Source organism: Acinetobacter sp. C32I, assembly GCF_023702715.1.
Taxonomy (GTDB): Bacteria; Pseudomonadota; Gammaproteobacteria; order Pseudomonadales; family Moraxellaceae; genus Acinetobacter.
Genome location: NZ_CP098480.1, coordinates 2,824,676 through 2,882,346, shown reverse-complemented (window position 1 = coordinate 2,882,346; position 57,671 = coordinate 2,824,676). Strand labels below are relative to the sequence as shown.

Below are 57,671 nucleotides of genomic sequence, written 5' to 3'. Positions count from 1 at the left end.
TTGTTGTTATGTGGGTCTCTGACTTACGCCCAAGAAAATTCATCCGCGCCGTTGCTGAGTCCTGAACAGGCTTTTGCATTTACGGTTGAATCAACACAGCCCAATCAGGCACGTTTACATTGGTCGATTCAGCCGAATTATTATCTTTATCAGCATAAGTTTGAGGTCCAGCAGGGTAATCAGCCCGTTGCGCTGACTTTACCGAAAGCAGTCGAGCAGTATGATGAGAACTATGGCCACAGCCAAGTCTATTATCAACAAGCCGAATTTAGTATTCCAACCCAAGCCTCGCAGCATTATCGTGTCACTTGGCAGGGGTGTGCCAAAGACCGGATCTGCTATCCACCACAGAATATCGAATTCCAAACCGATGCCGATGGTCTAATTAGTGCTCAGAATATCAGTACAAATACCCAAAAAAGCTTTTTAGATGTCGCACGTTCATCTCAAGCTTTAAATACCCAAACGGCAAGCAATGATGAAGGAGCTGAGCCAACTGCACAAAGCTCAAATTCAAATAATGCAGGCGTGATGGCACAAGACCAAAAATGGTCAAGTGCGCTGGAACAGCATTCCTTGGCCTATAGTCTTTTACTGTTCTTGGGTTTAGGGATTTTATTGGCATTTACGCCATGTTCCTTACCAATGTTACCGATTCTGACTTCATTAATTGTACGTGACAATAAAGGCGTCAAGGCTTGGTCGATTGCACTGACTTTTGTCGTGAGTATGGCCTTGGTCTATGCGGTATTAGGTTTGATTGCTTCGGCAGCAGGGCTGAATTTCCAGCGTTGGTTACAACAACCCGCCACCTTGATTGCGTTTAGCTTATTGTTTGTGGTGTTTGCACTCAATCTATTTGGCTTGTTCGAGTTGAAATTGCCACAGAATTGGGTCAATCGACTGGACCAACTGCAGTCCAATCAAAAAGGCGGTACTTTGGTCGGTGCCAGTGTGATGGGGATGATCTCTGCACTGTTGGTTGGGCCTTGTATGACCGCACCTTTGGCTGGGGTGTTACTGTTTATCTCACAGACACAGAGTCAATGGCAAGGTGCGCTGTTGCTGTTTACTCTCGGCTTTGGCATGGGCATTCCATTGCTACTCGCCAGTGTGTTGGGGGCAAAAGCTTTACCCAAAGCTGGTGACTGGATGAATCAAATCAAGGTGATTTTTGCCTTTTTAATGCTGGCCTTGAGCATTTATTTTATTCGTCCTTTATTGCTAGAACTCGCGATTCAAATTCTCAGCCTAGTTCTCGGTTTGGCCTTTATTATTTATGCGGCTTATCGTCTGTTTGCTCAGAAAAGTAAGTTGCAATGGCTCTATGCACTGTTACTGATTTTAGCGATTCCAGCACTGGCCTTTAATCAATATCAGCATTTTCAAAGTCTCAGTTCGGTTCAGGCAGATCAATTGGCTGAATGGCATGTGGCGCAAACCGCAGATGAATTCCAACAGATCCTTGCCAATGCACCGAAAGACCGTGGCATTGTGATTGATGTCTATGCGGACTGGTGTGTGGCCTGTCAGCCGATTGAGCATCGCATTCTAAAAGATGCAGAGGTGCAGCAGGCATTGTCGGGCTATTATCTGATTAAACTGGATTTAAGCCATTATGATGCTTCCCATCAAGCACTGTTGGCGCAGTGGGATATTTTAGGGCCACCGACCTATTTATTTTTAGATCAGCAACAACAAGAAATTCGCTCACTACGCTTAACGGGTGCATTCCAGAAAGCTGAGCTATTACAACAACTGGCTTTATTTAAAGGGAAACAATAACAATGTATCAACTCTTTATTGGCAATAAAAATTATTCTACATGGTCGATGCGTCCATGGATTTTACTCACACAAGCGGGGGTTTCCTTTCAGGAGCATGTGATTCGGTTTGATAGCTTTGAAGCAGATAGCCAATTTAAAACAGAGATCCTAAAGCTCAACCCAACGGGTAAAGTCCCTGCGCTTGTGAATGGCGAACTGGTGGTCTGGGATAGCTTGGCGATCTGTGAGTATATTGCGGAACAGCATCCTGAACTTGATTTGTGGCCACAAGAGAAAACATTGCGGGCGAGAGCACGTTGTATCAGCGCAGAAATGCACAGTAGCTTTCAAAGCCTACGCAATCTGTGTCCGATGAATATCGAAGCGGATCTAAGTCATATTGGCAAACAACTCTGGGCCGAACATGCACAGTTGCGTGCCGATGTGGCTCGAATTGATCAGATCTGGTCTGAACGTCCGAGCGAAGACAGTTTTTTATGCGGTGAATTTAGTATTGCCGATGCATTCTATGCACCTGTAGTGATGCGTTTTGAATGCTATCAACTGCCACTCTCCGCATCCAGCCAAGCCTATGTGCAAAAAATCTTGTCGTTACCATCGGTACAGCAATGGATTGACGAAGCCAAACAAGAGCAGATGTTTGTGCCTTTTGATGAACCTTATCGTCAACATCGAGAAGAATTTTTGAAAGGCTAAAATAGTAGAGAAATGAAGGCAGATTTCTACCTTCATTGTATTAACTACTGATCAGATCGGTAAAAACTCTGACTTGATTACGTCCCGCAGCTTTGACGGCATATAGGGCTTGATCGGCCTGACTGATGATCAGGTGAGGTTCATCGGCACTGAGTGAGCTGCTAACCCCAAAGCTGGCACTGATGACGAACTCTTGTTTGTGCTCGGTGATAAACCGCAATTGCGAGATTGCCAAGCGGCAGCGTTCTGCCACGTTCTGTGCTTGTGCTGTGGTGGTGCTGGGCAGCAATAGAATAAACTCTTCGCCGCCAAAACGCCCGATGATGTCCTGATCACGCAAATGATTGGCTAAGCATTTTGCGACCTGTACTAAGACCTGATCTCCCATGCTGTGTCCGAAATGATCATTAATGCTTTTAAAATGATCCAGATCCAGCAGAATGATCGAATATAGCGGCTCAGGCTGTTGATGTAATTTTTCTAAATAACTGCCGATACTGCGCCGATTCAGTACATTGGTCAGCGGATCGAGACGACTGAGGACTTGGATGGTCATCTCCCGAGTCCGCCATTGCGTCAGCAGAATTTCAAATAGAAATAAACAGGCCAACATGATCGGCAATAAAAAAAACATCATACTGCCGACCCAAAACGGGTGCATGGACACTTCATTCAGGCGCTGCATATTGAACAATGGTGCATAGGTCAGCACCCCAATCATACTAAGGTAGTTGCAGAGCAATAAGGCAAATGTTGCAGGAATGAGTGCACAGTACACCATCCTACGGTCAAACAGTACCAAGCCTACACCGACCACGCTGACATAACCGACCATGGTGGCAGGGCTAAAACTTCCCACCAAATAGCTGTTATGGCACAGCATTGCAGTAAAGACCTGTACGCTCAGAATAGGCAGAATACTTTGTGCCCAAAGTTGTTCTCTAAATAGATGACAAGGGATGATCAGGAGCAACAGAACCACCAGCATGATCAGACTGGTCCATAATTGTGAACGCACCAGATTCAAATGCACCCATTCATAGTACTGCGTGTTGATTAAGACAAAAATGTCCCAACTGATCCAGAATAGGTTCATAAATGCTGCAAGTATCAGCAATAAAATACTTTTTTTGAGTATGGTCCAATTGACTACAATATGATGTTCCCAAGAAAGCTTAAAGCCCCATCTTTTTGTGTCAGTTGACCTATTAAAATGAATCTTCACCATTGGCATGCATCCTTATATGCAATGAGATTCCTAGGAACTGTAGTGCTGTCGTCAAAATACCGAAGAACGATTATTGAAATAACAATAACATCTTTAGAATGAGAAAAAAGTCGAACTCTGGGCTTTTTAATGCAAATCAGGACTGGAAAAATTCTTTGATAAATCAGCTCTTATCTGAATATCCAATCAATTTTATTTTATGATGACCAAAGCGAATTAAGAGTGACAATGGTCAGACATAGCTGACCATTTTTCACACGATTTTGTTGGGTTCAGTCATGATCAAGGGTATGGGCAAATTCAGCAATATCTGCCAAGGCTTGTTTGGCTTCAGGGAACCAGGCATTAAACATCTGGAAGTTATGCCACATGCCGGTATATAGCTTGAATTGAACTTTGACATCGGCTTTTTCCGCTTTTTCTCTAAAGCGTTTTGAGTCATCCAATAGAATTTCTTTAGAGCCGACTTGTACCAAGGTGGGTGGTAGCCCTTTTAAATCATCAAACAACGGTGAAACACGTGGATCATCGGCTTGGATGCTCTCGGTGAGATAATGATTGATACCTGCCTGTAAGGCCTCAATCGACAATAAGGCATCATGTTTCTGGTTAAAGCGTAGCGATTCACTAGTCAAGGTGAGATCAAGATAAGGCGACATCAGAATCAAGCCACTTGGCATCAGTTCTGGTTGTTGTTTGAGACGTAAACACAGTGCCAAGGCAAGGTTAGCACCGCAAGAATCGCCTGAAATAATAATATCTTTCGGTTTAATGCCTTGTACCAACAGCGCTTGATAGACATCGAAAATCGCATCGATGGCTTCAGGATAAGGATGTTCAGGTGCAAGTGGATAATCAACATGAATCACTTGCATTTGGGTGCGTGCGGCAATATCCGTCATCAAGGCACGATGGGTATTTAAACTACCGAGGAAAAATGCACCACCATGAATATGAAAGATCAGCTGTGTTGCCGCTGCTTGGGCTTTGATTTCTTCACCGCGCACGCCTGCCAGACGGATTGGGCGAACTTGTACTGTTGGATTTTGTGGAAATAGACGACACAACTGGTCGAGCAACGGACGTAGCGCATTTGGGGCCAAGTTAAATTGGCTCGGTGTCCGAATCGTCGCTTTAAGTAAGGATTCAGTAAAATAATATTTCCAAACAGTAGCAAATTTCATAATTTTTCCATATTGTTAGATCAGTATAGCAATAAGAAAGTTCTTGAAAACAAGTGATGCTTACGCACGACGATAATATCTGAAAAAATGTGCGCTATGACACTCTTACTCAGGTTATACCAAATAGTCATAATCAAGAATTGCAATATTGATTGAAGTTCTCAATACTTTCAGTTTGAAAGACCCTTAAGGATATTACAAAAATGAAGAAAATTGCTTTAGCATTTGGATTGCTCGGTTTGACAACTTTTGCCAATGCAGCGGATGCGCTGAATGGCAGTGTTTGGCAGACCATCGATGATGAAACAAAACAGCCAAAGGCGATCGTGAAGTTCACGGAGCAAAAGGATGGAACTCTCACTGCGTCTATTCAAAAATATTTGGTGGCGGGCCAAGAAAATGCCTGCTCTAAATGTGAAGGAACTTACCATAACAAACCACTGAAAGGTGTGACCATTGTGCATGGCCTGAAAAATGTCGGTGGTGTAAATTACGATGGTGGCTCAATTATCGATCCTAAAAATGGTAAAACCTATAAATTGAAAGCTGAAATCATCGAAGGCGGTAAAAAGCTGAAATTACGTGGCTATATCGGTGTCGCTGCTTTAGGTCGTAACCAAACTTGGATTCGTACTAACTAAGCCAGATTTAAATAATAAAAAACCGAGTTCTAAGACTCGGTTTTTTATTTCTGCCCATCTTTAGCGTTTAAGCGGATAAGGCTTGATAGGTGGCTTCATCAAAGCCAATCACAAAACCTTGTGGGGTTTGCAGTACAGGACGCTTAATCAGGCTAGGCTGTGCGATCAGGGCTTCAATCAGGTTCTGTTCATTGCTGGTGGCGTGTGTTTGCTCATCGGCAGTGAGTTTGCGCCATGTGGTGCCTTTTTTATTCAGTACTTTGTCTGCACCAATCTCTTTTAACCAGATCGCTAAAGTATCTGCATCAATGCCTTGTTTTTTATAATCATGAAATTCGTAATTGATGCCGTTGGCTTGTAAGGCATCAAAGGCTTTTTTCATCGAATTACAATTTTTAATGCCGTAAATTTTAAACATAGTGAAAACCATAAAAACAATAAAGAGATGAACCAAAGCCTAACGTAAAAGGAGGGTGGTGTACCAGTTGAAATTTTTTATTAGGTTGATCGGTAGGGTGTATGCAGCAACAGTTAAATGACGAAAAAGATCATGCGAATTGAGCAGAACTGCTAAAGACAAATTAAAGCAAGAAAATCTAAGATTTAGAAAAGAGAAAACCCGCATATAATCTTCCTGATTATGCGGGTCTCATTTCAACGTCCAATGTCTCATCCATGCAAATAAACTTAATCTAAGTTTATTTTATCTTCCTACGGCGTCCTATCCCTTTTTGGTCATCCTGACCGCTTCCCTGTGCCGTGAAGCTATAATGCCGTTCTAGATGCGAAATAAAAATACACAAAAGCGACAAGTTATGTAAGCTAAAGAAGCGATCAAAGTGAACAAGTGTTCACTTATTCGTGTATTTTGTAGTCGATAATCACGGGTGCATGGTCGCTAAACCATTGTTCTTTATAGACCCATGCATTTGTTGTGCGTGCTTTCCAGTCTGGAGAGCATGAATGGTAGTCGATACGCCACCCAACATTTTTCGCACGTGCTTGACCGCGATTTGACCACCATGAATACAATTCTGCTTCAGGGCGAACTTCGCGGAAAGTATCCACATAACCTAACTCGTCATACATATGATCGAGCCAAGCACGTTCATGTGGCAGAACCCCAGAAGATTTCTGGTTACCTGACCAGTTTTTAATATCGATGCGTTTATGCACGATATTATAATCCCCACAGACAATGATTGATTTATTTTCATCTCGCCACTGTTTGAGTATTTTGGCGTATTCTTGTAAAAACACGTCTTTGCGTGCTTGCGCTTCGTCACCGCTTGATCCTGATGGCAAGTATAACGAGGCAATATGAACAGTTTGTGACAGCCCTAAATCAAATTCAGCTGTGGTAAAACGCCCTTGAGAATCAGCGAGTTCAAAGCCTAGACCATCTTTCACTGACACGAATGGCAGACGGCTATAAATCGCCGTACCTGCGTAGCCTGCGCGTTCAGCAGGGAACAGGTGGGTATACCAGCCTTCAGGTTTAAATTTATCGGTCCATTGTTCATGAGTGATGCGGCTTTCCTGCATACACACCACATCGGCACCCGACTGTTCTAACCATTCGAGTAGGCCTTTGGTGACTGATGAGCGCAAGCCATTTACGTTAATTGAAACGACTCGAAGAATTTTTACATCACTTGGATAGCTATCCTTTGGTATCATACGTCTGTTTAACCTCAATTGAAGAATTTGGAGCACTTTATATGACAACGCCTGTGTCATTTCATCCGCAAGCTTTTATCGAACTCGCATTATCACGTGGAGTGCTTAAATTTGGTGAGTTTACCTTAAAATCAGGCCGTGTCAGTCCTTATTTCTTTAACGCAGGTTTGTTAAACGATGGTGAAGCACTGTCTTTGTTAGCGCAAGGCTATGCCGATAAACTGGTGCAGTGCGACAATGTCGGTGTGATTTTTGGCCCAGCCTATAAAGGGATTCCTTTTGTTGCAGCAACAGCGGTGGCCTTGTCTCAAGTGCACGGCAAAAGCGTACCTTGGGGCTTTAACCGTAAAGAAGCCAAAGATCATGGTGAAGGCGGTGTGTTGGTGGGTGCATCGGTTGCAGGTCAAAAAGTTTGGATCATTGATGATGTGATCACTGCGGGGACAGCGATTCGTGAAGTTGTGACCATCTTAAAAAATGCAGGTGCTGAAATTGCAGGTGTATTGGTGGCGTTAGATCGTCAGGAACGTGGTCAAGGTGAGCTTTCTGCGATTCAGGAAGTACAAAAAGAACTCGAAATTCCAGTACATGCATTGATTACCATGAAAGATTTGATGGATTATCTAGATACGAAAGGCGAAAAAGACGCTTTAGCCAATATGCAGGCTTATCGTGAAAAATATGGCATCTAAGTTTTAGATGTAAACGAAAAGGAAGCGAAGGCTTCCTTTTTTATTCTTTGGTTTTGAGCGGGAAAATACGATTACTCTTTCTTGTTTAAAGAAACTGTATTTTGTAGCTGAGCATTATTTTCATGATGTTCGATCGCTAATTCTATTAAACGGGTAATGAGGTCAGAATAACGTAGTCCACTCGCTTCCCATAGTTTTGGAAACATACTTATGTTGGTAAAGCCCGGTAAAGTATTTATTTCATTAATAAAAACTTCTCCATTTTTTGTTAAAAAAACATCAACCCTTGCGAGTCCAGTGCATTCCAAAACTTCATAGGCTTTAATTGAGATCTCTCTAATTTTTTGACTGATTTCATCCGATATATTTGCAGGTATCGTTACTGTTGCGCCTTTATCATTAATATATTTTGTGTCGTAAGAATAGAAACTATCTTCCAGTTCAATTTCTCCGCAAACACTCGCTAAAGGTTCACTGTTGCCGATAACGGCACATTCTATTTCTCTGCCATCAATTCCTTGCTCAATCAAAACTTTATTGTCGTAAATGAATGCTGTATCTAGAGCTGTTTCAAATTCATCTTGAGTGGTGACTTTACTCACACCTACTGATGAACCCTGATTAGCGGGTTTAATGAATAATGGGCAGCCTAATTGTGAACTTGCAATTTCGAAGCTGATATCTTTTCTATTTTTCTTCATTAGCTTTATGAAGGGGGTAATATTTAAGCCAGCATCTCTTAATAATCTTTTGGTTATATCTTTATCCATACACATGGCAGAACTGAGGACTTGAGAACCAACAAATGGAAGGTTCACCATTCTTAGCAATCCTTGCAATGACCCATCTTCTCCAAGTGTTCCGTGAACGATCGGAAAGATCACATCCAATTGCGATAGCGTTTTGTTTTGAAACTCTATGATTTGTTTTTCATTTTTCCCTGGAATGAACGCAATATTTCGTCCTGATTGATGTAGTGAAATGAGAGATGGATTGTCTGAATTTAATAAAAAATGAGTACTTTTATTCAGATGCCATATTCCATTTTTATCGATACCGATTAATGTCACATCAAATTTTTCTCGATCTATCGCATCAACAATATTTCTTGCAGACTGAAGCGAAACCTCGTGCTCGGTAGATTTCCCCCCAAATATAATGCCAATATTTTTCTTCTGCATTCCTATATTTCCTTAAATATTTACTAAATTTTCAGTTAAAAACCAAACCTTAATGTACCTCTGAATGATGTAACATCATGATTAATATTTGTGACACTTAGCTAAATTTATCTGAATATCAAGGGAGAAGGGAAGCCATTACAGAATGATTGATTACTATTGGTTACGACATATTTTTCTTCATTTCTAGGTTAGCTAAAGCTCAATAATCTTTTAATAAAATAAAGAATTAAAATATTTAGCTTATTGTTGAAAATTAACTTAGATATCAAAGATATTTTCATTTGTTTCAAATTGATCGTAACTACAGTTAGAGAAAAGAAAAGTGAAAAACAAGATTGAGCAGGCAAATCCTGATGTGAAAATTATAAGAGGATTTTTTACATCCCAAAATGAGTGCCAACTCATTTCTCAATGGCTGGATGCTCGATTTTATCACTCTCTTGGGATCACCGTATTTCTTGATCGGACACAAGTGATTGATACACAGTGGCAGCTGTTAAGACTATATGATTCTAACCAGCCTAATGAGCTCCTTGGTGTTGCAGCCATACTTGCCAGAGGGACTTGTTTTTGGTTACCTGAGGAAAGCAGCTCTGCTGGATTGCTTTGTTCAGAGATTCTTAAACTTCAGCCACTTCGAATTGTCACTACATCTTTTGGCCGTGATGTATTGCGTTCTGTGGCAGGGCATCAAGTGAGCATATTACGACAGTATGATCAATGGATTATGGTCTGTACACGTCGTTTCCCACAGACAAGTGGCCGTTTAGCGATTACTTCAGATATTCCTCGTCTGATTGAATATCAGCACTTATACAACCAAGAACGCTCGGTAGATGAACGATCTGATTGGGATGTACTTATTCAGCAAGCGAAAGTTGTTGTGTATGAGGTTGAGGGTCAGATTGTCTCAATCGTCCGATTCGGGATTGAAACTCATCGTTTAGTCAGTCTAGGCGGAACGTATACCTTTCCTGCCTATCGTCGGCAGGGCTATGCTGAGTGTGTGGTGGCGTTTGCAGTCAATCAAATCGTTGAGAGTGGGCGTACGGCACACCTTGTTGCCGATATAGATAACACCTCTGCAATAGAACTTTACCGACAAATGGGCTTTGAATGTATTGGTTCATCTTATGTTGGCTATTTGGAGTATTCATAAACAGCTAAACATTCGGATCCAACATCGCAGGCATCAAGATTTCTTTAACACAGCTTGCCTTAGTGGTTGAAAGAATAAAGTGAATTGCCTGAACCACATCGGCTAAAGGAATAAGAGAGTATTTCGTTTCTTCTAAAATATCTTGAGTTGCTTTTTCAATTTCATATTCACTGGCTAGATAGCCCAAATTCAGCACACTGACTCCAATCAAGTGCTCACGTAAGATTTCTCGTAGTGATTGCGCAATGCCCCTTAACGCAAATTTGGTAGCGGAGAAAACAAGTTCTTTACCATTATGATTATCAACACCCCACGTTGAGCCGATTAGAATGATTTTGGCGTTGTTAGAGAGTTTTAGATTTTCAATAAGAGATTGGATTGACAGGATACAGGTTGTGATATTGGTATGAATGATTTGGTTGATTTCAGCAGCAGAAACATTTTCAAAATTATAGTTGTTGCTAAAAGCCTGTTGTTCCCAAATACCCACATTGTAAATCAGCACATCAAGTTTTTGCTGTCCAATTGTTGCCTTTACATCGCTTACAGCCTGTTCTGGTTTGGATAGATCAGCACGAATCCAGTTTAAATTCGGCATTTCTTGTGGTTGGGTGCGAGAGACACCATAGATGGTATCTGTTGGCTTTGGTACAACTTGAACAATGGCTTTTCCTAGGCCTTTACTGACGCCGTAGATGAGAAATGTTTGATTCGAGTTATCCATTCATCTATCCATACTTTTAGATTAAAAAATCACTATAAAATCTCAAGTTAGCTTGAGGTCAATACTTGAACCTATAGTTCTAGAATTCGCTTTGGCACATATGCAGGTCTATTGTGAAAAAGGCGGCATCTAAGAATTAGATAGAGGAAAGAAAGCAGAGGGTTTTCTTTCTTCTTGAGTTTGGCTAATTGATTATTGGAAATAATGATTAAAAAGTGAGCTTGGGACATGGAAAGTGACGAAAGATCCGTTCTAGTGGGCTGAACTTTAGAACGTATTTTTATAAGGTGTTGATTTGAAAATTAAAAATTAAATTATTTCGCATAAGGCGTATTATGTTAATTTTAGGTAAATTAAATATTCGTCTTTAAAAAAAATCTTTTTCTTTCTTTAAGTTATTAATTTCATATAAATTATGGGCTTTTATTATTTAAGGTTCTAATTTTGAAGATTATTAATTCTGGAAAAATTTCTTATAGTAATGGTGATTTTCCCACTAATTTGATAGTAGAAGCTGCTATCAATGTAAATCATAAACTAAAATCAGCTCAATTAGATACAGCTAAAGAGGTTCCTCTAGATATCTATGACATTATTGATCTAAGAATGTTAAGTGGGCTAATTGGTGAAATGTTAATCGCTGAGTTAAGTTTCATTAGCAAAGGAAAGTTATTAAAAAATCCTGATATTGATGGCTATCCTGATCTTTGTGATATATCAACTATTCAAGATAAAGACTTCAAAAGTTACCCGTCAAACTATTTTAAAAATTATCCTTATGGAGGAATAGAAGTAAAAAATACGTTTGGAGTAAAAAAAGCTAAGACAGATCTAAAGCCACGAGAAAGTAGATTATTTAAGATTCAAAAAAAGTTGGTATGGAAAGCACATCATCAATATACCAATCACTTATTAGCTATTCATTCCGATTATATAGCTAACATCCCACAAATTATTGCGATTTATTATGCCAACAATTTGACTACTTCTGATTGGACTGTTACCCAAAAACCCAAAGAAGGCAGTACCATGACTTCTTTTTGCCAAACAGAGACATCTGGTTTTATGAAAATCAAACAAGGACTCATTTGTTTTCAAGAAGGAATAGGTTATGAACAGTTCATGTAACATTAAATATTCTTCGACATCCCATCCTAAAGCCATCACATGTTCTATTTCACCAGAAACTTTACAAAAGGCCGTTAAGATAACTAACGAATATTTAATAAATTTACCTAGTTTTTTTTCAACGACAGATAGCTTTTATGAAATATTAAATCAACGGAATCTAAGTGGTTTCTTAGGTGAAATTTTCAAAAAAGTTATTTGTGAACTAGATAAAAACTTCATTCCTAATCCACATCCAGATGGAAGACCTGATATTCTGCATTTGGAGAATGCTTCGATCGTTAAACACTTTAATGAAGAATGCTTTGATCAAATTACAAAGTTACCCATTAGATCCTTTTTAGCACCTTTTCAATTTAATGGTATTGAAGTCAAGGCCTCTATCGGCTCTCTCAAAGGGGCCGCAAAAGATTTTCCTATAGGAAAGCCTAGGATCAATGATATTTCATCAATTAACTATTGGGCACATCATAGACATGCATGTAATTTATTAGGTATATACTACGATTTTTGTGAATACAATAATGGCATGCCACAAATAAAAGCTTTATTTTTCTGTAACTTAATTGAGGAAGACTGGAATAAGGTTAGCCTAGGAAAAGCTGAAAATAAGAAAACAAGCAATACTTCTTTAAATAAAGATGGTATTTCTAAGCTCAAAAACTCCTTGATTCTTTACTCAAGCGAGCAAAAATATATTGATTATTTCAGAAAAAATAATTTCCTAATGTAAATAAAAATGGAAGGGTAGCCCCTTCCATTTTAATCAAATGAAATCATCAATCTAGATATTTTCTCTATTAAGTATGGAGGAACTGATTCACCAATGACTTCTGCTATTTTGACTGCACTTAAAACTTTACCATCAATTTCAAAATCATAAGAATATTTGTCAATCGTCTGTAGAATCATTGCTTCATAGATTGATAAAACTCTATTTTGGCTAGGATGTACTTTGTTATCAGAGGCTTCATATATAAAGTTTTGAGTCAATGTTCGTGCAGGTTCATCCCACTTCATGCGCCTATAGGCTGAATGAAAACCTTTTAGAGGCCTATGATTTCCTAATTTATCTACAACAGTTGGCCTTGGTAAAAGAGCATTACAGTTATCACAATAAATTGGTGTGTCTTTAGAAGCAATCCACTTTCCATCTACTAAAATATCTTTATGCCCTGGTGTACCTGTATATCCGCAACTAATACATTGATTATTAAATGCAGTGGTACCTTCTTTTGTATTACTAATCCACCAGTATTTCCGAGGATTCATAATTGGAACAAAATGATATTTATTGAATTCAGTATTTTTATTTTTCCCTTCACTTGCATCTAAAGGGGGTAAGTTCTCGATAGCATCTCTTAATGTTATCTTTTTTTCTTTCATTGCTAAAGGAAAAAATGTATTCCCATTTAATTTAAACCATTCTTTCGCTTTAGTATTTTTTGTGAAGATAGTAATAAGTCGCCTTCTTTTTTGAGGAATACCATGATCCTCACAAGCGACCACCTCAGCACAACCATCATAGTCATTACCTAATTCTTGGCGAATATATTCAATAATATTCATATAAGAATTATCATCTAGACGTATTTCCGTATTTTTCATGGCTGGTACATTTTCAAAAAGTACCCATTCTGGTTTTAGCTGCTTAACAATAGTTAGAGTGGGAATAATTAACCTATTTCTTTTATCCTCTTCAGAACGCTTTCCTTTTTCAATTTCACTTTTTAATTTACCCATTCCATTAGTAGACATCCCCTGACATGGTGGCGTTGCATAAACCAAAAAGAGCTCATCATTGCGTAGAATTTTATTTGTTTTACTGACTATTCGATCTTGAAGTTCCCAAATATCTCCTTCGATAATATTGTCAGTTTTAAAATTTTCTTTATATAATTTTACTCTCTCTGGTAAAAGTTCATTTGCTAAAACAATTTCAATACCACTGCTAATTATACCTAGTTCACCAATGCCCGCTGATGAAAATAAGCACAATGCTTTTTTCAACTTAGTACTTTGTTTATAACGGCTAAAGTCCTTAGTACTTTCTAAATCTATAGACAACTGTTCCATCTAAATATCCTTTCGTAAAATACTAAGAAAAACGTTAGCAAAAGCACTACCAAGAATAGGAGGAACTGCATTACCAATTTGAGTTGCTATGTCAGTTTTTGAACCACAGAATATAAAATGATCATCAAAACCTTGTAACCTAGCAGCTTCTCTTGGGGTTATAGATCTGTCGTCTAAGGGATGTATACATTTACTAGAAGCAGGAGAAGTAAATTTTACTGTTATCGTTGTAGATACATCATCTTTACCTAGCCTTGAATAGCATGAACTATATCCACTTGAAACTAAGCCTTGAGGTAAAGCATTAATATTAGAACCTGAATGCTTTATTACTTCTAACATTTTTTCAGAATGATTAGCTGCTTGATGTAAGTTAACGGTTTCTACCGAATATTTTCTTCGCTCAATTTGATATTCATTTAAAGGAGTACTCTGGTAATGAGTTGCTTCTTCTCCCGACTTTATAGATGGCAAATCAGATATTGCATCCCACACTGTTACAGCTGGACACCCAGAGTCTGTATTGAAAATATGTTTATCTTTTAATTTAGTTCCTATAACTTTCCCTGAAAAATAATGTGTTGGTGTAGGAAAAAGTACTTCTGTAAAGCCTAAATCTTTACGAATCCCAATAAGAATGAATCTTTCACGTTTTTGTGGTACACCATAATTTGCGGCATTTACTATACGCCAATCTACAACATAACCAACTTTATCAAAACCTTCTTGAATATCCTCTAATAAAAGACCTCCATTAGCATTAACAAGACCTACAACATTTTCCATTAGAAAAACTTTAGGTTGTAGTACTTTTACATATTGCATAAAAGACTTATATAAGCTGTTCCTTGGGTCTTCTAAATTTTTTCCACGAGATGGTCTTAGCGAAGAAAATCCTTGGCATGGAGGTCCACCAACAATAACGTCAATTTTTTCTTTTATAGTTGCAGGATCTATATCCTCAATCTTTCCACATACAATATTTGCATGTTTATGATTAGCTTGAGCAGTCTGACAAGCTGATTTATTCATATCAATTCCCATCACAGTCTGAAATGATGGGTCTGCTGAAGTCAAACCATAAGAGATGCCACCCGTTCCACAGAAAAGATCGAGAACATTATATTTTTCACTCATAAACAAAAATTAATCCACAAATCTATAAAAGAGTACTTACATATAATAAAATATATATTAACCACAAGATAAATACCTACAGCAGGTATTTATTTTATACTACAAGTGCTGAATGTCAACAACTGATATATCTATTTACGGGCTCTGTATGATTAAATGCAAATTATCTAACATATTAGGAGAGAGGAAACTTAAAGTTTCAGATGTTGCAAGAGCCACAGGAATAAATAGAAATACATTATATAATATGTATAAAGAAGAAACTGTTCGTTTAGAAATCGATGTTTTAGACAAACTATGTGAATTTTTTAATTGTAATATTGAAGATTTACTTGAATTTCATCCAAATGAATAGCTTATCATTTAACATAAAATCTCTTATCCGAATTGTACATCTTCACACCACTTACATTCTAACATCACCCCTAATTTTCATTCCGCCCTTGTTCGGTTAACACCCAAGGGCGATTCTGCCATGGTGGATCATGGCGCACATGTTGCCCATGCCCACAAGCAAGATCAGCTATCCAATGAGCTTCTTCATCGAGATGAAAACCGACAATCGCTTGCTGCATTTAATTTTCCAGAGACTCGAGTTTAGATTGTTCCAAACCCTTTAAAAAACGATGGCATAAGCTATGAATCGCCACTAAATCATTCGGGTCCATACCCAATGAGCAGGCGAGCTTAAATGGAATTGCGATAATCTCATCTTTTGAAGTCAGTGCTTTTTCCAGCAAGATCACTTTTTTCATTCGCTCATCTTCTTTGACCGCAACACGTTTTAAAAACTGCTTTTCTTCGAGTTTTTTAATAATCGGTGTCAGCGTTCCGGAATCAAAAAAAGTCTTTTGCCCAATTTCAGACAACATCACATTGTCCTGCTCATACAAAGCCAGCAATACAATAAATTGCGGATAGGTCAGATCATATTCCTGCAGCAAAGGGCGATATTGGCGAATCATCGCATTGGTCGCGGAATACATGGCAAAACACACTTGGTTATCCAAAAATGAAACTTCAGCCATGATGATTTGTCCTCGACTCAGTTGTTGAACATTCAGTATAAATTGGATTGCTCAAAAAGTATATTGCGCATAATTAACTTGCACACAAGATAATTGTGTGAAATATTAAATGAGCAAGCTGAATGATTCAGCAAACGATTTTAAGTACATCCACCATTGGATAGAAGAGAGAACACCTATGAGCAAGATTTATGATTTTCAGGCTGAACTGTTAGAAGGCGAACAAAAGAACCTCGCCGATTACCAAGGCAAAGTGTTATTGGTAGTGAATACCGCAAGCCAGTGTGGTCTAACGCCACAATTTGAAGGTTTGGAAAAGTTATATCAGGACTATCAACAGCAAGGGTTGGTGATTCTTGGTTTTCCATGTAATCAATTTGCCAACCAAGATCCATCCAGCAATGAAGAAATTGGCAGCTTCTGCCAGCGCAATTATGGCGTATCTTTCCCGATGTTTGCCAAGGTCGATGTCAATGGCCCAACCGCACATCCTTTGTATCAATACCTCACTTCTGAAGCCAAAGGTCTGTTAGGCAGCAGCATTAAATGGAACTTCACCAAATTCCTGATCAATCAAAACGGGGAAGTGGTGAAACGCTATGCCCCAATCACCAAACCTGAAAAAATTGCCAAAGATATCCAAAAGCTTTTGGGATAAATAGCCTAAAAAATGAGGAAAATGGAAATGACTAGTCTACGATGCGTCCACTGGTGATTTCCTCATCCGAAACAAATGAAATCATAAAGCTGAATATTTTTAATATGTTGTAATTAATTGAACAAAATAGATTTTTTAATCTTTAAGATTTATACAACTTGTTTCACGATTGACCGCAAACTTCGCTATACTTTTTGCCAAGATTAAAAATACGAGCGTCAGATTATGCGTGTACTTGTAGTGATGGACCCGATTGAAACTGTGAATCTCAAAAAAGATTCAACCATGGCAATGTTATGGGCGGCCAGCCGTCGTGGGCATGAATTGGGTTATGCATTACAACACGATTTATATATCGACCAAGGCAAAGCCTTTGGCCTGATCTCACCACTAAAAGTATTTGAAGATTATAACCATTATTATGAGTTGGGCGAGCAGCGCAAAGAATCGTTGGCGGATTACGATGTGGTGTTGATGCGTAAAGACCCACCCTTCGACATGAACTTTGTCTATACCACTTATATTTTGGAACAGGCCGAGCGTGAAGGCGTGTGGATTATCAACAAACCACAATCACTACGTGACTGTAATGAAAAGCTGTTCGCGACCCAATTCCCTGAATTACAAGTACCCACTTTGGTGACTTCTCAACAAAGCCTGATTCGTGAGTTCATCAAAGAACATGGTGATGTGATTGTGAAGCCTTTGGATGGTATGGGCGGTATGGGGATTTTCCGTTTATACCAAGATGGGGTAAACATTGGTTCGACCTTGGAAATGCTCACGGAAATGGGTACGCGTCCGATCATGGCACAACGTTATATCCCTGAAATTGTTGAAGGTGATAAACGCATCTTGATGGTCAATGGTGAGCCGATTCCATATTGCTTGGCACGGATTCCGCAAAATGGTGAAGTGCGCGGTAACTTGGCCGCGGGTGGTCTAGGTCAGGCCCGTCCACTGACTGAAAATGATAAATTGATTGCCGCGAAAGTCGGTCCATTCCTGCGTGAAAAAGGTCTGGTCTTTGTTGGTTTGGATGTGATTGGTAACTATGTGACTGAAATTAACGTGACCAGTCCAACCTGTATCCGTGAGATTGATGCACAATTTGGCACCTCGATTGCCGACGATCTTTTCGATGTTTTAGAAGCAGGTCCTAAAAATTAAAAAAGTTGCATTTTTGACCGAATTGCCCGTTTGTATTCCATCAAAATTTGGACGCAAATGGGCTTTTGTATATTGGCAGGACCTTGTTTTTAACAAAGAATCGAAAAAAGCCGAGCTTTCTGTTGTAAACAAGTGAAATTCGCTTTTCGTGAATGAAGCTTTAGGATTAAAATAACGCTCGAAAACAATAGACGATAACCTTCTTTTTTTGAGTTGAAGAATTAGACCGTGACCAATTCACCGCAGAACAAACCCAAACATGTCATGATGATGGCCGCAGGTACAGGTGGGCATGTATTTCCCGCGCTTGCTGTTGCCAAACAGCTGCAACAGGAAGGCTGCCAAGTCTCTTGGTTAGCGACGCCTACGGGAATGGAAAATCGGTTGCTGAAAGATCAAAATATTCCGATTTATCAAATTGATATTCAAGGTGTACGCGGCAATGGCTTAGTTCGTAAACTCAGTGCACCCTTTAAAATTTTAAAAGCCACGCTCAGCGCTATGCGCTATATGAAACAGCTCAAGATTGATGCTGTGGCGGGTTTTGGTGGTTATGTGGCAGGCCCAGGTGGCTTGGCTGCACGTTTGCTGGGTATTCCTGTGCTGATTCATGAGCAAAATGCGATTGCAGGGTTTACCAACACCCAATTGGCACGTATTGCCAAGACCGTGTGTCAGGCTTTTCCAAATACATTTGCAAACAGTGATAAAGTCGTGACCACAGGTAATCCTGTGCGTGCGGAAATCACGGCAATTTTAAATCCGTCTTGGCGCTATCAAACCCGCGAACAGGAACAATTACCGATCAATCTTCTGGTTGTGGGTGGTTCACTGGGTGCTCAAGCGCTGAATGAGCGTTTGCCTGAGGCCTTGAAAAAGGTCAATGTTCCGCTGAAGGTGTTCCATCAGTGTGGTCAAAACAAGCAAGAGGCCACGCGTGCATTGTATCAAGGTGCACCTGCCAGTTTGGACATTCAGGTGGAACCGTTTATTCACGATATGGCAAAAGCCTATAGTGAAGCAGACTTGATTATTTGCCGCGCCGGTGCTTTAACGGTGACCGAAGTGGCAACCGCAGGTTTGGCCGCGATTTTTGTGCCTTTACCGATTGCGGTGGATGATCACCAAACTGCAAATGCGAAATTCTTGGCCAATGCTGGCGCAGCCAAGATTTGCCAGCAAGCAGACATGACACCTGCTGTTTTAGATGAGTTGTTAGCAACATTATTAAATCGCCAACTACTGTCTGAAATGGCTGTAAAAGCACGTCAACAAGCACAACCGAATGCAACACAGCATGTGGTTGATCTGATTAAAAAATTGTAATTCGAGTTTATCTATGTCTCCTACAAATCCAAACCAAGCCAAAAAGCTGATTAAAGTGCCAGAAATGCGCCGTATTAAAAATATCCACTTTGTTGGTATTGGTGGTGCGGGGATGTGCGGTATTGCCGAAGTATTGAGTAACCAAGGTTATAAAATTTCAGGTTCAGACATTAAAGCCTCGAAAACCACGGCTCAACTCGAAGCGAATGGCATTAAGGTGTTTATTGGTCACTCGGCTGACAATATTAAAAATGCCAATGTATTGGTGGTATCGACTGCGATTGATCCTGAAAACCCAGAAATTAAAGCAGCCATCGAACAACGTACCCCAATCGTGCGTCGTGCGGAAATGTTGGGTGAGTTGATGCGTTACCGTCACGGGATTGCGGTTGCGGGAACGCATGGTAAAACCACAACGACAAGCTTATTGACCACCATGTTGGCAGAAGAAAACCTTGATCCGACTTATGTGATTGGCGGTTTGCTGAATAGCACAGGTGTAAATGCTGCATTAGGCGAAAGCCGTTTTATCGTGGCGGAAGCGGATGAGTCGGATGCTTCTTTCTTGTATTTGCAACCAATGGCTGCGATCGTGACCAATATCGATGCAGATCATATGGACACCTATGAAGGCAGCTTTGATAAGTTAAAAGATACCTTTATTCAGTTCCTACATAACCTGCCATTCTATGGCTTGGCTGTGGTCTGTGGTGATGACGCCAATATTCGTGAAATTTTACCGCGTGTCGGTCGTCCAGTCCTGACCTATGGTTTTGATGAAGGCAACGATATTCGTGCGGTCGATGTTGAACAAGAGGGCATGCAATCGCACTTTACCGTATTGCGTAAAGACCGTGAGCCATTGCGTGTCACCATCAATCAACCAGGCTTGCATAATGTCTTGAATGCATTGGCTGCGATTGGTGTAGCAACCGATGAAGGTGTTTCTGATGGTGCGATTTGTCGTGCTTTAGAAGGCTTTAGTGGTGTCGGTCGTCGCTTCCAAGTTCAGGGTGAATATGAAGTGGGCGAAGGTGTGGTGAAATTGGTGGATGACTATGGTCACCATCCGAAAGAAGTTGAAGCCACCATTAAAGCGGCACGTGCCAGCCATCCAGACCGTCGTTTGGTGATGTTGTTCCAGCCGCACCGTTTTAGCCGTACCCGTGATTGTTTTGATGACTTTGTCGATGTGTTGTCGCAAGTCGATCAACTGTTATTACTGGAAGTTTATCCAGCAGGTGAAAAGCCGATTGTGGGTGCTGATAGTCGTGCTTTAGCACGTAGTATTCGTTTACGTGGTGAAGTTGAACCGATCTTGGTCGATCCAGTGGAAGGTAATTTACCGAACGTTTTACAAAAAGTGTTACAAGCAAATGACCTGTTATTAACACAAGGCGCGGGTAACGTTGGCGCAATTTCGGTAGAATTGGCTCAGCATCGCTTGTATGCCAAATAATTTTGTTTTGTGAATATTAAAAGTTTTAAGGATATAAACGTGTCAAATGCTGCAAAATTCGGCAAAGTTGCTGTGTTGTTTGGTGGGAAGTCGGCTGAGCGCGCTGTGTCATTGGACAGCGGTCAAGCTGTTTTAGAGGCATTATTACGTTCGGGCGTTCAGGCAGAAGCATTTGACCCACAAGATCGTAGTGTGACTGAATTGGTTGGCTATGATCGTGCTTTTATCGTATTGCATGGTCGTGGTGGTGAAGACGGCCAGATCCAAGGTGTCTTGGAATGGTTAAACCTTCCGTATACGGGTACGGGTGTACAAGGTTCTGCGATTGGTATGGACAAAGTCAAAACCAAGCAAATCTGGCAGGGGAGTGACCTGCCGACTGCGCCGTACCGTATTATCACCAAAGATACAGATCTTGAACCTGTGATTGCTGAACTAGGCTTGCCGGTGATTATCAAACCAGTGCATGAAGGCTCAAGCGTTGGCATGAGTAAGGTTGAAAAAGCCGAAGACTTTGCTGCGGCGATTGAGAAAGCCACTCAGCACGACGCGGTGGTGATGGCAGAAAAATGGATCACAGGTCGTGAATTCACCATTTCATTCTTAAATGGTCAGCCATTACCCGTGATTCGTTTACAGCCACCCGCAGATGTAGCGTTCTACGACTATGAAGCGAAATATCAACGCAATGACGTGGAATATGGCATTCCTTGCGGTCTGAGCGAATCGGAAGAGAAAAGCTTACAAGCATTGTGCTTACGTGCATTCCAAGCAGTAGGTGCAGAAGGCTGGGGTCGTATTGATGCGATGCAGGATGAGCAGGGCAACTTCTGGTTATTGGAAGTGAATACCGTTCCGGGAATGACCAGTCACTCTTTGGTGCCAAAAGCGGCGCAAGCAGTGGGTTATAACTTTGATCAGCTCTGCGTTGCGATTTTAGAGCAAACCTTAACAACGTCGGCTTAACGATTTATGGCTCAACTACCTGCTTCGATGCGCCGTAAAACACGGCCAGCCATCAGCTCGATTCACGAGAAACCGCCTTCGCCTCGACAAAAGATGGTGAATGCGGGCGGTTGGATATTGCTGGTGATTGCATTTGCAGTGTTGGCACTGGGTCTGTTTGCTTTATATAAAGTTATGACAGATGCTCGAGTCGCACAGTTGCAGGTGGTGGGAACCCATTCTGATGTTGAGAATCAACAGTTAGTTCAATATCTTAATCCGATTATTAAAGATAACTATTTCACTTCAGATTTAGAACAGATTCGAGATCAAGCATTAAAAGTGTCATGGGTTGATCGTGTGGTAGTGTCACGGGCTTGGCCAAATGCAATTCGGGTGCGGGTGATGCCGCGTCATGCGATTGCACGTTGGGGAACAGGGCGTTTGCTCAGTGACAATGGTGATGTATTTAGCGAGGCGGTGCCAACAGCACATCCAAACTTGCCGCTACTACATGGGCCTGCCAGCCAATCCAAAATGATGATGCGTCGCTATAATGAAATTAATCAACTGTTTCATCCAGCGAATTTGAGATTAAAAGAATTGTATTTAACCGAGCGTATGACGTGGTTCATGCAATTTGATTCAGGCCTGCGGATTATTGTAGATCAGGATCAGACCATGAATAAGCTTCAGCGTTTAAGCCATTTGGCACAAACGGATTTAAAACCTGTATGGTCAAAAATCACGGCAATTGATCTGCGTTATCGGAATGGCCTAGCTATTCAGTGGAAAAACGCAGCTCCGCCAAAGATTGTCAACGGTCAGTTAGTTGTAACGAGTGATGACACAAGCCTTGCAGGGGCAATTCAGGCAAAGCCATAATACGTGGCTTAAAATAAAGGGCAGTGGTCCTAAACAACATTAAAGATATGGTATTGAAGTAATGAGTGAAGCTGTTCCCTCAGTTGTTGCGATTGATATTGGGACTCATAAAGTCACAGTTTTGATTGGTAAGATCCATGCGCCGGATAAGATCCAGGTCATTGGCATGGCAACTGCTCGCAACCGAGGTATGGTTAAAGGCAAGATTGTTAGCTTAGACAAGGTGATTGCGGCGATTAAAAATGCGGTATCCGAAGCAGAGGATATGGCGGAATGCCGTATTCATAGTGCATGGGTGTCGATTCCAAGTACTGAATTACAAAGTTTTTATGCCTCAGGTCGTACGCCTGTTGCGAACCACGATCATATTATTACGACAAATGAAGTGGTGCGCGCCTTAGAGTTGGCCAAAGCCAGCCATGTATCGCCAGATTATTATCTGGCCAGTGCGGTGCCATTGGGCTTTGAGCTGGGTGATTCGGCGGAGTGGGTACAAAACCCAGTCAATATGTCGGCGCACAGCATGACGGGTCATTATCAGTTGATGATGATGCCGATCAGCACCATGCAAAACCTTGATCGTGCCATGAAAGGCGCCAATATCGGGGTGGAGAAAATGGTGGTGTCTTGCTTGGCAACTGCTGAAGCCAGTCTGCTCAAAGACGAAAAAGAATATGGTGTTTGCTTGGTGGATATTGGTGCGGGTATTACCAATATTGCTGTGTATCTAGATGGTCGATTGGCTTTAGCACGAACCTTGCCACGTGGTGGTGAGAATGTCACCCGTGATATTGCCGCTGTTTTACAGACCACCACGGAAGAAGCGGAACGCATCAAGATTTTGCATGGCTGCGTGGATATGAGCGTGGTCAAACCCGATCATATGATTCAGGTGCAAGGCATTGATGGTACACAAACCATCAGTCGTATTGAGCTTGCAGAAATCATCATTGCGCGCTATGAAGAAATCTTTAGCCTGATTCGTGAAGAGTTAGAGCATAGTGGTGCAATTCATGGTCTCTATCATGGCGTGGTACTCACTGGGGATGCCTGTCAAATTGAAGGCATGGTGAATCTGGCACGTCGTATGTTGGGTGTCTCGGCACATTTGGGTAATCCGCCGTTACAGGTCTACGCGGATGATCAGCATTTACCAGCCTTGCGTCGTTCAATGTATGCAACTGCAGCGGGTTTGTTGATGTTTAGCCAGAGTGATTTGCAAGATGCGGTGGAAGAACCAGAAGAGGCAAGTGATCGTAGTTTTGTTGATCGCGTTGCCAATGGTTGGAATGCATTAAATAGCAAATTAAAGGCCATCTTTTAAGTTGTAGTTATTTTTGGGAAAATTTGTTAGGAAGTTGTTCTAAATCTGCCACTGTACTTGACAAGCTAGCGATTATTGAACAGCATCCTAAACATCAGTTGTTTAAAAATCAGGGCAGTAACGGGCTGAAGTAACTGCCATTAATATTAGGAAATCTAAAGGTCATGGCCTCATTTGAATTTATAGAAGATGAACTAGACAATGGCAACGGTCAAGCCCGTTTCACAGTATTTGGCGTTGGTGGTGGCGGTGGTAATGCCGTGCAGCATATGGCGCAATCTGACATTCAAGGTGTAAAGTTCGTTTGTGCAAATACTGACAAGCAAGCCTTGGATAGCATGAATGCCCCGTTCAAAATTCAATTGGGTGAACAAAGTACACGTGGTTTGGGTGCAGGTGCGAATCCTGAGGTGGGTCAAATTGCGGCAGAAGAAAGCCGTGAAGTGATTCGTCAGCATCTTGAAGGCACGGATATGGTGTTTGTCACTGCCGGTATGGGCGGTGGTACAGGTACCGGTGCTGCGCCAGTGGTTGCTGAAGTTGCCAAAGAAATGGGCATCTTGACCGTAGGTGTGGTGACTACGCCATTCAATTTTGAAGGTCGTCGTCGTCAAAAGTCTGCTGAAAAAGGCATTGATGCTTTAGAAGCACATGTTGATTCATTGATCATCATTCCAAACCAACGCTTATTGAGCGTATATGGCGATATTTCAATGAAAGATGCCTATAAAAAGGCAGATGATGTGTTGCTGAATGCGGTACGCAGTATCTTTGATCTGGTCGTGAATCGTGGTCATATTAACCTCGACTTTGCTGACTTGAAAACAGCGATGAGTACACGTGGTTATGCCATGATGGGTGCTGGTTTAGGTCGTGGTGAAGATCGTGCTCGCCAAGCAGCTGAGCAGGCGATCCGTAGCCCATTGCTTGATAATGTGAATATTATCAATGCGAAAGGTGTGTTAATTAACATCACGGGTGGGGATGATATTACCCTGCGTGAAACTGAAATCATTACCGATGTGGTCAACCAGATTGTTGACCTAGATGAAGGTGAAATCTTCTACGGTACGGTATTTGATCCAGATGCGCGTGATGAATTACGTGTCACTGTTATTGCAACAGGTTTAACCCGTAATGCCAGTGAGGTTGATCAAAAGCGTCGTGCGGTGACTTCACATGCACCAGTTTCTCAATCTGCGCAACAATCAGTTGACGAAGATGATGTTCCTGCGATCAGCAAACGTGCAAATACTGAGGCACCAGTGAGCGCTGCGGCAAGTTCTACGCCACGTTCATCGCCAATGAGCATTCAAGACTATCTGAAAAATCAACAGCGTAAATAATAAAATCATATATTTAGCGAAAGGGGGCAAGTAATTGCCCCCTTTTTTATTTTTTTAAAATGGCAAAATATGCTAAGTTATATCGGTTTTTGCAAATGAAGTTGGTATGGCATGTTGAAACAACGTACTCTCAAGCGTGTGGTGAAAGCGAGCGGTATTGGTCTGCACAGTGGTCAAAAGGTGCTGATTAATTTTGTTCCGCATCATATTGATGGGGGTATTGTCTTTCGCCGTATCGACTTAAATCCTCCAGTGGATATTGCGGCCAATGCGCTGTTAATCCAAGAAGCATTTATGTGCTCGAATCTGGTTCGTGATGACATTAAAGTCGGCACCATTGAACATGTGATGAGTGCGATCGCGGGTTTGGGGATTGATAACCTGATTGTTGAAGTGTCTGCTTCCGAAGTGCCGATCATGGATGGGAGTGCAGGGCCTTTTATCTATTTGCTGATGCAAGGTGAACTGGCGGAGCAAGATGCGCCAAAGAAGTTCATTCGTATTTTAAAGCCAGTAGAGGCTTTAATCGACGACAAAAAAGCGATTTTCTCACCTCATTCAGGTTTCCAGCTGAATTTTACCATCGACTTTGACCATCCTGCTTTTGCCAAAGAGTACCAATCGGCAACCATCGATTTCTCCACGGAAACCTTTGTCTACGAAGTTAGTGAAGCACGAACCTTTGGCTTTATGAAAGATTTGGACTATTTAAAAGCCAATAATCTGGCTTTGGGGGCGAGTCTTGAAAATGCGATTGGTGTGGATGATACCGGTGTGGTCAATGAAGAAGGCTTGCGCTTTGCTGATGAGTTTGTGCGTCATAAAATTTTAGATGCTGTCGGTGACTTATATTTGCTTGGGCATCAAATTATTGCCAAGTTTGATGGTTACAAATCGGGACATGCGCTGAACAACCAGCTATTACGCAATGTTCAAAACGATCCAAGCAGCTATGAAATTGTAACATTTAATAACGAGAGTGATTGTCCAATTCCTTATGTAAGTGTGACATAAGTCATTGTCTTTTATTGTCTATGTTATATTGTAACAATTGAATCTGAGATTTTCGTCACACAAAACTAGTGTGTATTCCAACACTTAATCTATGAAGTTTACTTTTTATTGCTTGCCAAACGTAGTAAAGCTTGGCTAAGCTTAGGGTCGCTCACATATTCAGCGGCGCTGCGCAATTGCTCTTGGGTCTCTGATGTCAGTGTTTTTGTTGGGGGAGAGGGTTCACGAGAGACAAGCGTTTTGTTTCTTAACCGAACTTGAATTTTTCGTAATTCCTTGAGTCCTTCGAGCTGAGCTAACTGCGCAACATAGTGGCTTTGTAAATAGCTGAGTTGACTAATCATTGCTTGATTTTCACCCGTTATGATCAATACACCATGTTGATAACAAACAACCTGCCATTGCTCTGGTTGGGGCAGTAGGGGTTGAATAATTTTCGTAAGTTGTTTCCATTGTGTGACTTGCGTCGTCAGAAACGTTAAGTTTCCAGTTTTTATGTGTTGTCCTTTCTGTTGGAAAACGTTGTTAGGTTCAGACATAGAACTTCCTCGGAGGTGATGTGTCCATCTTAAGCGTTTGCTTCAACTGTTATCAAGGAACAGATGATAAAGGAACGTTTGAAGGACGGTTTCAAGAGGTTTTTTATGCATCATACGCGTCGTATTTTACTCGCATTTTCGTTGGCTGCTTCAGCTGCTTCGGTTGCTTTCGCAGATTATCAGAACATTGGTCAAGCCACAGGTGATGACCGTCTAGAGCAACTCTCAAAAACCTTAGCTCAAGGTTCTTATACTCATTCTGCTGATATGGATCTGCCAGCCGTATCGAATGTGTCAGTTAAATTACGTGAAAAAACCATTGAATTGAACAATGCAACGATCGAGAAGAAATATGGTCGTTCAGCGATTTCATCTCAAGACAATGCACCTTCTTCGTTCTCTGCAAATACAGGTTATTCTTGGCTCGTTAGTCATCCATTGCAAGAAGGCCGTGTCAGCTCTTCTTGGGGTAACCGCACCCTATTAGGTTCAACTCGTCACCATTCAGGTGTTGATCTTGCTGCACCATCAGGTACGCCAATCTATGCGACTGGCCCGGGTGTCGTAACCAAATCTGGTTGGGGTACGGGTTATGGTCAGTATGTTGAAATTGATCATGGCAACGGTTACATCACTCGTTATGCACATGCATCGCGTTTAATGGTCAATGCGGGTGACCGTGTTGGCGCAGGTGAGCATATTGCCAATGTGGGCTGTACGGGTCGTTGTACCGGACCACATTTACATTTTGAAGTTGTGAAAGATGGTCAACGGAAAAATCCATCAACTTATTTAGCAATGTTGCCTTAATGTAATTTGTTAACAGTTGTATATAAATATCCGAAAAAATCGCCTTTATTGGCGATTTTTTATGTTTTTTGTTTTATTTCGGTCAATGACTATTTTGTCAGAAAATAATAAGGCATTTTGCATTCATTTAGGGCAATACCTCTATCACCGCAAAACATGATAAAAATAGGGTTGACAAATAACTTAAGGGAAAAGGTGAATTGTATGGCGTTTTATGGCGACTCTGACGCGCAAGAAACCCAGGAATGGCAAGAAGCATTTGATTCAGTATTACAACATATGGGCACGGAGCGTGCTGCCTTCTTACTAGAAAAACTTTATCAACGGGCTATTGCAAAACATGTTCCAATCCAACGCCTAAATACTCCTTACCTCAATACCATTTCAGTTGAAGAGCAACCAGCCATGCCTGGTGATCAGGATATGGAGCGTCGTATCCGTGCCTTGATTCGCTGGAATGCATTGGCAATGGTGTTGCGTGCCAACAAAACGGGTGACGATCTCGGTGGTCACCTTGCAAGTTTTGCATCATCTGCAACGCTTTATGATGTTGGTTTTAACCATTTCTTCCGTGCTGCCTCTGATAACTTTGGCGGTGACATGATTTATTACCAAGGTCACTGTGCTCCTGGTATCTATGCGCGTTCGTTCTTGGAAGGGCGTTTAACTGAAGATCAATTGAATAATTTCCGCCGTGAAGTGGGTGGCAATGGTCTTCCGAGTTATCCGCATCCGTATTTAATGCCAGACTATTGGCAGTTCCCAACCGTATCGATGGGTTTAGGCCCGATTATGTCGATTTACCAAGCACACATTCAAAAGTACTTGATGAATCGTGGTTTGATTAAAGAAGAAGACCGTAAAGTCTGGGCTTATCTGGGCGATGGTGAGATGGATGAGCCAGAAAGTACAGGTGCAATTTCACTGGCAGGTCGTGAAAAATTAGATAACTTGGTTTGGGTGGTGAACTGTAACTTACAGCGTCTGGATGGCCCAGTACGTGGTAATGGTAAGATCATTCAAGAGCTTGAATCATTGTTCCGTGGCGCAGGTTGGCGTGTCATTAAAGTGGTGTGGGGCCGTCATTGGGATCCACTGCTTGCACAAGACACTTCAGGTGCTTTAAAAGCGGTTATGGAAGAAACAGTTGATGGTGAGTATCAGCGTTATCAAGTGAAAGGTGGTGCATATACCCGTGAGAAATTCTTTGGCAAGTATCCAGAAGCTGCGGAACTGGTCAAAGATTTAAGCGATGAAGACATCGATAATCTTAATCGTGGTGGTCATGACCCGTACAAAGTTTTTGCTGCCTATGCAGAAGCAATGAAAGCCAAAGGTCAGCCAACCGTTATTCTTGCGAAAACGGTCAAAGGCTATGGTTTGTCTGAAGAAATTGAAGCGGTGAACAAAACCCACCAAATCAAGAAAATGCAGATCGATTCTTTGAAATATGTACGTGATCGTTTTAACCTGCCATTTACGGATGATAAGTTAGAAGAGCTGCCATTCTACCGCCCAAGTGAAAACTCTCCAGAAATGAAGTATATGAAGGCGCGTCGTGAAGCACTAGGGGGTTACCTACCTGCACGTCGTCGTGAGAGTGAAACTTTAGCGATTCCTGAACTCTCTGTATTTGATGCTGTATTAAATGGTTCAGGTGGTAAAGAGCAATCGACCACGATGCTGATGGTGCGTTTAATTGCGGCTTTACTGAAAGAAAAAGCCATTAAAGATCGCGTCGTACCAATCGTTCCAGACGAAGCACGTACTTTTGGTTTAGAAGGGATGTTCCGTCAGCTCGGTATTTATGCCGCACACGGTCAAAAATATACCCCAGAAGACCAAGAACAGTTAATGCATTACCGTGAAGCAAGTGACGGTCACATGTTGCAAGAAGGGATTAACGAAGCGGGTGCGATGAGCGCTTGGGCTGCGTTGGCAACCAGTTATTCAACCAATAACTTGCCAATGATTCCAATGTACATGTACTACTCAATGTTCGGTTTCCAGCGTATTGGTGACATTGCATGGGCTGCGGGTGATGCACAGGCACAAGGTTTCTTGTTAGGTGCCACTGCGGGTCGTACTACATTGAACGGTGAAGGTTTACAGCACCAAGATGGTCATTCACATATCTTGGCGAACACCATTCCAAACTGCGTATCTTATGATCCATGTTTTGGTTATGAATTGGCGGTGATCGTCCATGATGGTTTACAGCGTATGTATGTGAACCAAGAGCGAGTGTTCTATTACTTAACTGTAATGAACGAAAACTACGAGCATCCTGCAATGCCAGAAGGCGCTGAGGAAGGCATTAAACGTGGTATGTACTTGTTCGAAAAAGATGAAAAAGCCACTGTGCAATTACTGGGCTCAGGTGTCATTCTTCGCGAAGTGATTAAAGCTGCGAAAATCTTACGTGATGAATACCAAATCCATTCAAACGTTTGGAGTGTCACCAGCTTCAATGAGTTGTCGCGTGATGGTATGGCATGTGAAGAATACAACCGCTTACACCCACTGACTGAAGAAGTGAAAGAATCTTGGGTATCTAAACAGTTACGTGGTACAGAAGGTATCGTGGTTTCTGCGACAGATCATATGCGTGCGTATAGCGAACAAATCCGTGCATATCTTCCAGATGGTCGTCCATTTGTTGCCTTAGGTACCGATGGTTATGGTCGTTCAGATACACGTGCGAACTTACGTAGTTTCTTTGGTGTTGATGCTGCGCATATCGTGGTTGCGACGTTGAAAAAATTAGCGGACGAAGGCGAAGTAGAAAACCGTTTGGTCAAAGACGCAATTTCTAACTTTGAGTTAGATACGGACCGTCCAGTGGCATGGGCGCCGCAAGCACATCCAGAAGTTCAGGCAGTTGCTGAATACCATGAAACGCAAACAGGTGAGGGGAAATAATCATGCAAATCCAAGCACCTGATATTGGCGTAGATAAAGCACTGGTTGCAGAAATCTTAGTCAAAGTGGGCGACCATGTTGCAGTTGACGATAGCCTTCTGGTTTTAGAATCAGATAAGGCAACGGTAGAAGTACCAAGTACTGCGGCAGGTATCGTGAAAAGTATTCTGGTTGAACAGGGCGATGAAGTCACTGAAGGCGTTGCATTGATTGAATTAGAGTCTGAGTCTGCTGCTGAAACACCTGCGAACGAAGCACCGAAAGCGGAAGCGCCAAAAGCCGAAGCAAAAGCTGTGGTTGCTGAAACAAAAGCACAACCCGCTGCTGCACCAGCAGCGACTGCAAGCCAGATTGTGGATGTCAAAGTTCCAGATATTGGTGTAGAAAAAGCCTTGGTTGCAGAAGTGCTGGTCAAAGTCGGTGATCAGATTGAACCAGAACAAAGTATTGTAGTGGTTGAATCGGACAAGGCGACGGTAGAAGTCCCAAGTTCGGTTGCGGGGATTGTGGAAGCGATCCAGATTAAAGAAGGCGACAGCATCAAAGAAGGCGTGGTTTTGATTCAGGTCAAGACTGCGAGCGTTGCAACGTCATCTGAACCGCAAGCAGCCCCAGCTCAAACAGAAGCGCCAGTGGCGACAACAGAAGCACCAACTGCAAGCAATGCTCCAACAGGTAATGTTGAAATTGAAGTACCTGATTTGGGCGTAGAAAAAGCACTGGTTTCAGAAATTCTGGTCAATGTTGGCGATCGTGTTGAGGCGCAACAAAGCCTATGCGTGGTTGAGTCAGATAAGGCATCGGTTGAAGTGCCAAGCTCCGTGGCAGGCATTGTAAAAGCAATTCATGTGTCTGCGAATCAAGAAGTGCGTCAAGGCGTGGCTTTGGCAACGATTGAGGTCAGTGGTCAGGCCGCTGCACCAGCAGCAGCGCCAAAAGTACAAGCTCCTTTGGCACCAACAGCAAGCGCAGCGCCAGAAAAACCGCAAGCTCCTGCAACGACAGCAGCAACTGCGCCAGCGCAAGCTGAGAAGTTGACTAAACAGCAAGAAGCAGACAATGCCAAGGTGTATGCAGGCCCTGCCGTGCGTAAACTGGCGCGTGAATTAGGTGTTATTCTCGGGCAGGTTAAAGCATCAGGCGAACATGGTCGTGTGATGAAAGACGATGTCTTTGCTTATGTGAAAACACGTCTGACCGCACCACAACCGACTGCTGCAACGCAAGCCGCTCCAGTGGCTTCAGGCTTACCGAAGTTGCCAGACTTTAGTGCATTTGGTGGCGGTGAAGTGAAAACAATGACGCGTTTACAGCAAGTGTCTGTACCGCAATTATCATTGAATAACTTTATTCCGCAAGTGACACAGTTTGACTTGGCGGATATTACCGAGCTTGAAGCATGGCGTGGCGAACTGAAAGATGGCTTTAAAAAGCAAGGTTTGAGCTTAACCATCTTGGCCTTTATTGCTAAGGCGGTTGCGCACTTGTTAAAAGAAGAGCCTTATTTTGCGGGGCATTTGGCCGATGATCAAAAGTCAGTATTGCTGCGTAACGAAATCCATATGGGGATTGCGGTTGCAACGCCAGATGGCTTAACCGTTCCAGTATTGCGTAACCCTGACCAAAAATCAATTAAGCAGATTGCAGCAGAGTTGGCTGAACTCAGCCAAAAGGCGCGTGATCGTAAATTGTCACCGAAAGATCTACAAGGTGCCAACTTTACCATTACCAGCCTAGGCAGTATTGGTGGAACAGCATTCACACCATTGGTGAACTGGCCGCAAGTCGCGATTTTGGGTATCTCACCTGCCACCATGCAACCAGTATGGAATGGTAAAGACTTTGATCCGCGCTTAATGTTGCCATTGTCATTATCGTATGACCATCGTGTGATTAATGGTGCTGATGCGGCACGTTTTACCAATAAGCTGACTAAATTATTGAAAGATATTCGTAGCTTATTGCTCTAATTGCTTTTTGAATTTAGAAAACCTCGCTTTGGCGGGGTTTTCTGTTTTTAGGCTGAATAAAATATGAATAGATGTGTGTTATGTTGACCTGAGAATAAATTTGCATTGCGAGAAGGAGCAGGGATGTTGGTGATTTATCGGGTGATGCTGCCTTTATTACTCATAGTTTTTGTGGCGATGGGGCTATGGGTCAGCTTTTTACATTTTCCCTGGGATTGGGTGGTGTATGTGGTGATGGGGTTTGAAGTGTTGTTTGCGACAGTGGTGATGGCAATGGAATACCAAGCCCAAAATGTAGGTGGGGCAAGTGGTTGGGGCAGTTTTGGCTTTTTGTGGCTCAGTGCCTATTTAGCTTTTTTTCTCGGTTTATTACGTGTGCTCATTTGGAGTTACCAAAAATTCTGGGTTTAAGCATTCAAAAGCATTTTATTGTTTGCTAGAATAGTTTCACTTCATTGGGGAGTAGCCGCTCTTTACGCAAAGTAAAGAGGTGATGATCAACATAATTGTTCAACCGAACATGGTCATCATAGCAAAGAACCAAGAACAGCTTCTCAGCTGTGCTTTTGTTGGCAAGACCTTTGATTTACCACTCTGCATCAATCTATTTGATTTTGGCTAGCAGGAGCGGTAGGTCATCGGTATATTTTGCTAGCCAGAGCATTCAACTATGTATGAATTCCTCATCTCCACCTCAATTGTTGCCCTTGCTGAAATGGGCGATAAAACGCAATTGCTGGCACTGTTACTGGCTGCACGTTTCCGCAAACCGATTCCGATTTTAATTGCCATTTTACTGGCCACCACGATCAACCATGGTATTTCTGCTGTCTTGGGACAATGGATTACCACCGTACTCAGTCCTGAAGTTTTGTTATGGATTTTGGCACTTGGTTTTATTGGTATGGCCATCTGGATGCTGATTCCAGATGAACTGGGTGATGAAACTGAAAACATCAATAAATGGCAGAAATTCGGGGTATTTGGTGCCACCTTCATTTTGTTCTTCTTGGCTGAAATTGGTGATAAAACCCAGATTGCAACTGTCGCTTTAGCAGCACGTTTTGACAGTGTGTTCTGGGTGATGCTGGGTACCACATTCGGGATGATGCTTGCCAATGCGCCTGCAGTGTTTATTGGTGATAAATTAGCGGATAAATTACCGATTTCATTGATTCATAAAATTGGGGCTGCGATTTTCTTGGTCGTTGGTGTCTCTGCTTTGGTACAACACTATTTCCTTTAAACGGATTGAATCTCAAACCCATCAAGACCCATCTAGTAGAGATGGGTTTTTTCTTATCAATTATGATAAAAATCCAATATCTGATTGAAACATGAACTAAATCCCATTATTTTATTATGGAATTAAAATATTTCATATTTAAAGAATTTTTCTGGGGTGGTTATGAGTTTTGAGCGGACAACATCGCAAATACTGTTTGATAATGGCACACATAAATGCATTAGTTTTACCAGTTTGGTTAAAGGGGAAGGCATTCAGGCCAATCAATTTTTAATTATTGATCATGAGCGTGCAGCGGTTCTAGATCCAGGTGGTGACCTCACCTATGTGCCTCTAACCATGGAGCTCAATCGTTATACCAAATTAAAAAATTTGGACTATGTGATGGCTTCACATCAAGATCCTGACATTATTACCTCAATGCCGCGTTGGTTGGTGTATACCGATGCCAAAGTGGTGGCCTCTAAGCTATGGGCGCGCTTTTTACCGCATTTGAATTCAGCTTTTATGAGTGATCGCATGAAAGGCAATTGGGAAGAGCGCTTGATCGAGTTATCGGATACGGGACAGATTATTCCTTTGGGTGAATCTTCTATTGTTGCAGTGCCTGCACATTTTCTACATTCGGTGGGGAATTTCCAGTTTTATGATCCGACCGCCAAAATTTTATTTTCAGGAGATATGGGTGCTTCCATTGTTGATGATGCCAGCCAGCCAATTACCGATTTTGAAGCCCATATTAAAAAGATGAAAGGCTTTCATCAGCGTTATATGTGTTCCAATAAAGTCATTCACTTATGGGTGAATATGGTGCGGCAAATGGATTTAGAGATGATTGTGCCGCAACATGGGACTGCCTTTGTTGGCAAGGCCATGATCACTCAGTTTTTGGACTGGATTGAAACGCTGGAGTGTGGCGTGGACTTAATGAATGAATATGTCTTTAGCTTGCCCACTGAAATGAGCTAAGTCTTTTTCTATTTGGAGCAGCAAAGTCAACATCATGGTTCATTCGATGGGATAGGGCAACTGTTGGGTTGCCTATTTATACATAAAGTCATTCAAGCTGTAGGAAGGTGCAGTCTTCGCTTGTAACAAAGTACGATGCTTAAATCATTTATCTTGTGCTTATGGATTGCACACAGGTATTTGAAAATCATGGTCATTATGATCAAACTTACTGACGAATTTGCTGTAATCTGCATGAAGAAATGACTGAGTAAATTCTGTGCTCAGCACAGATTCAAATTATTTTCATCATAGAAAATGAAAATCGCATCGAAATTTGTTTATAATAGCTCACGGAAATTACCAGTGAGATTGTTATGCTGACCATCGTTCAAGAAGCGTTAACCTTCGATGATGTCTTATTACTTCCTGCCTACTCAACTGTTCTCCCAAAAGATGTCTCCCTAAAGACACGTTTAACTCGCGGAATTCAACTTAATATCCCTCTCGTTTCTGCTGCAATGGATACCGTGACCGAGTCACGTATGGCGATTGCGATGGCGCAAAACGGTGGTATTGGTATTTTGCACAAAAACATGGATATCGCAGCGCAAGCCGCTGAAGTCCGTCGTGTGAAAAAATTTGAAGCAGGTATGGTGAAAGATCCGATTACGGTCACCCCTGAAACAACAGTTCGTGAATTGATTGCAATCACTCAGGCCAATAATATTAGTGGCGTACCTGTTGTGAAAGACGGCAAAGTGGTTGGAATCGTGACAGGTCGTGATACACGCTTTGAAACCAATCTTGAACAGCCTGTTAGTAATATCATGACAGGTCAAGACCGTCTCGTAACTGTACGTGAAGGCGAGTCTAAAGAAAATATCCAAGCATTATTGCAAAAACACCGTATTGAAAAAGTATTGGTTGTTGGTGAGAACCATGAGCTGAAAGGCTTGATTACGGTGACTGACTTCCGTAAAGCTGAAAGCTATCCAAACAGCTGTAAAGATGATTTGGGTCGTCTACGTGTGGGTGCTGCGGTCGGTACAGGTGCTGAAACACCAAGCCGTGTCGAAGCTTTGGTCGATGCAGGTGTTGATGCGATTGTGGTGGATACCGCACATGGTCATTCTGCTGGCGTGATTGAACGTGTACGTTGGGTTAAAGCCAACTACCCACAAGTGCAAGTGATTGGTGGCAACATTGCGACTGGTGATGCTGCATTGGCATTGCTTGATGCAGGCGCGGATGCCGTGAAAGTCGGTATCGGCCCTGGTTCGATTTGTACCACACGTATCGTGGCTGGTATTGGTATGCCACAGATTTCTGCAATTGATAGCGTTGCAAATGCATTGAAAGATCAAATTCCTTTGATTGCAGATGGCGGTATTCGTTTCTCTGGCGATATGGCGAAAGCGATTGGCGCAGGTGCGAGCACGATTATGGTGGGCTCACTCCTCGCTGGAACTGAAGAAGCGCCAGGTGAAGTTGAATTCTTCCAAGGTCGTTACTACAAAGCATACCGTGGCATGGGTTCATTGGGTGCAATGGCGGGTGTATCTGGTTCTGCTGACCGTTATTTCCAAGATGCTAAAGCGGGTGCTGAAAAGTTAGTACCAGAAGGCATCGAAGGTCGAGTGCCATACAAAGGCCCAATGGGTAACATCGTACATCAAATGATGGGTGGTTTACGTTCATCAATGGGTTATACCGGTTCATCTGTGATTGAAGATCTTCGTCAAAATGCAAAATTTGTGAAAATTACTTCAGCAGGGATGTCGGAATCACATGTTCATGATGTCACGATTACTAAGGAAGCACCAAACTATCGTGTTGGTTGATTTTTAGTAATTTTGTTGATTGAAAAACCGTCAGGCCACTGACGGTTTTTTTTGTTTTGGTGTAAAGTGAAGTGGATGAAGAAAGATATGGTTATAGACCATATAAAAGATAAGAAAGTGAGTAGAAAATGAGTTATTTTGGTACCGATGGAATTCGCGGCAAATTTGGACAACTGCCAATTACACCTGAGTTCGCATTAAAGTTAGGCTTTGCCGCAGGAAAAGTATTAAAAAGAAATAGCCCTAAAAATAAACCGATTGTAGTGCTGGGGAAAGACACGCGCTTATCGGGTTATATTTTAGAAGCTGCTTTACAAGCAGGTCTGAATGCCGCAGGGGTATATGTGCATTTGTTGGGGCCACTCCCAACGCCTGCCATTGCCCATTTAACTCGCGCGCTGCATGCGCATGCTGGGATTGTGATTTCTGCATCGCATAACCCTTATTTTGATAATGGGATTAAATTCTTTTCCAGCGAAGGTAAAAAACTACCAGATGCTCTACAAGACCAAATCAATCAGGAACTGGAAAAAGAGTTGTTGATTGAGGACACCGCGCAATTAGGTAAGAGTGTGCGTGTTAAAGATGCCAATGGTCGTTATATCGAATTTTGTAAATCAACCTTCCCGTACCATTTCGACTTACGTAATTTAAAAATCGTGGTGGATTGTGCCAATGGTGCAGCCTATAGCGTAGGCCCATCGGTGTTCCGTGAGCTCGGCGCTAAAGTTATTCCATTATTTAATGAACCTGATGGTTTAAATATCAATGAAAACTGCGGTTCGACTCATCCTGAACAGCTACAAAAAGCAGTGTTGGAACATCAAGCCGATGTGGGGATTGCCTTTGATGGTGACGCTGACCGTGTGGTGATGGTGGATAAAAATGGTCAATTGATTGATGGTGACCATATCCTGTACATCCTTGCAACTCAGGCGAAGAATAAACCAGCGGGCGTTGTGGGTACCGTGATGAGTAATATGGCACTTGAGTTGGCTTTACAAAAAGCTGAGGTAGGCTTTGTACGTGCCAAAGTCGGTGACCGTTATGTATTACAAGCCCTAGAAGAAAAGAATTGGGTCACAGGTGGTGAGCCATCAGGTCATATTCTGACTTTGGATAAGAGTACAACGGGTGATGCGATTATCGCAGCGTTACAAGTGCTTACGGTGATGGTTGAACAAGGCAAAGCCTTACATGAGTTGGTGGATGGCTTTGTGTTATTCCCGCAAGTGTTGGTCAATGTTCGCCTACAACACATGATTGATCCTTATTCGATTCCTGCCTTGGTTGCAGAATTTGAAAAAGCTGAACAGCAATTGAAAGGTCGAGGCCGTTTATTGATTCGTAAATCAGGCACAGAACCTGTGATTCGTGTCATGGTGGAAGGCGATCAGCAGCAAGAAGTTGAGGCTTTGGCCAATCATTTAGCTGATGCAGTACGTGCTCAAGCCCAAGCTGCTTAAGGGAGAGCCAGCATGAGTGATGTGATTAAAGACCTCAGTGAGTTGCGTTTGAGCTATGAACAGGGTGAATTACATGAAGCCCAGATCAGTGCTGAACCACATACGCAATTCCTGAATTGGTTCAATCATGCCCTTGCAGCACATTTGCATGAACCTTATGCCATGTCGTTAGCGACCGCAAATGTTCAAGGTCGCCCGCATGTGCGTACCGTATTATTACGTGGCGCGACCGTAGCGGGTTATGATTTCTATACCAATTATGACAGTCAAAAAGGCTTGGACTTGGCAGAAAATCCTTATGCTGAGTTGCTATTTTACTGGCCAAGTTTAGAGCGCCAGATCCGTATTGGTGGCAAGGTCATCAAGATTTCTGAACAAGAATCGACGGACTACTACCATAAACGCCCTCGTGATAGTCAGATTGCTGCACATATCAGTACCCCGCAAAGTGGCGTCATTGAAAGCCGTGAGTTATTGCAACAACGCTTTCAGGCGCTGCAAAGCCAAGTTCAAGATGAGTTGGATAAGCCTGAATTTTGGGGCGGTTATCGCTTAGAAGCTGATTATTATGAGTTTTGGCAAGGGCGACCAAATCGCTTACATGACCGTTTAAGTTATGAAAAACAAAATGGTCTTTGGACTATCCAACGTTTGATGCCATAAATGACCCAGATCCAAATTCAAAAAAGACCATTACTGACACGCCCTGAACAGTTTCAGGGCGTGCCTGCTTTTATTGCTGAAATTCTAGCAAGGCGCGGTGTGCAGTCTGAACAAGAGCTGGAGCTTAAGCTTAAGCACTTGCTATCTCCAGAGCTTAAGGGCTTGGAGCAGGCAGTCGCCTTGATTGATCAAGCCATTGATCAGCAAAAACAGATTGTGATTGTCGGTGATTATGATGCCGATGGTGCAACCAGTACCGCTTTAATGGTTCTCGTCTTACAAGATATGGGCGCCAGAGTTGAGTATCTGGTGCCTGATCGTTTTAAGTATGGTTATGGACTCACGCCTGCGATTGCTGAATTGGCCAAGCAAAGCTATCAGCCAGATCTGCTGATTACGGTAGATAATGGTATATCCAGCCATGCAGGTGTGGACACTGCTCAAGCATTAGGGATGCAGGTGATCATTACTGATCACCATTTAACCACCAAGCCAACACCGAGTGCTGAGGCTGTGGTCAACCCGAACCAATTGGGGTGTGAGTTTTCGAGTAAGGCTTTGGCTGGAGTAGGCGTGGCTTTTTATGTACTGGCGAAATTAGCCAGTTCACGCAGCCAGCAGGGAAAAAGTAGTAGCAAGGTAACTCAATACCTTGATCTTGTTGCCTTGGGGACTTATGCCGATGTCGCCAGTTTAGACTATAACAACCGTATCTTGATCGATGCTGGATTAAAGCGAATTCAGCAACATCAATGTCGTGCAGGTATTTTAGCTTTACTGGATATTGCAGGATGTGATGCAGCGAGCCTACGCGCACAGGATTTAGGCTTTGTGGTGGGGCCTCGAATCAATGCGGCAGGTCGAATGGAAAGTATGCGGATCGGAATTGAGTGTTTACTCGCAGCTGATATGCAAACAGCCTATCCGATTGCACAACAGTTGAATCAGCTGAATATCGAACGCCGTCAAGTTGAAACTGAAATGAAGCAGCAAGCGTTAAATGCGTTGCAACATATTCAGCTGGAAAAAGAGCATTTACCTGCAGCATTGGTGATGTTTGATGAACAATGGCATCAAGGTGTGATCGGCATTGTGGCTGGGCGTTTAAAGGAACAGTTTCATCGTCCAAGTTTAGTGTTTGCTCCTGATGAAGATGGCATCCATATTAAAGGTTCAGCACGCTCAATTGATGGGATTCATATTCGCGATACCATTGAGCAAGTCGCAGAACACTATCCACATTTGGTCAGTCATTTTGGTGGGCATGCAGCAGCAGCAGGTTTAACCCTGAAAAAAGAACATTTTGCTGCATTCAAAACGGCTTTCACCCAAGCGATTGCTGAAATGGATGATGATTTATTTACGGCGACGCTATGGACTGATGGGGAATTATTCGAGTCCGATTTGCATTTAGGAACTCTGGATTGGATTGAACAACTGGGACCTTGGGGACAAAAGTTTCCTTTACCTCAATTTGAAGGACGTTTTAAAGTCATTGATTATCGCTGGCTCAAAGAGCAACATTTAAAACTCAAATTGGCGGTTGGGTCACATTCCATAGATGCGATTGCATTTAACGCCATGGAGCGTTTTGAATTTAACCCGATGCTGGGTTATGTAGACTTGGTTTATACCTTGGAGCGTAATGTCTTTAATGGCAACACCAGCCTGCAATTACAAGTTGCTTATTTAAAACAATAAAAAATCCGCTCATCAGAGCGGATTTTTTATTCTCTAGTCAACGCTTGATTAGAAACGAAGCGTGCCATTAAGTGCAACAGCGTCAGCACCATCTGTGGTGGTATAGCCGACACCTAGAGCAAATTGTGGTGTAAAGAATTTTTGCGCGTGAATATTAAAAACACTGTCTGAATCTTTTGCGGTAGAGTCAGCAAATGAGACACCAACATTGAGCGTTGGATCAAGATAAAGATCTGCGCCTAGGCGATAGGTTGTTTCATCTCCAATATAGCTGAGTGCTTCAAAGTTGGTATAGTAGCCACCAATTTGTGCAACATATTTAGCACGTAAAGAAACAGCAGTATCGTCATTTTCCCCAGAGACGATTGCTGCGTTTGAAAGTGTGCTGGTAAAACCGTATTGAGCAACCTGTACTGGATTTAAGCTATCCGATAAATCTGCAACACCCACTGCAAGGAGTAATCCATTGATTGGCAAGAAACCTGCTTCAAGACTATAGCCATCGCCATTTTCGGAATTAGAGCCTAAACCATTAATTGTTGCTTTGACATTGGTACGATGTAAGGCACCAGAAAGATAAAATTGTGAGTTAGGAACGTAGAACTCACCTTGAAGGCCGATAATATTGAATTGTAAGTCACCGAAATCTTCGTCATCTTTCAGTTTGCTATAAGCATAGCCGCCGCCAATATTTGATGCTTTATCTAAGAAAGCAGCTTCTGCCAAAGGTGCATTGCGGGTTTGCACAGGGTTAAAATAATATTTCCCGTTGATGACTGCGCTGTTGCCTTTCCCATCATCCATGTTGATATGTTCATATGCACCATTGACTTCTGTTTGATACGCATGGGCATTGATGGCAAAGCAAGCACTTATGAGTGTTGCCAGAAGAGTTAATTTTTTCATTAGAATTTCCCCCGATTAAAAATAATATATATTTTGTTACACGGAGTAGTGTATTCAAAAATAGCTAAGCGTCAATTCTTAAATACTGGATTCAGCTGGGAAAAAAGGGGATTGGAAATGATAAGAAAACGGGATAGCAATAAAAAACGCCCTGAATGATTCAGGGCGTTTCCGATGTTACAAACTTCTGTTCAAGTCTTAGAAGCGGTATGCACCACGAAGACCGAATGAAGTGTAGTCATTATCAATATATGATTTATCGTTACCGAAGCCTACACGACCTTCTAAACTCACTTGTTGATTGAAGAATTTCTTCGCAGAAATACCCCATTCATTTGAATTGATGAAAGTGTTGTCATAATCAAGTTTCTGGTAATCAACACCAACGCTTAAAGTTTTGTCGATGAAGTAATCGCCTTTTAATTTCACTTCTTTGTTGTCACCAAAAGCAGTGTATGCTTCTAGGTTCACGTCATTTTGACCAACTTTAGTCACATACTTGGCACGAAGTGTTGGACTAGTTTCACGGTCACCATCTTTTACGTCAACAGTTTTCGCACCTGCAGCAACCAATAAACCTGGTGCTGGTAAGTAACCGACTTCTGCTGAATAATGGTTGATTTTTAATTTGTCTTCGTCAGTTGCATATTTAGAATTCGGTTTGATTTCTTCACGGCCAATATTACCGCTTAAATAGAAATCGCTGTTTGGGACAAAGTATTCAATACCTGCACCATATTGGTTGTTTTTGAACGCATCATCTTTTTCATGCGCGTATTGTGCTTTTACATTGCTGGCACGGTCAAGGAACGCTGCTTCTGCAAGAGGTGCATTACGTGTTTGTACTGGGTTAAAGTAATATTTACCGTCTACACTGAAACGATCATTGTCACCAAAACGATCTTGGTCTTTATAGGTATAAGAACCACCTACCTCAGCTTGATAAGCATGAGCAGTTCCTGTTACTGCGATTGCAGATAAAAGTGCTGATGCAATTGCTAATTTTTTCATGGTTGTTTCCTCATTAAGATTTAAACCAAGTGTTAAACACTGATACATGTTTTGTTACAACTTGAGTCTAGAGTAATTTTCAATATCGTCAATCTTGATAAGGTAATCGAACAGTACGAATGTAATTGACTTGTAATTTTGACATTTTATCCTATTGATATTATTTGATAAAAAATCAATGTTTTGATTTATTAAAACTTAGGAGGAATTGTGTGTTTTAGTATGGTTAGTCTAATTTTCACACAATAGGCCGAGTGAAAACAGGGTTCAGAAATATTTCAAAGATAAAATAAATTTATTCATAAAGTTTATTTTTATAAAGCAAAGTATTCAAAATGACATGGCTGTGTCGACGAAAACAGTTATGTTAAAATAGCGGATTAAGTGAAAAAATAGTGTGAGAACAGACGCGTGGAAATTAATCCGTATTTAATCCAATTGAAAGACTTATCTGATCGTAGCCAAACACTACGGGGGTATCTTTGACTACGATCTAAAGGTTGAGCGTTTAGAAGAAGTTTTAAGAGAACTAGAAGACCCTGCGATTTGGAATGATCAAAACCGTGCTCAAACCATCGCCAAAGAAAAGGGCAGCTTAGAAAATACGATTGGTGTGTTTGATCGTCTTGCTGAACAGTTAGATGATGCCAAAGCCATGCTTGACCTTGCGGTTGAAGCGGATGATGAAAGTTTATTGCTGGATGTCCAAGCTGAATTGGATAGTGCTGAAGAGGCGCTAGGTAATCTTGAATTCCGCCGCATGTTTAGTAATCCAATGGATCCAAATCCATGCTTCCTTGAAATTCAATCTGGTTCAGGTGGTACTGAAGCACAGGATTGGGCGTCAATGTTATTGCGTATGTATTTACGCTGGATTGAACGTCATGGCTTTAAAGCTGAGTTGATGGAAGTGTCAGACGGTGATGTCGCTGGAATTAAATCAGCAACGATCCGAGTGGATGGTGAATTTGCCTATGGTTGGTTGCGGACTGAAAGTGGTGTGCATCGTTTAGTGCGTAAGTCACCATTTGACAGTAATAACAACCGTCATACTTCATTCTCTGCGGTATTTATCTCCCCTGAGATTGATGACAATATCGAAATTGATATCAATCCATCCGATGTTCGTACCGATACTTACCGTGCTTCGGGTGCGGGTGGTCAGCACATTAACAAAACCGATTCTGCAGTACGTCTAACTCACGCACCGACAGGGATTGTAGTGGCTTGTCAGAACCAACGTTCACAACATGCCAACCGTGATCATGCGTGGAAGCAATTACGTGCAAAACTCTATGAATTAGAGATGAGCAAACGGAATGAAGCTGCTCAAGCCTTAGAAGACTCGAAGTCAGATATCGGTTGGGGAAGCCAAATTCGTTCGTATGTTCTCGACGACTCACGCATTAAAGACTTGCGTACTGGTGTGGAAAATTCCAATACCAAGGCCGTGTTAGATGGTGATTTAGATAAGTTCATCGAAGCAAGTTTGAAACAAGGTTTATAAGTTTTAATCCAATTAAAACGGCAATCTCGTTCAGCATCGGTTGGTTAATCGAAAAAATATGATATTAATATCGAAAAAAATGGATATTAATATTTAAAAATTTCGATATACTGGTTTCAGGTGCTGAACAAAGTGTTGCCGCTTGAGAAACGTGGTGAGTCTATGGATATTGATGTTATAAGCAAAGCCTTAGCCAATCCATTACGTCGACAGATTTTGCAATGGCTAAAAGAGCCTGAGCAATTTCTACCCGTTGAGCAATGTGGTGGTAGTTTTGAACGGGGTGTATGTGCGGGGCACATCGAACGTTTAGGAAAAGTTGCACAATCGACCATGTCGAATCATTTGTCTGTACTACAACAGGCAGGTTTGATTAAGGTTGAGAAATATGGACAGTGGTCTTATTTCACGCGCAATGAAGCTTTGATTCAGCAATATATCGAACATTTAAAACAAGCACTTTAAATCGAAGAAGTGTAAGTTGAGGCGATCATGGCTGAACTAAATTCTACTTTGCAAGTAGGTGATTTCACGATTAAAAACCGCTTGGTTTTAGCTCCTTTAACGAGAGCACGTAGTGGTGCACAGCGTATTCCAAATGATTTGATGGTGGAATATTACCAACAACGTGCCAATGCGGGCTTAATTATTACCGAAGCAACCGTGATTAGCCCTAAAGCAGCGGGTTATGCCAATACCCCTGGTTTATGGTCTGAAGAACAAGCACAGGCATGGCATAAAATTGTTGAAGCGGTACACGCACAAGGCTCGAAGATTGTAGTTCAGTTATGGCATGTCGGACGCATTTCACATCCAGATTTATTGGATGGTGATACGCCTGTAGCACCAAGTGCGATACAACCTGCGGGTGAAGTGAGCTTACTTCGTCCAAAGCGTCCTTTTGTAACACCGCGTGCGTTATCGCATGAAGAAATTCAGGAAATTGTTGCACAATATAAAAATGCAGCAGAACAAGCCAAAGCCGCTGGGTTTGATGGTGTGGAATTGCATGCTGCTAATGGTTATCTGATCGATCAATTCCTACAAAGTAGCACCAACCATCGTGATGATGAATATGGTGGTTCAATTGAAAACCGTGCGCGTTTATTGCTACAAGTTGTAGATACCTTCATCGAAGTATGGGGTGCTGGTCGAGTGGGTGTACATCTTGCCCCACGCGGTGATTCGCATGATATGGGCGATGAGAATCCGTTAGCAACTTTTGGTTATGTGATCGAGAAATTAGATCAGCGTAAGGTTGGCTTTATTTTCACGCGTGAATATGAAGCTGAAGATAGTGTATTGCCAAAACTGCGCCCGAAATTTAAAGGCGTGTGGATTGCCAATGAAGGTTTAACAGCGGATTCTGCGAAACGTATTTTGGCGACTGGCCAAGCGGATGCGGTCTCATTTGGTAAACAATATATTGCGAATCCAGATTTGTTTGAACGTTTACAACATGATTTGCCTTTAAATCCGCTTCAACCACAAACTTTATATGGTGATGGTGCTGAGGGTTATACCGATTATCCTGCCTTTGAACAGTTAGAAGCTTAATCTGCTTTAAAACTTTAAAAAATGACTCATGTGATTTACCAAAATTGCATGAGTTTTTTATTTAACTCTCGAAATGATTGGCTAAATCTTAAGGTAATAAATCAGAAGGAATATCTACACAATTTATATCGTGAACCCATAGTCCTTTTTCCGTAATAAAATAAGTTTGATGATCAGCGACTTCGAAATTATAGACTTTTTGATGAAATGTTCCCGTTAAAACATGAATTTCTTGATGATTCACATTAAATGGACTAGATGCATCACAACCTAGAATTTTATATAAGCCTGTTTCATCGTATTCACATAAATCAAAGTATTCAACATCGTCAACATCAAAACCTTTACGCTCAGCATCTAGAATATTGCGAACATGATAACTACCAGCAACATTTAAAAGTGTAGTCCTACGTAAAGGATTCACCATAAGAATCAAAGCAAAAGTTTCTTCGTCATGTGTTCTGAGGGTTTGACCATTTTTTAATTTATCTAGACGAGTCCAACCGATATCTTTGACCCAAAATAGGTGATTTGGTGTTGCAGCAATTCCGTTCAATTTACCTTTACGAGAGAGTCGTAATAATTTTTCCTTATTGAGCTGTGCAAGATTTGTATTAGCCTTTATTTCAAAATACCATAAATCCCAAATTTCTTTATCTTCATAAGAAGCTGTGCTTATAACAGATTTATAGCAAAGCTCGCCCTCACCAGATTCTGGCTTAGACAGAACCATATCACCTACTTTAATGTCTTGTATCGGAACTAGACCTTGCTCTGTGATAATACGAGTTCCAGCTGGAAAACATCCTTTTTGTTTATGGGCAGTATACATTTGCTTAATCCCTTGTTCGTTTTTTTCTTTTCATGGTTGTGTCGTGATCTAATGAAATTTCAAATAGATTTTTCTTTTAGAGTGAAAACATATCAATTCTTTAAGCCATTGACTAAATCGCGCAATTGGCTAATTTACAAGATAATTTGGCCTAAGCATATAGAAAGGAAGTCCATATTTCTTCAAAACACATTTAAAAGTCTAACTGTCAAAACATCATAAATTTCCGCATAATGAGCAGCAATCACCTTGTAAATTATGGTCTCGGATGGCGCAGAACGCAGCAGCACAGCAAACACCGTTTTGGTATAACGTTTTATTGGCTTGTATCAAGCCCTTATACCGTTGGAAAATCAAACAACGGGCAGAAAGTGATGCGCTGTTTCAGCAGGAATGTATCGAGCGTTTTGGGCCGTTTCAGCCTGCTAAAAATTTAGGGGCAATTTGGTTTCATGCTGTTTCTGTGGGCGAAACCAATGCGGCACAGCCTTTAATTGAACATTATTTAAAATTAGGACATCCGGTTTTGGTCACCAATACCACCAAGACTGGGCAAGCTCGGGCAAAATCACTGTTTTTAAAAGCCCCTTATCTCGATTTATTTCAGGCGGTATATTTGCCTGTCGATCAAAAAGGGTTATTAAAACGATTTTTTAATCTGTATCAGCCTCGGCTATTGGCATTGGTTGAAACAGAGATCTGGCCCAATTTAATTGCTGAAGCACAACAGCAACAGATTCCCTGTATTCTATTGAATGCACGTCTTTCCGAAAAATCGGCCAAAGGTTATGGCAAGGTCCGCCGTTTAACTCAACCCATGCTGCAACAACTCACTTGGCTATTGGCACAAGATGTGGCAACCCAACAGCGTTATGTTGGATTGGGTTTAGATCAAGCCAAAAGTCAGGTGGTTGGTAATATTAAATTTGATATTTCAGCACCAGAACATTATCTGCAACAAGCACAGCAGTTGAAACAAGATTGGCACTTGGTGGATCGTCAGATCATTACTTTGGCCAGTACGCATGCGCCCGAAGAGCAAAGTTTACTGCAACAATTACAGCCGCATTTAAATTCAAATCCGAATTTGCTCTGTATTGTGGTGCCGCGTCATCCAGAACGTTTTGATGAGGTGTACCAAGTCTGCCAAAGTTTAAATTTAAAAACTCAACGCCGTAGCCTGCAACAATCCATTCAAGCGGATACTCAAGTATTTCTTGCCGATAGTATGGGGGAAATGTGGCTCTGGTATGCCTTGAGCCAAGCCTGTTTTGTTGGTGGTTCATTGAATGAACCAGGTGGTGGGCATAATATTTTAGAGCCGATGGTCTTGAAAGTGCCTACCGTCATTGGTCCACGTTATTTCAATTTTCAAACCATTGTGGATGAGTTTGTGGCTCAGCAAGGGATTCTGATTGGAGAGGATGCAGCACAGGTGGGGCAGCAGTTATTAGCCTGCCTGGGGGATAATGCACAGACTCAGCAATTGATTCGACAGGCTGATCAGGTGTTACAGGCAAATAAAGGCTCATTACAGCAGCATATTCAATGTCTTGATCACTATTTACAGCAAACAGCATTGTCATGAATATTGTTTTACTCGAGCCAGATCAGTGTACTTCAGCGGAGGTCTGGCAGATTAGCCAGCCTAGGCAATTACAGCATTTACGCCAGCACTTACAGCTCAATGTTGGGGATACTTTAAAAGTTGGGATTCGTGCAGGTCAGCGCTACTTAACTGAGGTGGTCGCTATCAGCGAAGCATGTATTGCTGTTCGTCCAGTTCAAACAGAAGCGGTTCCTGCAAAGCTTCCCGTGCATCTAATTTTGGCCTTGCCACGCCCTAAAGTATTGCGTCGTATCATCATGGATGCGGTGACGCTTGGGGTGGAACGGATTAGCCTGATTCATAGTTATCGCGTAGATAAAAGCTATTGGCAAACGCCTTTTTTACAGCAACTGAATGATTATGTGACTTTGGGCTTGGAGCAGGCGGGCGATACCATAGCACCCGAAATCCAGCTGTATAAACGTTTTAAACCTTTTGTTGAAGATGTTTTACCCACATTGATCAGCGCAGAACAGCCTGCTTATGTGGCGCATCCTTATGCTGAGCAGCCAATGCCGTATGCAATTCAACAGCCTTGTAGTGTGATCATTGGTCCAGAAGGAGGATTTATTCCTTATGAGGTCGATCTACTCATCAAAAACGGCTGCCAAGCAATGAGCTTAGGCAACCGAATTTTGCGAACTGAAACAGCCGTATCGAATATATTGGGGCGATTATTTGTCTAAAGTATCGCTCTGCTCAGATTGATCACCACGATAGACTTTGACTTCTTGTACTGGATAAGGAATTGAAATGCCTTTCTCGTCAAAGGCAGTCACCACCAATTCTTGAATTTCACTGATAGAGGCTGAGGTGCTGGTTTCAGTGGTATTGACCCACCAGCGTACCGTTAAATTAATTGAGAAATCTGCCAGTGCGGTGACATTGACCGAGAAGCCGGGTTGGCTCAGCACATTCAGATTACGGTCTAAGATATCCAGAATAATCTTCTTGGCTTTTTGCATATCATCTTCATAGCCAATACCGACCACAAACTCACAACGACGACGTTGATAAGCATTATTGACGGTAACGGCGCTGGTATACACCGTGGCATTTGGAATCACGATGCGACGGCCATCAGGCGAACGTAAGAAGGTTGCTCGGATTTGAATATCTTCCACATTGCCTTCTAAACCATTCACCACAATATCATCACCGATACGAAACGGTTCGCTGATCAGAATCAGAATCCCTGACAATAAGTTTTGAAAAATATCTTTGAAAGCAAAACCGATCGCAACCGAACCAATACCGAGTGCACCAATCAACTGACTTGGGGTAAAGCCTGGGATGGCAATCACCAGCGCGATCAAGAAGCCGAAGAAGATAATAAAGGTACTACCGACCCGATTCAGTACCAATACTAAATTTTGACGAGTATAGCTGCGATTTTCTAAAGTCTTGCGAATAAAGAGTTTAAACAACTTGGTGAGCAACCAAAAGATAATGAAAACGGTAATCGCAATCCCGATATAGGGAATACGCTCCCAAAAGCTGTCCATGATTTTATCAATCGTGGTATAGGCATCGTGGTACTTTTCAGTATGGGCCAAAACCGTTTCAGTGGTCTTGGTGCTGGCTTGATGAATCAGCGCACCTGTATCTTTCGCCACTTCAGTCAATGTTGTTTGTTCATTTGCCACAGCAAGATCTCTATTTCGCAAAGGAAGGAGTAAATGAGGGAAGCAATCATAATGAATTTATTGCCAACACGCATGCAAAATTCAGTCTTTGTTTCCCATGATGATTAAATCAATTCGCTTGAATACGGTCGTTTAAAAATATTCGGTGGTATTTTGAATGATTTGAGTTGGTGCTTCCCAGAGATCTGGGCTAGCAAAATAATACGCAAAAATGAAGATACCTGACATCATCAGTAAGCTGACCAAAATCATCAGCCATGCCAGTAGTTTTTCCCATCCACGAGAGGGGCGAACATCACCATAATCATTGCGATGCGGTGTTCCAGGTGCCAATAAGGCATATAAAGTAAATAAAAATTGCAGCACTGGAACCAAGAGCAGTAAACATAGCCAGCCAGTTTTATTTAAGTCGTGCAGACGACGAATCAAAAACACGATTTGCAAATAAAATGCGACTAACCACAGTGCGATCAAAGCAAAGATGGTAAGACCTGAAAATGTAGAAAAGAAGGTTTCATCGACATGACTGAGACTAAAAAGGCCAGCGAAGGCAAAAATACCGAAAAAAGCAGCCATACATATGAAGCTGAGTAAACCATACCAAGCGATATAGCTGAGACGGTTGAAGCGACCATTTGGGGAGAGCGGATAGTCACTCATTGGCTGTACTTGCACAGTTGTTGCGGGATCAAACATAGAACATTCCTATTTTTCTGATTATTAAATCTTTTAAGCTTTTGGCAATGATCAAAATAATCACTTATTTTAAAAACAAAAAGCATAGACAAGCAGTTCAAATTTAAATTATTTTGAGTAAATTTTTGAAAATAAATTGATCGTAAAAGCGTCGTCTTTGTTATTTTAACCTATAACTTAGTCAAGGTCGAAAGATTAAAAGTCCTGACATTTCTACGACCAAAGCCGCATTGTTTGCACTTGTAAATGGTGTCAATACTGCAAGTGAGAACAAAACATACCCGTGTAATAGATGAGAACATCTAAGGTATGAGATAAAAAACCAAGGAAGTGAGCTATGAAAGAAATCTACCCAGTGCCTGATAAATTCAAAGAAACGGCAAGAATCTCTGAAGCAGACTATTTCAAACGTTACCAGCATTCGATTGAGCAACCAGAAGCATTTTGGGCAGAGGAAGCCAGCAAGATTGAATGGATCAAACCATTTACACAGGTCAAAAATACCAGTTTTAATCAAGATAATTTCAAAATCGAATGGTTTGCTGATGGTGAGTTGAATGTCTCAGCCAATTGCTTAGATCGTCATCTTAAAGATAACCCATTAAAACCTGCGATTATTTGGGAAGGTGATCACCCTTCGCGTCATAAAATCATCTCATTTTCTGAACTACATGATGAAGTCTGTCGTTTTGCCAATGTGCTCAAAAAACAGGGTATTCGCAAAGGTGATCGTGTGGTGCTGTATATGCCAATGGTGCCTGAGGCGGCAATTGCGATGCTCGCCTGTGCACGAATTGGCGCAGTGCATTGTGTAGTATTTGGTGGCTTCTCGCCAGATTCATTGGCAAGCCGGATTGAAGACTGCCAAGCAAAACTGGTGATTACTGCGGATGCTGGCATGCGCGGTGGCAAGTTACTGCCATTGAAAGAAAACGTGGATGCCGCTTTAGAAATTGATGGTACCAGCAGTGTTGAAAACGTGATTGTGGTGCATCGTACCGGTAATCCAATTCAGTTTAATGCGCCACGTGATGTTTGGTATCACCTTGCCATCATGGAGGTAGACGAACACTGCCCGCCAGAACCGATGAAAGCCGAAGATCCACTCTTTATTCTGTACACCTCGGGTTCAACAGGTAAGCCGAAAGGTGTATTGCATACCACAGGTGGTTATCTGGTCTATGTCAACACCACTTTTAGAGAAGTCTTCGATCTACGTGAAGATGATGTCTATTGGTGTACCGCAGATGTGGGATGGATTACAGGCCATAGTTATTTACTTTATGGCCCACTGAGTAATGCCACCACCACGGTGATGTTCGAGGGGATTCCACAATATCCAACGTGGGCACGGATCGGTCATGTGATTGATAAGCATAACATCACCATTCTGTACACCGCGCCGACGGCGATTCGTGCCATGATGCGTGAAGGTGATGCCTATGTACGTGAAAGTGATCGTAGTAGTTTGCGCCTACTGGGTTCGGTCGGTGAACCGATTAATCCTGAGGCGTGGAACTGGTATCACGAGGTGGTCGGTGAAGGTCGTTGTCCAATTGTCGATACATGGTGGCAAACTGAAACAGGTGGCATTTTAATTTCACCATTACCGGGTGCAACAGCCTTAAAACCAGGTTCAGCGACACGTCCATTCTTTGGGGTACAACCTGCCTTGGTGGATGGCGAGGGCAATGAGCTTGAAGGTGCAACCGAAGGCAATCTGGTGATTAAAGATTCATGGCCGGGTCAAATGCGAACCATTTGGGGTGATCCACAACGCTTTATTGAAGCCTATTTCTCGACCTTTAAAGGCTGTTATTTCACTGGTGATGGTGCACGTCGAGATGCCGATGGCTACTACTGGATTACTGGGCGTGTTGATGATGTCCTCAACGTATCAGGCCATCGCCTAGGGACAGCCGAGATTGAGAGTGCTTTGGTGGCACATGAGGCCGTGGCTGAGGCTGCGGTGGTGGGCATGCCGCATGAGATTAAAGGACAGGGGATTTGTACCTTTGTCACTTTACAAGCTGATGTGCCGGAATCTGAAGAGCTACGTAAAGAGCTGGTGAATTGGGTGCGTAAAGTACTTGGTCCTGTAGCAACCCCAGATGCACTGCATTGGGCACCTGCTTTGCCAAAAACCCGTTCAGGTAAAATCATGCGCCGTATCTTGAGAAAGATTGCTGCCAATGAACTTGATACGCTTGGTGATACTTCAACACTGGCAGAACCTGCTGTGGTTGATCATTTGATTGCGACGGTTTATCCAAACCGATAAACCCGATGCAAATGTGAAAAGAGCGTTCGATGGAACGCTCTTTTTTTATCTGCATTGTTTAATGGTTTGCTAAAAAATCTGCGGTGTTTTGTACAGTGGCGAAGAAACCCAGTGCAGATAAGAACGCCGTTTGTACATCAACTGCTTTGACGATTTTACCTGCATATTCGAGATCTCGGGTTGCAGTGGCGTCGGCAATGACAATTGGTTGGTAGCCAAGCTCTTTGGCTGCACGTGTCCCTGAGTCAATACAGACATGGGTCATCATACCTGTGATCACTAACTGTTCAACTTGATGCTGTTCAAGGATGGCTTGAAGATGGGTTTCTAGAAAGCTATTGGGGAAATGCTTTTCAATAATGATTGAGTTCTCGGTCACTTTCAGTTGTGGGTGTAATTCAACACCGACGGTATTTTCCTGAAAAAAACTGGCTGAGGTAGGATTAATATGCTGAATATAAATAATCGGTAAATTATTTTGAATAAAATAATCTTCCAATTGGTTGGTTTTCGCCAGAGCGAGGTCTGGATTGACCAATTCCATTTTGCCATTTTTAAAATAGTCATTTTGAACATCAATAATCAGTAAGGCTTGTTTCATTGTTTTTAGGTCCAAGATTGAGATAAAACAAGAGTAGGGTGAAACTGAGAAATCGGCTATATTCAAATGAAAGCATTGTTGCTGGTTTTCTTTCGTAATGAAAAATGAATATTGAACTTGATCCCATCGACTTAAAAATTATTGAACTGCTAAAACAAGATTCGCGTCTGAGTCATAAAGAAATTGGACAGCGGGTGCATCGGACTGGGCAGGCCGTTGGCGCTCGTATTGCACAGTTAATGGATGCAGGCATTATCAAAAATTACACTGTCGCGATAAAATACGAACATAAACAATTCATCCAATTGTTTATGAATGATCAGCAAGCTTTTATTGAGGTTGAGCGTTTGGTCAAACAATATGAGCAAGTGGATGAGTGTTTTAAAATTCTCGGCAACGCCTGCTATATGATTGTTAGTCACTTTAATCCACCACAATTAAATGACTTTATTGAACAATTGTCGCAGTGGTGTCGTTATTCGGTTGAAACCGTCATGCGAGAAATTGAGACCCGTTAAAATAAAAAAGCCCCAAGCCGAGCCTTGGGGAGTATTTGCCATTTCTTTTGTTTTTCTTCTTATTTAATGCTGAAAACTACGCTGATTTTGCTGCGAGATGCTGCTCCTGTTGTTGTTCCAGTTGACGGACAAGGGGTAGAACTTTTTCTCCAAAATATTCAACCTCTTCAATGAAATGCAGAAAGCCTGAAAGCACCAGATCAACCCCCACATTTTTTAGGGCCACAATACGTTCCGCAATTTGCTGCGGCGTCCCGATTAGATTGGTTTTAAAGCCATCGTTATATTGCACCAGATCATCAAAGGTCGATTTTGCCCAATTGCCCTCACGCTCAGGCGCTGCTGCACCTGCTTCACGAGTCGCATCACCGAAGGCATTCACTGCTTCGACGTTAGCTTGAGCAATGATTTCATTCAGTACGGCTTTGGCTTCTTCCTCAGTATCACGTGCGATAATAAAAGCATTGACTCCAATCTTGACTTGTCTGTTGGCTAACTTTGCTTTGCTGCGGACATCATCAACCTGTTTTTTGATTTCTTCAACGCTATTGCCGTTGGTAAAATACCAGTCCGATACACGCGCAGCCATATCACGTGCTGCACGGGAACTACCGCCTTGAAACACTTCGATATAAGGTTTTTGCAAAGGTTTCGGTTTAAGCGTGTAATTTTGGAATTGGTAATATTTGCCATCAAAGCTGTAATTGTCAGTTGTCCAGATACCTTTGAGGGTACGAATAAATTCTTCTGAGCGAACATAACGTTGATCATGCTCAGGCCAAGGTTCACCAATCGCATCAAATTCGCCACGAAACCAGCCGCTAACCACATTAATCGCAATACGCCCTTGGGTAAGGTAGTCAATGGTTGCTAGCTGTTTAGCCGCAAGTACAGGCTTCCAAGGGCCGGGTAGAATCGCTGCAATTACTTTGAGTTTTTCGGTCTTTGCCAATAAAGCATGACTAAAACTCACGGATTCATGTTGGTTTTCTGCGCCATAGCCAGCGGTAAAACGGATTTGTGTGAGGGCGTATTCAAAGCCGCTGCGTTCCGCTGCTTGTGCGAGGCGTACATTATAGTCATAGCTCCAGTCAGTGCGTTGTTCAATATTGCTTACAACGAGACCGCCACTCACATTGGGAACCCAGTAGGCAAATTTAATTGTGGATGCTGTTGTTGTCATCGTTGTATCCTCCATAACAGATATGGTTTATGCCACGTGAGTGAGATTCTTGGTTGGCTTGGGGTGTAAGCGAGATTCAGCTGCATCCAGATTCGGTACTGCCGCAGATGGTAAGACTTCTGCTTGTTCAATCTGTTTATTGATGCCGAGGTTTTGATTGGCTTGCTCAGTTTTGGCTTTGATGGCCGCCGCACGTTGGCCTTTGGCAGGTGCCCATTCTAAAATTGGTAGGGCACGTGCCACAGCGAGGGTGACACGATCCGATAATTGCTCGCTTTTTACCGTATATTCAGGCGTAAAGTCACGATCAGTGGCATACACGCCAATCGGTAAGGTTTGTGCTTGGAAGAAACTGAATAAAGGGCGTAATTGATGTTCTAACACCAGCGCATGACGGTCACTGCCACCTGAAGCGGCGAGTAACACAGGTACATCAACCAAAGCGGTCTGCTCAACAAAGTCGAAAAAATGCTTAAATAAACCCGTAAACGAAGCACGATAAACAGGTGTTCCCACAATCAGTGCATCTGCAGCTTCTACCGCAGCCAAATCATCTTGGACCCGTTGAGGCAGTTGATTACGATAAATGGCACCACCCAATAAAGGCCCGATTTCACTGAGTTTGACGAAATGTACTTTAATATTAATTGCTTCAGAAAGCTCATCCAGAATCGCCTGAACTAAGCTTTCTGTTTTTGATGGGCTATTTAAACCACCAGATACGGCAACAATATTAAGGGGAGTTGAGAGGGTATTGTGATTGGACATAATAACGGCCTAAAAGATCATTTCGAATTGCTATTTATTTATCTACACCGCATGCCAAGCTGTAAAATAAGGAAATGCTGCAAGCTTATCTTTTTTAAAGATATGTCGATAAATCACAATAAATATCAAATTTTAGGTCGTTAATTTTCTGTTTCTATTCAAGATTTTTGAATCTGTTTCATGCAAAGATGATTTTAATGGAGTTATATCAATATTTGATTTATTTTGCGGGAAAAAGAAATAAATCCATGCTTGTGCTTGACCTAGCCTTGAATTGAAAATAGGCTTAGGCAGATTGAATTTAAATAAACAACGTACAGTGACGTACTTGCAGATAGCTTAAGCGCTTATGAATATTTTAATTGTAGACGACCATCCTTTATTTAGACATGCTTTGATTCAAGCGGTTCGTTATAGTTTGCCACAGGCGCAGATTCAAGAAACGGCGGATGTTGATGAGTTTTATGCACGTTTAGAGCATGGCGCAGAGCCTGATCTGGTGTTGCTGGATTTGAATCTTCCAGGCGCATCAGGTTTCTCTGCCTTGGTGTATGTGCGTGCACAATACCCCGCAATTCCGATTATTGTGGTCTCAGCACATGAAGAAGTTTCAATTATTCAGCGTGCGATTGCACATGGTGCAATGGGCTATATTCCAAAATCTTCACATCCAAGTCATATTGGTGAAGCGATTAAGCATGTTTTGGAAGGTGAGATCTGGTTACCACCGAACTTACCGACCCATGCCGGCTTTGATCCGCGTGCGGCAGATGAAACCGCTTTAGCCGAACGTTTACAATCACTCACGCCACAGCAGTTCCGTGTATTGATGATGGTGGCAGAAGGTTTATTGAATAAGCAAATCGCTTATGAATTAGAAGTTTCAGAAGCCACAATCAAAGCACATGTCACCGCAATTTTCCGTAAACTGGGTGTGCAAAATCGAACGCAGGCAGTCTTGGCAATCAGTGCCTTAAATATTGAAGATAAGAAGATGTAAGGTTTAAAGATGAGAAATTAAAGTTCTCATTTTATTGAAGATCAGAAAACAAAAAACCAGTTCATCAGAACTGGTTTTTTGTTATGAATGAGATGTTCTATGTAGAACTCAAATCCAATATTAGAAACGGAACTTCGCGTTTAAGCCAACAGTTTGCGTATCTACGTTTGCATGTACTGCATTTGCATTTACATAGCTAGCACCAACAGCAACAGCTGGAGTGATGAAGTAGTTTACATTCGCGCCCCAAGCAGATTTGATTGGAGAGAAGTTATCTTCGTTTGCTGGATTAGAGCTGAAGTTTGCTTCTGCATAAGATGCACCAACGCTTAACTTAGGTGTTACATATACGTCAGTTTTTAATTCGTATGCTTGGAAGTCACCATAAACAAGACCAGCTTCAAAACCTACAGCCATGTTCGTACCGTCAATGTTACCTACGTATTTAGTACGTGCAGTAATTGCGTCTTGGTCTTCACCGATAACTAAAGGTTGAGCTACTGATTTAGCAATACCATTTGAAAGTACGCTGTTCGCATCTAAAGCAAATTGGTCAGCGATGTTTGTATAACCAACAGCAACCAAGAAGTTAGGAGTAAGCATTGTACCTACTTCTAATGCGAAACGATCACCATTGTCTTTGTAATCTTCAACTTTAGTTTGAGAATGGCTATAAGAAGCACTTGTATACACTGGTAAGTAAGGTGTTGGAAGGTAAGCTTCACCTTTTGCACCGAAAGAGTTGTTCTTAACAGTTGCAGTCTCGTCACCGCTTAATTTTGCAAAGCTATAAGCAACAGAAACATTAGATGCTTGGTTTAAGAATGCAGCTTCAGCTAAAGGACCTTTAGAAGCATCTACATTTTTAAAGTAGTAAGTACCTTGAGCAGCACCAGTAAAGTCTTTGTCATTTAAGTCTTTTGCTTCGATGAATTCAGACTGACCTTGAACTTCGAATTGGTATGCGTGAGCACCG

54 protein-coding genes, 1 pseudogene and 1 riboswitch (2 of these 56 running past the window's edge) are annotated in these 57,671 nt (G+C 42.0%); of the genes and pseudogenes, 35 read left to right on the top strand and 20 right to left on the bottom strand.

The window, feature by feature from the left end:
• On the top strand, nucleotides 1–1,785 hold the 3' portion of the coding sequence (gene dsbD, locus NDN13_RS13760) for a protein-disulfide reductase DsbD (protein WP_251115857.1). Its footprint begins 63 nt before the window's first position; only the last 1,785 of its 1,848 coding nucleotides appear in the window; its start codon lies off the left edge, out of view; it ends in the stop codon at nucleotides 1,783–1,785.
• A gap of 2 nt (nucleotides 1,786–1,787) precedes the next feature.
• Entirely contained in the window at nucleotides 1,788–2,483 is a 696-nt protein-coding gene (locus NDN13_RS13755) for a glutathione S-transferase family protein (protein WP_251115856.1), read from the top strand.
• A gap of 40 nt (nucleotides 2,484–2,523) precedes the next feature.
• On the opposite strand, the gene NDN13_RS13750 is transcribed toward NDN13_RS13755, so the two are convergent.
• Nucleotides 2,524–3,711: a GGDEF domain-containing protein gene (locus NDN13_RS13750; protein ID WP_251115855.1), complete on the bottom strand. Its 1,188-nt coding sequence runs from the start codon at nucleotides 3,709–3,711 to the stop codon at nucleotides 2,524–2,526.
• A gap of 272 nt (nucleotides 3,712–3,983) precedes the next feature.
• Nucleotides 3,984–4,895 carry an alpha/beta hydrolase gene (locus NDN13_RS13745; protein WP_251115854.1) on the bottom strand — a complete coding sequence of 304 codons (912 nt, stop codon included), beginning with the start codon at nucleotides 4,893–4,895 and terminating at the stop codon, nucleotides 3,984–3,986.
• A 203-nt stretch (nucleotides 4,896–5,098) separates the two neighbouring features.
• On the opposite strand from NDN13_RS13745, the gene NDN13_RS13740 reads away from it, so the two are divergent.
• Nucleotides 5,099–5,536 (top strand): DUF2147 domain-containing protein, encoded by a 438-nt coding sequence (locus NDN13_RS13740; RefSeq protein ID WP_004657126.1) that lies wholly within the window; start codon nucleotides 5,099–5,101, stop codon nucleotides 5,534–5,536.
• A gap of 67 nt (nucleotides 5,537–5,603) precedes the next feature.
• Here NDN13_RS13740 and NDN13_RS13735 read toward each other — a convergent pair whose 3' ends face one another.
• Nucleotides 5,604–5,954, bottom strand: a complete 351-nt coding sequence (locus NDN13_RS13735) for an arsenate reductase (RefSeq protein WP_032859429.1) — start codon at nucleotides 5,952–5,954, stop codon at nucleotides 5,604–5,606.
• 437 nt (nucleotides 5,955–6,391) lie between these two features.
• Nucleotides 6,392–7,216, bottom strand: a complete 825-nt coding sequence (locus tag NDN13_RS13730) for an exodeoxyribonuclease III (protein WP_005201607.1) — start codon at nucleotides 7,214–7,216, stop codon at nucleotides 6,392–6,394.
• A 41-nt stretch (nucleotides 7,217–7,257) separates the two neighbouring features.
• Here NDN13_RS13730 and pyrE point away from each other — a divergent pair, with 41 nt between their 5' ends.
• A complete protein-coding gene (gene pyrE, locus NDN13_RS13725) occupies nucleotides 7,258–7,908 on the top strand; it encodes an orotate phosphoribosyltransferase (RefSeq protein WP_005317342.1) in 651 nt (216 codons plus the stop codon).
• Nucleotides 7,909–7,979: 71 nt separating this feature from the next.
• Here pyrE and ddlA read toward each other — a convergent pair whose 3' ends face one another.
• A complete protein-coding gene (gene ddlA / locus NDN13_RS13720) occupies nucleotides 7,980–9,089 on the bottom strand; it encodes a D-alanine--D-alanine ligase (RefSeq protein ID WP_251115853.1) in 1,110 nt (369 codons plus the stop codon).
• Nucleotides 9,090–9,414: 325 nt separating this feature from the next.
• On the opposite strand from ddlA, the gene NDN13_RS13715 reads away from it, so the two are divergent.
• On the top strand, nucleotides 9,415–10,251 hold the full coding sequence (locus tag NDN13_RS13715) for a GNAT family N-acetyltransferase (RefSeq protein WP_251115852.1): 837 nt from the start codon (nucleotides 9,415–9,417) through the stop codon (nucleotides 10,249–10,251).
• 4 nt (nucleotides 10,252–10,255) lie between these two features.
• Here the strand turns inward: NDN13_RS13715 and NDN13_RS13710 are convergent, their stop codons facing one another.
• Nucleotides 10,256–10,975 (bottom strand): SDR family NAD(P)-dependent oxidoreductase, encoded by a 720-nt coding sequence (locus tag NDN13_RS13710; protein WP_251115851.1) that lies wholly within the window; start codon nucleotides 10,973–10,975, stop codon nucleotides 10,256–10,258.
• 444 nt (nucleotides 10,976–11,419) lie between these two features.
• Between NDN13_RS13710 and NDN13_RS13705 the strand changes: the two genes are divergently transcribed.
• The gene (locus NDN13_RS13705; RefSeq protein WP_251115850.1) at nucleotides 11,420–12,103 is read left to right on the top strand and encodes a hypothetical protein; all 684 of its coding nucleotides are present in this window, start codon (nucleotides 11,420–11,422) and stop codon (nucleotides 12,101–12,103) included.
• Nucleotides 12,087–12,836: a hypothetical protein gene (locus tag NDN13_RS13700; RefSeq protein ID WP_251115849.1), complete on the top strand. Its 750-nt coding sequence runs from the start codon at nucleotides 12,087–12,089 to the stop codon at nucleotides 12,834–12,836. The genes NDN13_RS13705 and NDN13_RS13700 overlap by 17 nt, the downstream gene beginning before the upstream one ends.
• A gap of 29 nt (nucleotides 12,837–12,865) precedes the next feature.
• Here the strand turns inward: NDN13_RS13700 and NDN13_RS13695 are convergent, their stop codons facing one another.
• Together NDN13_RS13695 and NDN13_RS13690 are read right to left on the bottom strand one after the other, a co-directional pair.
• Nucleotides 12,866–14,179, bottom strand: coding sequence for a DNA cytosine methyltransferase (locus NDN13_RS13695; RefSeq protein ID WP_251115848.1), 1,314 nt, complete (start codon nucleotides 14,177–14,179; stop codon nucleotides 12,866–12,868).
• Nucleotides 14,180–15,316, bottom strand: a complete 1,137-nt coding sequence (locus NDN13_RS13690) for a DNA cytosine methyltransferase (RefSeq protein WP_251115847.1) — start codon at nucleotides 15,314–15,316, stop codon at nucleotides 14,180–14,182. It lies immediately after the preceding gene.
• A 148-nt stretch (nucleotides 15,317–15,464) separates the two neighbouring features.
• Here NDN13_RS13690 and NDN13_RS13685 point away from each other — a divergent pair, with 148 nt between their 5' ends.
• The gene (locus NDN13_RS13685; RefSeq protein ID WP_251118239.1) at nucleotides 15,465–15,671 is read left to right on the top strand and encodes a helix-turn-helix domain-containing protein; all 207 of its coding nucleotides are present in this window, start codon (nucleotides 15,465–15,467) and stop codon (nucleotides 15,669–15,671) included.
• Between the two features lie 23 nt (nucleotides 15,672–15,694).
• Here NDN13_RS13685 and NDN13_RS13680 read toward each other — a convergent pair.
• Both NDN13_RS13680 and NDN13_RS13675 read right to left on the bottom strand, forming a co-directional pair.
• Nucleotides 15,695–15,891, bottom strand: a pseudogene (locus tag NDN13_RS13680) (DUF3565 domain-containing protein).
• Nucleotides 15,892–16,344 carry a MarR family winged helix-turn-helix transcriptional regulator gene (locus NDN13_RS13675; protein WP_251115846.1) on the bottom strand — a complete coding sequence of 151 codons (453 nt, stop codon included), beginning with the start codon at nucleotides 16,342–16,344 and terminating at the stop codon, nucleotides 15,892–15,894.
• 178 nt (nucleotides 16,345–16,522) lie between these two features.
• On the opposite strand from NDN13_RS13675, the gene NDN13_RS13670 reads away from it, so the two are divergent.
• The 9 genes from NDN13_RS13670 to lpxC all read left to right on the top strand — a co-directional run bounded on the left by NDN13_RS13670 (nucleotide 16,523) and on the right by lpxC (nucleotide 26,471).
• Nucleotides 16,523–17,002 carry a glutathione peroxidase gene (locus NDN13_RS13670; protein WP_251115845.1) on the top strand — a complete coding sequence of 160 codons (480 nt, stop codon included), beginning with the start codon at nucleotides 16,523–16,525 and terminating at the stop codon, nucleotides 17,000–17,002.
• 225 nt (nucleotides 17,003–17,227) lie between these two features.
• Nucleotides 17,228–18,172 carry a glutathione synthase gene (gshB, locus tag NDN13_RS13665; protein ID WP_005317365.1) on the top strand — a complete coding sequence of 315 codons (945 nt, stop codon included), beginning with the start codon at nucleotides 17,228–17,230 and terminating at the stop codon, nucleotides 18,170–18,172.
• A 228-nt stretch (nucleotides 18,173–18,400) separates the two neighbouring features.
• The gene (gene murG / locus NDN13_RS13660) at nucleotides 18,401–19,498 is read left to right on the top strand and encodes an undecaprenyldiphospho-muramoylpentapeptide beta-N-acetylglucosaminyltransferase (RefSeq protein ID WP_251115844.1); all 1,098 of its coding nucleotides are present in this window, start codon (nucleotides 18,401–18,403) and stop codon (nucleotides 19,496–19,498) included.
• A 13-nt stretch (nucleotides 19,499–19,511) separates the two neighbouring features.
• The gene (murC, locus tag NDN13_RS13655) at nucleotides 19,512–20,957 is read left to right on the top strand and encodes a UDP-N-acetylmuramate--L-alanine ligase (RefSeq protein ID WP_251115843.1); all 1,446 of its coding nucleotides are present in this window, start codon (nucleotides 19,512–19,514) and stop codon (nucleotides 20,955–20,957) included.
• A gap of 39 nt (nucleotides 20,958–20,996) precedes the next feature.
• Nucleotides 20,997–21,923, top strand: a complete 927-nt coding sequence (locus tag NDN13_RS13650; RefSeq protein ID WP_251115842.1) for a D-alanine--D-alanine ligase — start codon at nucleotides 20,997–20,999, stop codon at nucleotides 21,921–21,923.
• A 6-nt stretch (nucleotides 21,924–21,929) separates the two neighbouring features.
• Nucleotides 21,930–22,787 carry a cell division protein FtsQ/DivIB gene (locus NDN13_RS13645; RefSeq protein WP_251115841.1) on the top strand — a complete coding sequence of 286 codons (858 nt, stop codon included), beginning with the start codon at nucleotides 21,930–21,932 and terminating at the stop codon, nucleotides 22,785–22,787.
• 61 nt (nucleotides 22,788–22,848) lie between these two features.
• The gene (gene ftsA, locus NDN13_RS13640; RefSeq protein ID WP_251115840.1) at nucleotides 22,849–24,111 is read left to right on the top strand and encodes a cell division protein FtsA; all 1,263 of its coding nucleotides are present in this window, start codon (nucleotides 22,849–22,851) and stop codon (nucleotides 24,109–24,111) included.
• Between the two features lie 164 nt (nucleotides 24,112–24,275).
• Complete coding sequence (ftsZ, locus tag NDN13_RS13635; protein ID WP_101235489.1) at nucleotides 24,276–25,457, top strand: cell division protein FtsZ; 1,182 nt, start codon at nucleotides 24,276–24,278, stop codon at nucleotides 25,455–25,457.
• A 111-nt stretch (nucleotides 25,458–25,568) separates the two neighbouring features.
• Nucleotides 25,569–26,471, top strand: coding sequence for a UDP-3-O-acyl-N-acetylglucosamine deacetylase (lpxC, locus tag NDN13_RS13630; RefSeq protein WP_251115839.1), 903 nt, complete (start codon nucleotides 25,569–25,571; stop codon nucleotides 26,469–26,471).
• Nucleotides 26,472–26,569: 98 nt separating this feature from the next.
• Here lpxC and NDN13_RS13625 read toward each other — a convergent pair whose 3' ends face one another.
• Nucleotides 26,570–27,010, bottom strand: a complete 441-nt coding sequence (locus NDN13_RS13625; protein WP_101235487.1) for a DUF721 domain-containing protein — start codon at nucleotides 27,008–27,010, stop codon at nucleotides 26,570–26,572.
• A 105-nt stretch (nucleotides 27,011–27,115) separates the two neighbouring features.
• Here NDN13_RS13625 and NDN13_RS13620 point away from each other — a divergent pair, with 105 nt between their 5' ends.
• From NDN13_RS13620 to recJ, 10 genes are all read left to right on the top strand, one after another.
• The gene (locus NDN13_RS13620) at nucleotides 27,116–27,820 is read left to right on the top strand and encodes a M23 family metallopeptidase (RefSeq protein WP_159414092.1); all 705 of its coding nucleotides are present in this window, start codon (nucleotides 27,116–27,118) and stop codon (nucleotides 27,818–27,820) included.
• A gap of 204 nt (nucleotides 27,821–28,024) precedes the next feature.
• Nucleotides 28,025–30,742 (top strand): pyruvate dehydrogenase (acetyl-transferring), homodimeric type, encoded by a 2,718-nt coding sequence (gene aceE / locus NDN13_RS13615; protein ID WP_251115838.1) that lies wholly within the window; start codon nucleotides 28,025–28,027, stop codon nucleotides 30,740–30,742.
• Nucleotides 30,743–30,744: 2 nt separating this feature from the next.
• Nucleotides 30,745–32,712: a 2-oxo acid dehydrogenase subunit E2 gene (locus NDN13_RS13610; protein ID WP_251115837.1), complete on the top strand. Its 1,968-nt coding sequence runs from the start codon at nucleotides 30,745–30,747 to the stop codon at nucleotides 32,710–32,712.
• A 123-nt stretch (nucleotides 32,713–32,835) separates the two neighbouring features.
• Complete coding sequence (locus NDN13_RS13605) at nucleotides 32,836–33,123, top strand: hypothetical protein (RefSeq protein WP_251115836.1); 288 nt, start codon at nucleotides 32,836–32,838, stop codon at nucleotides 33,121–33,123.
• 34 nt (nucleotides 33,124–33,157) lie between these two features.
• Nucleotides 33,158–33,299, top strand: a riboswitch (yybP-ykoY riboswitch).
• An 83-nt stretch (nucleotides 33,300–33,382) separates the two neighbouring features.
• Nucleotides 33,383–33,958, top strand: a complete 576-nt coding sequence (locus tag NDN13_RS13600; protein WP_251115835.1) for a TMEM165/GDT1 family protein — start codon at nucleotides 33,383–33,385, stop codon at nucleotides 33,956–33,958.
• A 162-nt stretch (nucleotides 33,959–34,120) separates the two neighbouring features.
• On the top strand, nucleotides 34,121–34,927 hold the full coding sequence (locus NDN13_RS13595) for an oxygen-binding di-iron domain-containing protein (RefSeq protein ID WP_251115834.1): 807 nt from the start codon (nucleotides 34,121–34,123) through the stop codon (nucleotides 34,925–34,927).
• 356 nt (nucleotides 34,928–35,283) lie between these two features.
• A complete protein-coding gene (gene guaB, locus NDN13_RS13590; protein WP_016542643.1) occupies nucleotides 35,284–36,750 on the top strand; it encodes an IMP dehydrogenase in 1,467 nt (488 codons plus the stop codon).
• A gap of 128 nt (nucleotides 36,751–36,878) precedes the next feature.
• Complete coding sequence (gene glmM / locus NDN13_RS13585; protein WP_251115833.1) at nucleotides 36,879–38,216, top strand: phosphoglucosamine mutase; 1,338 nt, start codon at nucleotides 36,879–36,881, stop codon at nucleotides 38,214–38,216.
• A 12-nt stretch (nucleotides 38,217–38,228) separates the two neighbouring features.
• Complete coding sequence (gene pdxH / locus NDN13_RS13580) at nucleotides 38,229–38,879, top strand: pyridoxamine 5'-phosphate oxidase (RefSeq protein ID WP_251115832.1); 651 nt, start codon at nucleotides 38,229–38,231, stop codon at nucleotides 38,877–38,879.
• A complete protein-coding gene (gene recJ / locus NDN13_RS13575; RefSeq protein WP_251115831.1) occupies nucleotides 38,880–40,580 on the top strand; it encodes a single-stranded-DNA-specific exonuclease RecJ in 1,701 nt (566 codons plus the stop codon).
• Between the two features lie 48 nt (nucleotides 40,581–40,628).
• On the opposite strand, the gene NDN13_RS13570 is transcribed toward recJ, so the two are convergent.
• Complete coding sequence (locus tag NDN13_RS13570; protein ID WP_251115830.1) at nucleotides 40,629–41,486, bottom strand: putative porin; 858 nt, start codon at nucleotides 41,484–41,486, stop codon at nucleotides 40,629–40,631.
• A gap of 198 nt (nucleotides 41,487–41,684) precedes the next feature.
• Complete coding sequence (locus NDN13_RS13565; protein WP_251115829.1) at nucleotides 41,685–42,497, bottom strand: putative porin; 813 nt, start codon at nucleotides 42,495–42,497, stop codon at nucleotides 41,685–41,687.
• 411 nt (nucleotides 42,498–42,908) lie between these two features.
• Here NDN13_RS13565 and prfB point away from each other — a divergent pair.
• From prfB to NDN13_RS13550, 3 genes are all read left to right on the top strand, one after another.
• Nucleotides 42,909–44,004, top strand: a protein-coding gene (gene prfB, locus NDN13_RS13560; RefSeq protein ID WP_141669894.1) for a peptide chain release factor 2 whose coding sequence is annotated in 2 segments (ribosomal slippage) — nucleotides 42,909–42,980 and nucleotides 42,982–44,004 — 1,095 coding nt in all. Because the reading frame shifts where the segments join, the coding sequence is not laid out codon by codon here.
• 162 nt (nucleotides 44,005–44,166) lie between these two features.
• Entirely contained in the window at nucleotides 44,167–44,469 is a 303-nt protein-coding gene (locus NDN13_RS13555) for an ArsR/SmtB family transcription factor (protein ID WP_010590065.1), read from the top strand.
• A gap of 27 nt (nucleotides 44,470–44,496) precedes the next feature.
• Nucleotides 44,497–45,561 carry an alkene reductase gene (locus NDN13_RS13550; RefSeq protein WP_251115828.1) on the top strand — a complete coding sequence of 355 codons (1,065 nt, stop codon included), beginning with the start codon at nucleotides 44,497–44,499 and terminating at the stop codon, nucleotides 45,559–45,561.
• Nucleotides 45,562–45,649: 88 nt separating this feature from the next.
• Here the strand turns inward: NDN13_RS13550 and NDN13_RS13545 are convergent, their stop codons facing one another.
• On the bottom strand, nucleotides 45,650–46,393 hold the full coding sequence (locus NDN13_RS13545) for a Hint domain-containing protein (RefSeq protein ID WP_251115827.1): 744 nt from the start codon (nucleotides 46,391–46,393) through the stop codon (nucleotides 45,650–45,652).
• Between the two features lie 268 nt (nucleotides 46,394–46,661).
• On the opposite strand from NDN13_RS13545, the gene NDN13_RS13540 reads away from it, so the two are divergent.
• A complete protein-coding gene (locus NDN13_RS13540) occupies nucleotides 46,662–47,981 on the top strand; it encodes a 3-deoxy-D-manno-octulosonic acid transferase (RefSeq protein ID WP_251115826.1) in 1,320 nt (439 codons plus the stop codon).
• Entirely contained in the window at nucleotides 47,978–48,688 is a 711-nt protein-coding gene (locus NDN13_RS13535) for a 16S rRNA (uracil(1498)-N(3))-methyltransferase (RefSeq protein WP_251115825.1), read from the top strand. The genes NDN13_RS13540 and NDN13_RS13535 overlap by 4 nt, the downstream gene beginning before the upstream one ends.
• Here NDN13_RS13535 and NDN13_RS13530 read toward each other — a convergent pair.
• Nucleotides 48,677–49,648, bottom strand: a complete 972-nt coding sequence (locus tag NDN13_RS13530; protein ID WP_151715427.1) for a mechanosensitive ion channel family protein — start codon at nucleotides 49,646–49,648, stop codon at nucleotides 48,677–48,679. The genes NDN13_RS13535 and NDN13_RS13530 overlap by 12 nt on opposite strands.
• A 132-nt stretch (nucleotides 49,649–49,780) precedes the next feature.
• Nucleotides 49,781–50,344 carry a DUF805 domain-containing protein gene (locus tag NDN13_RS13525; RefSeq protein ID WP_251115824.1) on the bottom strand — a complete coding sequence of 188 codons (564 nt, stop codon included), beginning with the start codon at nucleotides 50,342–50,344 and terminating at the stop codon, nucleotides 49,781–49,783.
• Nucleotides 50,345–50,681: 337 nt separating this feature from the next.
• Between NDN13_RS13525 and acs the strand changes: the two genes are divergently transcribed.
• A complete protein-coding gene (gene acs, locus NDN13_RS13520) occupies nucleotides 50,682–52,625 on the top strand; it encodes an acetate--CoA ligase (RefSeq protein WP_251115823.1) in 1,944 nt (647 codons plus the stop codon).
• A gap of 58 nt (nucleotides 52,626–52,683) precedes the next feature.
• Here acs and NDN13_RS13515 read toward each other — a convergent pair whose 3' ends face one another.
• Complete coding sequence (locus NDN13_RS13515; protein WP_251115822.1) at nucleotides 52,684–53,226, bottom strand: cysteine hydrolase family protein; 543 nt, start codon at nucleotides 53,224–53,226, stop codon at nucleotides 52,684–52,686.
• 104 nt (nucleotides 53,227–53,330) lie between these two features.
• On the opposite strand from NDN13_RS13515, the gene NDN13_RS13510 reads away from it, so the two are divergent.
• Complete coding sequence (locus NDN13_RS13510) at nucleotides 53,331–53,744, top strand: Lrp/AsnC family transcriptional regulator (protein ID WP_251115821.1); 414 nt, start codon at nucleotides 53,331–53,333, stop codon at nucleotides 53,742–53,744.
• Between the two features lie 76 nt (nucleotides 53,745–53,820).
• On the opposite strand, the gene sfnG is transcribed toward NDN13_RS13510, so the two are convergent.
• Both sfnG and msuE read right to left on the bottom strand, forming a co-directional pair.
• On the bottom strand, nucleotides 53,821–54,927 hold the full coding sequence (gene sfnG, locus NDN13_RS13505; RefSeq protein WP_251115820.1) for a dimethylsulfone monooxygenase SfnG: 1,107 nt from the start codon (nucleotides 54,925–54,927) through the stop codon (nucleotides 53,821–53,823).
• Between the two features lie 27 nt (nucleotides 54,928–54,954).
• On the bottom strand, nucleotides 54,955–55,695 hold the full coding sequence (gene msuE, locus NDN13_RS13500; RefSeq protein WP_251115819.1) for an FMN reductase: 741 nt from the start codon (nucleotides 55,693–55,695) through the stop codon (nucleotides 54,955–54,957).
• A gap of 349 nt (nucleotides 55,696–56,044) precedes the next feature.
• On the opposite strand from msuE, the gene NDN13_RS13495 reads away from it, so the two are divergent.
• Nucleotides 56,045–56,695, top strand: coding sequence for a response regulator (locus NDN13_RS13495; protein WP_004657203.1), 651 nt, complete (start codon nucleotides 56,045–56,047; stop codon nucleotides 56,693–56,695).
• Nucleotides 56,696–56,815: 120 nt separating this feature from the next.
• Here the strand turns inward: NDN13_RS13495 and omp33-36 are convergent, their stop codons facing one another.
• Nucleotides 56,816–57,671, bottom strand: the 3' portion of a protein-coding gene (gene omp33-36 / locus NDN13_RS13490) for a porin Omp33-36 (protein WP_251118238.1). 44 nt of this gene lie beyond the right edge of the window; 856 of the gene's 900 nt are visible here — the last part of the coding sequence; its start codon lies beyond the right edge, outside the window — the gene reads right to left on this strand; the stop codon is at nucleotides 56,816–56,818.

Coding starts and splice junctions, on each gene's coding strand:
- NDN13_RS13755 (WP_251115856.1), top strand. CDS start 1,788: ATGTATCAACTCTTTATTGGCAATAAAAATTATTCTACATGGTCGATG.
- NDN13_RS13750 (WP_251115855.1), bottom strand. CDS start 3,711: ATGGTGAAGATTCATTTTAATAGGTCAACTGACACAAAAAGATGGGGC.
- NDN13_RS13745 (WP_251115854.1), bottom strand. CDS start 4,895: ATGAAATTTGCTACTGTTTGGAAATATTATTTTACTGAATCCTTACTT.
- NDN13_RS13740 (WP_004657126.1), top strand. CDS start 5,099: ATGAAGAAAATTGCTTTAGCATTTGGATTGCTCGGTTTGACAACTTTT.
- NDN13_RS13735 (WP_032859429.1), bottom strand. CDS start 5,954: ATGTTTAAAATTTACGGCATTAAAAATTGTAATTCGATGAAAAAAGCC.
- NDN13_RS13730 (WP_005201607.1), bottom strand. CDS start 7,216: ATGATACCAAAGGATAGCTATCCAAGTGATGTAAAAATTCTTCGAGTC.
- pyrE (WP_005317342.1), top strand. CDS start 7,258: ATGACAACGCCTGTGTCATTTCATCCGCAAGCTTTTATCGAACTCGCA.
- ddlA (WP_251115853.1), bottom strand. CDS start 9,089: ATGCAGAAGAAAAATATTGGCATTATATTTGGGGGGAAATCTACCGAG.
- NDN13_RS13710 (WP_251115851.1), bottom strand. CDS start 10,975: ATGGATAACTCGAATCAAACATTTCTCATCTACGGCGTCAGTAAAGGC.
- NDN13_RS13700 (WP_251115849.1), top strand. CDS start 12,087: ATGAACAGTTCATGTAACATTAAATATTCTTCGACATCCCATCCTAAA.
- NDN13_RS13695 (WP_251115848.1), bottom strand. CDS start 14,179: ATGGAACAGTTGTCTATAGATTTAGAAAGTACTAAGGACTTTAGCCGT.
- NDN13_RS13690 (WP_251115847.1), bottom strand. CDS start 15,316: ATGAGTGAAAAATATAATGTTCTCGATCTTTTCTGTGGAACGGGTGGC.
- NDN13_RS13685 (WP_251118239.1), top strand. CDS start 15,465: ATGATTAAATGCAAATTATCTAACATATTAGGAGAGAGGAAACTTAAA.
- NDN13_RS13675 (WP_251115846.1), bottom strand. CDS start 16,344: ATGGCTGAAGTTTCATTTTTGGATAACCAAGTGTGTTTTGCCATGTAT.
- NDN13_RS13670 (WP_251115845.1), top strand. CDS start 16,523: ATGAGCAAGATTTATGATTTTCAGGCTGAACTGTTAGAAGGCGAACAA.
- gshB (WP_005317365.1), top strand. CDS start 17,228: ATGCGTGTACTTGTAGTGATGGACCCGATTGAAACTGTGAATCTCAAA.
- murC (WP_251115843.1), top strand. CDS start 19,512: ATGTCTCCTACAAATCCAAACCAAGCCAAAAAGCTGATTAAAGTGCCA.
- NDN13_RS13645 (WP_251115841.1), top strand. CDS start 21,930: ATGGCTCAACTACCTGCTTCGATGCGCCGTAAAACACGGCCAGCCATC.
- ftsA (WP_251115840.1), top strand. CDS start 22,849: ATGAGTGAAGCTGTTCCCTCAGTTGTTGCGATTGATATTGGGACTCAT.
- ftsZ (WP_101235489.1), top strand. CDS start 24,276: ATGGCCTCATTTGAATTTATAGAAGATGAACTAGACAATGGCAACGGT.
- lpxC (WP_251115839.1), top strand. CDS start 25,569: ATGTTGAAACAACGTACTCTCAAGCGTGTGGTGAAAGCGAGCGGTATT.
- NDN13_RS13625 (WP_101235487.1), bottom strand. CDS start 27,010: ATGTCTGAACCTAACAACGTTTTCCAACAGAAAGGACAACACATAAAA.
- NDN13_RS13620 (WP_159414092.1), top strand. CDS start 27,116: ATGCATCATACGCGTCGTATTTTACTCGCATTTTCGTTGGCTGCTTCA.
- aceE (WP_251115838.1), top strand. CDS start 28,025: ATGGCGTTTTATGGCGACTCTGACGCGCAAGAAACCCAGGAATGGCAA.
- NDN13_RS13610 (WP_251115837.1), top strand. CDS start 30,745: ATGCAAATCCAAGCACCTGATATTGGCGTAGATAAAGCACTGGTTGCA.
- NDN13_RS13605 (WP_251115836.1), top strand. CDS start 32,836: ATGTTGGTGATTTATCGGGTGATGCTGCCTTTATTACTCATAGTTTTT.
- NDN13_RS13600 (WP_251115835.1), top strand. CDS start 33,383: ATGTATGAATTCCTCATCTCCACCTCAATTGTTGCCCTTGCTGAAATG.
- NDN13_RS13595 (WP_251115834.1), top strand. CDS start 34,121: ATGAGTTTTGAGCGGACAACATCGCAAATACTGTTTGATAATGGCACA.
- guaB (WP_016542643.1), top strand. CDS start 35,284: ATGCTGACCATCGTTCAAGAAGCGTTAACCTTCGATGATGTCTTATTA.
- glmM (WP_251115833.1), top strand. CDS start 36,879: ATGAGTTATTTTGGTACCGATGGAATTCGCGGCAAATTTGGACAACTG.
- pdxH (WP_251115832.1), top strand. CDS start 38,229: ATGAGTGATGTGATTAAAGACCTCAGTGAGTTGCGTTTGAGCTATGAA.
- recJ (WP_251115831.1), top strand. CDS start 38,880: ATGACCCAGATCCAAATTCAAAAAAGACCATTACTGACACGCCCTGAA.
- NDN13_RS13570 (WP_251115830.1), bottom strand. CDS start 41,486: ATGAAAAAATTAACTCTTCTGGCAACACTCATAAGTGCTTGCTTTGCC.
- NDN13_RS13565 (WP_251115829.1), bottom strand. CDS start 42,497: ATGAAAAAATTAGCAATTGCATCAGCACTTTTATCTGCAATCGCAGTA.
- NDN13_RS13555 (WP_010590065.1), top strand. CDS start 44,167: ATGGATATTGATGTTATAAGCAAAGCCTTAGCCAATCCATTACGTCGA.
- NDN13_RS13550 (WP_251115828.1), top strand. CDS start 44,497: ATGGCTGAACTAAATTCTACTTTGCAAGTAGGTGATTTCACGATTAAA.
- NDN13_RS13545 (WP_251115827.1), bottom strand. CDS start 46,393: ATGTATACTGCCCATAAACAAAAAGGATGTTTTCCAGCTGGAACTCGT.
- NDN13_RS13540 (WP_251115826.1), top strand. CDS start 46,662: ATGGCGCAGAACGCAGCAGCACAGCAAACACCGTTTTGGTATAACGTT.
- NDN13_RS13535 (WP_251115825.1), top strand. CDS start 47,978: ATGAATATTGTTTTACTCGAGCCAGATCAGTGTACTTCAGCGGAGGTC.
- NDN13_RS13525 (WP_251115824.1), bottom strand. CDS start 50,344: ATGTTTGATCCCGCAACAACTGTGCAAGTACAGCCAATGAGTGACTAT.
- acs (WP_251115823.1), top strand. CDS start 50,682: ATGAAAGAAATCTACCCAGTGCCTGATAAATTCAAAGAAACGGCAAGA.
- NDN13_RS13515 (WP_251115822.1), bottom strand. CDS start 53,226: ATGAAACAAGCCTTACTGATTATTGATGTTCAAAATGACTATTTTAAA.
- NDN13_RS13510 (WP_251115821.1), top strand. CDS start 53,331: ATGAATATTGAACTTGATCCCATCGACTTAAAAATTATTGAACTGCTA.
- sfnG (WP_251115820.1), bottom strand. CDS start 54,927: ATGACAACAACAGCATCCACAATTAAATTTGCCTACTGGGTTCCCAAT.
- msuE (WP_251115819.1), bottom strand. CDS start 55,695: ATGTCCAATCACAATACCCTCTCAACTCCCCTTAATATTGTTGCCGTA.
- NDN13_RS13495 (WP_004657203.1), top strand. CDS start 56,045: ATGAATATTTTAATTGTAGACGACCATCCTTTATTTAGACATGCTTTG.